This window comes from Mycolicibacterium flavescens, from assembly GCF_001722335.1.
Classification (GTDB): Bacteria; Actinomycetota; Actinomycetes; order Mycobacteriales; family Mycobacteriaceae; genus Mycobacterium; species Mycobacterium flavescens.
On sequence record NZ_MIHA01000024.1, the window covers coordinates 1 to 55851 of the forward strand.

The 55851-nt window shown below is 68.5% G+C and carries 57 protein-coding genes and 1 pseudogene (1 of these 58 only partly in view); 27 read left to right on the forward strand and 31 right to left on the reverse strand.

Annotation, left to right across the window (positions count from 1 at the left end; translation table 11 throughout):
* Positions 1-472: 472 nt before the first annotated feature.
* The 4 genes from BHQ18_RS24585 to BHQ18_RS24600 all read left to right on the forward strand — a co-directional run bounded on the left by BHQ18_RS24585 (position 473) and on the right by BHQ18_RS24600 (position 5030).
* On the forward strand, positions 473-2071 hold the full coding sequence (locus BHQ18_RS24585) for an aldehyde dehydrogenase (NADP(+)) (RefSeq protein WP_069416273.1): 1599 nt from the start codon (positions 473-475) through the stop codon (positions 2069-2071).
* A gap of 41 nt (positions 2072-2112) precedes the next feature.
* Positions 2113-3042: a 5-dehydro-4-deoxyglucarate dehydratase gene (locus tag BHQ18_RS24590; protein WP_069416274.1), complete on the forward strand. Its 930-nt coding sequence runs from the start codon at positions 2113-2115 to the stop codon at positions 3040-3042.
* Complete coding sequence (locus tag BHQ18_RS24595; protein WP_069416275.1) at positions 3039-4310, forward strand: glucarate dehydratase family protein; 1272 nt, start codon at positions 3039-3041, stop codon at positions 4308-4310. The genes BHQ18_RS24590 and BHQ18_RS24595 overlap by 4 nt, the downstream gene beginning before the upstream one ends.
* A gap of 75 nt (positions 4311-4385) precedes the next feature.
* A complete protein-coding gene (locus tag BHQ18_RS24600; RefSeq protein ID WP_069416276.1) occupies positions 4386-5030 on the forward strand; it encodes a flavodoxin family protein in 645 nt (214 codons plus the stop codon).
* On the opposite strand, the gene BHQ18_RS24605 is transcribed toward BHQ18_RS24600, so the two are convergent.
* The 3 genes from BHQ18_RS24605 to BHQ18_RS24615 are packed head-to-tail and all read right to left on the reverse strand — an operon-like array spanning position 5031 to position 8647.
* Positions 5031-6254, reverse strand: a complete 1224-nt coding sequence (locus BHQ18_RS24605; RefSeq protein ID WP_069416277.1) for a cytochrome P450 — start codon at positions 6252-6254, stop codon at positions 5031-5033.
* The gene (locus BHQ18_RS24610; RefSeq protein ID WP_084294343.1) at positions 6251-7339 is read right to left on the reverse strand and encodes an NAD-dependent epimerase/dehydratase family protein; all 1089 of its coding nucleotides are present in this window, start codon (positions 7337-7339) and stop codon (positions 6251-6253) included. The genes BHQ18_RS24605 and BHQ18_RS24610 overlap by 4 nt, the downstream gene beginning before the upstream one ends.
* Before the next feature lie 39 nt (positions 7340-7378).
* A complete protein-coding gene (locus BHQ18_RS24615; RefSeq protein WP_069416279.1) occupies positions 7379-8647 on the reverse strand; it encodes an alpha/beta fold hydrolase in 1269 nt (422 codons plus the stop codon).
* A gap of 93 nt (positions 8648-8740) precedes the next feature.
* On the opposite strand from BHQ18_RS24615, the gene BHQ18_RS24620 reads away from it, so the two are divergent.
* Both BHQ18_RS24620 and BHQ18_RS24625 read left to right on the forward strand, forming a co-directional pair.
* Complete coding sequence (locus BHQ18_RS24620) at positions 8741-9664, forward strand: LysR family transcriptional regulator (RefSeq protein ID WP_069416280.1); 924 nt, start codon at positions 8741-8743, stop codon at positions 9662-9664.
* 49 nt (positions 9665-9713) lie between these two features.
* On the forward strand, positions 9714-10280 hold the full coding sequence (locus tag BHQ18_RS24625; protein ID WP_069416281.1) for a dihydrofolate reductase family protein: 567 nt from the start codon (positions 9714-9716) through the stop codon (positions 10278-10280).
* Between the two features lie 69 nt (positions 10281-10349).
* On the opposite strand, the gene fmdA is transcribed toward BHQ18_RS24625, so the two are convergent.
* The 4 genes from fmdA to BHQ18_RS24645 form a co-directional block, all read right to left on the reverse strand.
* Positions 10350-11597, reverse strand: coding sequence for a formamidase (fmdA, locus tag BHQ18_RS24630; RefSeq protein WP_069416282.1), 1248 nt, complete (start codon positions 11595-11597; stop codon positions 10350-10352).
* Positions 11598-11614: 17 nt separating this feature from the next.
* Positions 11615-12253 (reverse strand): AmiS/UreI family transporter, encoded by a 639-nt coding sequence (locus tag BHQ18_RS24635; protein ID WP_069416283.1) that lies wholly within the window; start codon positions 12251-12253, stop codon positions 11615-11617.
* Positions 12254-12256: 3 nt separating this feature from the next.
* A complete protein-coding gene (locus tag BHQ18_RS24640) occupies positions 12257-12541 on the reverse strand; it encodes an FmdB family zinc ribbon protein (protein WP_084294345.1) in 285 nt (94 codons plus the stop codon).
* A gap of 89 nt (positions 12542-12630) precedes the next feature.
* Positions 12631-13059, reverse strand: coding sequence for a MarR family winged helix-turn-helix transcriptional regulator (locus tag BHQ18_RS24645; protein WP_069416285.1), 429 nt, complete (start codon positions 13057-13059; stop codon positions 12631-12633).
* A 99-nt stretch (positions 13060-13158) separates the two neighbouring features.
* On the opposite strand from BHQ18_RS24645, the gene BHQ18_RS24650 reads away from it, so the two are divergent.
* Complete coding sequence (locus tag BHQ18_RS24650; RefSeq protein WP_069416286.1) at positions 13159-14238, forward strand: substrate-binding domain-containing protein; 1080 nt, start codon at positions 13159-13161, stop codon at positions 14236-14238.
* Positions 14239-14505: 267 nt separating this feature from the next.
* Here the strand turns inward: BHQ18_RS24650 and BHQ18_RS29935 are convergent, their stop codons facing one another.
* A complete protein-coding gene (locus tag BHQ18_RS29935; RefSeq protein ID WP_131815738.1) occupies positions 14506-15312 on the reverse strand; it encodes a hypothetical protein in 807 nt (268 codons plus the stop codon).
* Between the two features lie 360 nt (positions 15313-15672).
* Between BHQ18_RS29935 and BHQ18_RS24655 the strand changes: the two genes are divergently transcribed.
* On the forward strand, positions 15673-16980 hold the full coding sequence (locus BHQ18_RS24655; protein WP_069416287.1) for an HNH endonuclease signature motif containing protein: 1308 nt from the start codon (positions 15673-15675) through the stop codon (positions 16978-16980).
* A 541-nt stretch (positions 16981-17521) separates the two neighbouring features.
* On the opposite strand, the gene BHQ18_RS24660 is transcribed toward BHQ18_RS24655, so the two are convergent.
* Positions 17522-18481 (reverse strand): 2-hydroxyacid dehydrogenase, encoded by a 960-nt coding sequence (locus tag BHQ18_RS24660; protein ID WP_069416335.1) that lies wholly within the window; start codon positions 18479-18481, stop codon positions 17522-17524.
* A gap of 307 nt (positions 18482-18788) precedes the next feature.
* Between BHQ18_RS24660 and BHQ18_RS24665 the strand changes: the two genes are divergently transcribed.
* From BHQ18_RS24665 to BHQ18_RS24705, 9 genes are read left to right on the forward strand one after another with little or no spacing between them, the layout of a single operon-like run.
* Positions 18789-20360, forward strand: a complete 1572-nt coding sequence (locus BHQ18_RS24665) for an ABC transporter substrate-binding protein (RefSeq protein ID WP_069416288.1) — start codon at positions 18789-18791, stop codon at positions 20358-20360.
* 12 nt (positions 20361-20372) lie between these two features.
* Entirely contained in the window at positions 20373-21302 is a 930-nt protein-coding gene (locus BHQ18_RS24670) for an ABC transporter permease (protein ID WP_069416289.1), read from the forward strand.
* A 12-nt stretch (positions 21303-21314) separates the two neighbouring features.
* Positions 21315-22292 carry an ABC transporter permease gene (locus BHQ18_RS24675; RefSeq protein WP_069416290.1) on the forward strand — a complete coding sequence of 326 codons (978 nt, stop codon included), beginning with the start codon at positions 21315-21317 and terminating at the stop codon, positions 22290-22292.
* A gap of 11 nt (positions 22293-22303) precedes the next feature.
* Positions 22304-23326: an ABC transporter ATP-binding protein gene (locus BHQ18_RS24680; protein ID WP_069416291.1), complete on the forward strand. Its 1023-nt coding sequence runs from the start codon at positions 22304-22306 to the stop codon at positions 23324-23326.
* Positions 23319-24311, forward strand: coding sequence for an ABC transporter ATP-binding protein (locus BHQ18_RS24685; RefSeq protein ID WP_069416292.1), 993 nt, complete (start codon positions 23319-23321; stop codon positions 24309-24311). The genes BHQ18_RS24680 and BHQ18_RS24685 overlap by 8 nt, the downstream gene beginning before the upstream one ends.
* Positions 24308-25036: a sulfite exporter TauE/SafE family protein gene (locus tag BHQ18_RS24690; RefSeq protein WP_069416293.1), complete on the forward strand. Its 729-nt coding sequence runs from the start codon at positions 24308-24310 to the stop codon at positions 25034-25036. Before BHQ18_RS24685 ends, BHQ18_RS24690 begins: the two co-directional genes overlap by 4 nt.
* A gap of 1 nt (position 25037) precedes the next feature.
* Positions 25038-25856: an IclR family transcriptional regulator gene (locus BHQ18_RS24695; RefSeq protein ID WP_069416294.1), complete on the forward strand. Its 819-nt coding sequence runs from the start codon at positions 25038-25040 to the stop codon at positions 25854-25856.
* Position 25857: 1 nt separating this feature from the next.
* A complete protein-coding gene (locus tag BHQ18_RS24700; RefSeq protein WP_069416295.1) occupies positions 25858-27192 on the forward strand; it encodes an enolase C-terminal domain-like protein in 1335 nt (444 codons plus the stop codon).
* Positions 27189-28154, forward strand: coding sequence for a 2-hydroxyacid dehydrogenase (locus BHQ18_RS24705; RefSeq protein WP_069416296.1), 966 nt, complete (start codon positions 27189-27191; stop codon positions 28152-28154). Before BHQ18_RS24700 ends, BHQ18_RS24705 begins: the two co-directional genes overlap by 4 nt.
* Here the strand turns inward: BHQ18_RS24705 and BHQ18_RS30325 are convergent.
* The 3 genes and pseudogenes from BHQ18_RS30325 to BHQ18_RS30960 form a co-directional block, all read right to left on the reverse strand.
* Positions 28142-28756, reverse strand: a complete 615-nt coding sequence (locus BHQ18_RS30325) for a VldE C-terminal domain-containing protein (protein WP_069416297.1) — start codon at positions 28754-28756, stop codon at positions 28142-28144. The genes BHQ18_RS24705 and BHQ18_RS30325 overlap by 13 nt on opposite strands.
* A 264-nt stretch (positions 28757-29020) precedes the next feature.
* Positions 29021-29503: an NAD-dependent epimerase/dehydratase family protein gene (locus tag BHQ18_RS24715; protein WP_069416298.1), complete on the reverse strand. Its 483-nt coding sequence runs from the start codon at positions 29501-29503 to the stop codon at positions 29021-29023.
* A gap of 40 nt (positions 29504-29543) precedes the next feature.
* Positions 29544-29735, reverse strand: a pseudogene (locus BHQ18_RS30960) (NAD-dependent epimerase/dehydratase family protein); the annotation flags it as partial.
* Between the two features lie 110 nt (positions 29736-29845).
* Between BHQ18_RS30960 and arr the strand changes: the two are divergent.
* Positions 29846-30274, forward strand: coding sequence for an NAD(+)--rifampin ADP-ribosyltransferase (arr, locus tag BHQ18_RS24720; protein ID WP_069416299.1), 429 nt, complete (start codon positions 29846-29848; stop codon positions 30272-30274).
* Positions 30275-30511: 237 nt separating this feature from the next.
* On the opposite strand, the gene BHQ18_RS24730 is transcribed toward arr, so the two are convergent.
* The 10 genes from BHQ18_RS24730 to BHQ18_RS30865 form a co-directional block, all read right to left on the reverse strand.
* Positions 30512-31975, reverse strand: a complete 1464-nt coding sequence (locus BHQ18_RS24730) for a hypothetical protein (RefSeq protein ID WP_069416301.1) — start codon at positions 31973-31975, stop codon at positions 30512-30514.
* Entirely contained in the window at positions 31972-32337 is a 366-nt protein-coding gene (locus BHQ18_RS24735) for a hypothetical protein (RefSeq protein WP_069416302.1), read from the reverse strand. Before BHQ18_RS24735 ends, BHQ18_RS24730 begins: the two co-directional genes overlap by 4 nt.
* Positions 32334-32600 carry a WXG100 family type VII secretion target gene (locus BHQ18_RS24740; protein ID WP_069416303.1) on the reverse strand — a complete coding sequence of 89 codons (267 nt, stop codon included), beginning with the start codon at positions 32598-32600 and terminating at the stop codon, positions 32334-32336. Before BHQ18_RS24740 ends, BHQ18_RS24735 begins: the two co-directional genes overlap by 4 nt.
* A 27-nt stretch (positions 32601-32627) precedes the next feature.
* Positions 32628-32840 (reverse strand): hypothetical protein, encoded by a 213-nt coding sequence (locus tag BHQ18_RS24745; RefSeq protein ID WP_069416304.1) that lies wholly within the window; start codon positions 32838-32840, stop codon positions 32628-32630.
* 1 nt (position 32841) lies between these two features.
* Positions 32842-33852 (reverse strand): intermediate filament family protein, encoded by a 1011-nt coding sequence (locus BHQ18_RS24750; protein ID WP_069416305.1) that lies wholly within the window; start codon positions 33850-33852, stop codon positions 32842-32844.
* A 3-nt stretch (positions 33853-33855) separates the two neighbouring features.
* Positions 33856-37308: an FtsK/SpoIIIE domain-containing protein gene (locus BHQ18_RS24755; protein WP_069416306.1), complete on the reverse strand. Its 3453-nt coding sequence runs from the start codon at positions 37306-37308 to the stop codon at positions 33856-33858.
* A 117-nt stretch (positions 37309-37425) separates the two neighbouring features.
* Positions 37426-38325, reverse strand: coding sequence for a serine hydrolase (locus BHQ18_RS24760; RefSeq protein WP_069416307.1), 900 nt, complete (start codon positions 38323-38325; stop codon positions 37426-37428).
* Entirely contained in the window at positions 38315-38929 is a 615-nt protein-coding gene (locus BHQ18_RS24765) for a hypothetical protein (protein ID WP_069416308.1), read from the reverse strand. Before BHQ18_RS24765 ends, BHQ18_RS24760 begins: the two co-directional genes overlap by 11 nt.
* A gap of 131 nt (positions 38930-39060) precedes the next feature.
* Complete coding sequence (locus BHQ18_RS24770; protein ID WP_234794304.1) at positions 39061-39861, reverse strand: hypothetical protein; 801 nt, start codon at positions 39859-39861, stop codon at positions 39061-39063.
* A 113-nt stretch (positions 39862-39974) separates the two neighbouring features.
* Positions 39975-41534 (reverse strand): serine/threonine-protein kinase, encoded by a 1560-nt coding sequence (locus BHQ18_RS30865; RefSeq protein WP_069416309.1) that lies wholly within the window; start codon positions 41532-41534, stop codon positions 39975-39977.
* A 112-nt stretch (positions 41535-41646) separates the two neighbouring features.
* Between BHQ18_RS30865 and BHQ18_RS30655 the strand changes: the two genes are divergently transcribed.
* Positions 41647-42468, forward strand: a complete 822-nt coding sequence (locus BHQ18_RS30655) for an N-acetylmuramoyl-L-alanine amidase (protein ID WP_234794305.1) — start codon at positions 41647-41649, stop codon at positions 42466-42468.
* Positions 42469-42480: 12 nt separating this feature from the next.
* Here the strand turns inward: BHQ18_RS30655 and BHQ18_RS29690 are convergent, their stop codons facing one another.
* Together BHQ18_RS29690 and BHQ18_RS24790 are read right to left on the reverse strand one after the other, a co-directional pair.
* Positions 42481-43017 (reverse strand): DUF4333 domain-containing protein, encoded by a 537-nt coding sequence (locus BHQ18_RS29690; RefSeq protein ID WP_109789402.1) that lies wholly within the window; start codon positions 43015-43017, stop codon positions 42481-42483.
* Between the two features lie 4 nt (positions 43018-43021).
* A complete protein-coding gene (locus BHQ18_RS24790) occupies positions 43022-44458 on the reverse strand; it encodes a neutral zinc metallopeptidase (protein ID WP_109789403.1) in 1437 nt (478 codons plus the stop codon).
* A gap of 145 nt (positions 44459-44603) precedes the next feature.
* On the opposite strand from BHQ18_RS24790, the gene BHQ18_RS24795 reads away from it, so the two are divergent.
* The 4 genes from BHQ18_RS24795 to BHQ18_RS24810 are packed head-to-tail and all read left to right on the forward strand — an operon-like array spanning position 44604 to position 47858.
* The gene (locus BHQ18_RS24795; protein ID WP_069416310.1) at positions 44604-44873 is read left to right on the forward strand and encodes a hypothetical protein; all 270 of its coding nucleotides are present in this window, start codon (positions 44604-44606) and stop codon (positions 44871-44873) included.
* Position 44874: 1 nt separating this feature from the next.
* The gene (locus BHQ18_RS24800; protein ID WP_234794306.1) at positions 44875-46407 is read left to right on the forward strand and encodes an MFS transporter; all 1533 of its coding nucleotides are present in this window, start codon (positions 44875-44877) and stop codon (positions 46405-46407) included.
* A gap of 54 nt (positions 46408-46461) precedes the next feature.
* Positions 46462-46698, forward strand: a complete 237-nt coding sequence (locus tag BHQ18_RS24805; protein ID WP_069416311.1) for a hypothetical protein — start codon at positions 46462-46464, stop codon at positions 46696-46698.
* Positions 46695-47858: a N(5)-(carboxyethyl)ornithine synthase gene (locus tag BHQ18_RS24810; RefSeq protein ID WP_069416312.1), complete on the forward strand. Its 1164-nt coding sequence runs from the start codon at positions 46695-46697 to the stop codon at positions 47856-47858. Before BHQ18_RS24805 ends, BHQ18_RS24810 begins: the two co-directional genes overlap by 4 nt.
* Positions 47859-47868: 10 nt before the next feature.
* Here the strand turns inward: BHQ18_RS24810 and BHQ18_RS30195 are convergent, their stop codons facing one another.
* The 3 genes from BHQ18_RS30195 to BHQ18_RS24820 all read right to left on the reverse strand — a co-directional run bounded on the left by BHQ18_RS30195 (position 47869) and on the right by BHQ18_RS24820 (position 49170).
* On the reverse strand, positions 47869-48027 hold the full coding sequence (locus tag BHQ18_RS30195) for a DUF6307 family protein (protein ID WP_165614599.1): 159 nt from the start codon (positions 48025-48027) through the stop codon (positions 47869-47871).
* 106 nt (positions 48028-48133) lie between these two features.
* Positions 48134-48307 (reverse strand): CsbD family protein, encoded by a 174-nt coding sequence (locus tag BHQ18_RS24815; protein WP_069416341.1) that lies wholly within the window; start codon positions 48305-48307, stop codon positions 48134-48136.
* A 50-nt stretch (positions 48308-48357) separates the two neighbouring features.
* Complete coding sequence (locus tag BHQ18_RS24820; protein ID WP_069416313.1) at positions 48358-49170, reverse strand: DUF1206 domain-containing protein; 813 nt, start codon at positions 49168-49170, stop codon at positions 48358-48360.
* Between the two features lie 101 nt (positions 49171-49271).
* On the opposite strand from BHQ18_RS24820, the gene BHQ18_RS24825 reads away from it, so the two are divergent.
* Entirely contained in the window at positions 49272-49691 is a 420-nt protein-coding gene (locus BHQ18_RS24825) for a lipoprotein LpqH (RefSeq protein WP_069416314.1), read from the forward strand.
* On the opposite strand, the gene BHQ18_RS24830 is transcribed toward BHQ18_RS24825, so the two are convergent.
* From BHQ18_RS24830 to BHQ18_RS24845, 4 genes are all read right to left on the reverse strand, one after another.
* Entirely contained in the window at positions 49675-51072 is a 1398-nt protein-coding gene (locus tag BHQ18_RS24830) for a WS/DGAT/MGAT family O-acyltransferase (protein WP_069416315.1), read from the reverse strand. The genes BHQ18_RS24825 and BHQ18_RS24830 overlap by 17 nt on opposite strands.
* 45 nt (positions 51073-51117) lie before the next feature.
* Complete coding sequence (locus BHQ18_RS24835) at positions 51118-51579, reverse strand: cyclic nucleotide-binding domain-containing protein (protein ID WP_069416316.1); 462 nt, start codon at positions 51577-51579, stop codon at positions 51118-51120.
* Positions 51580-51694: 115 nt separating this feature from the next.
* Positions 51695-53221, reverse strand: coding sequence for a serine/threonine-protein kinase (locus BHQ18_RS24840; protein WP_069416317.1), 1527 nt, complete (start codon positions 53219-53221; stop codon positions 51695-51697).
* A gap of 140 nt (positions 53222-53361) precedes the next feature.
* A complete protein-coding gene (locus BHQ18_RS24845; RefSeq protein WP_069416318.1) occupies positions 53362-53913 on the reverse strand; it encodes a YceI family protein in 552 nt (183 codons plus the stop codon).
* Between the two features lie 48 nt (positions 53914-53961).
* Between BHQ18_RS24845 and BHQ18_RS24850 the strand changes: the two genes are divergently transcribed.
* The 3 genes in view from BHQ18_RS24850 to BHQ18_RS24860 are tightly spaced (each overlapping or abutting the next) and all read left to right on the forward strand, a layout consistent with a single transcriptional unit that may run on beyond the window.
* The gene (locus BHQ18_RS24850; protein WP_069416319.1) at positions 53962-54477 is read left to right on the forward strand and encodes a 2Fe-2S iron-sulfur cluster-binding protein; all 516 of its coding nucleotides are present in this window, start codon (positions 53962-53964) and stop codon (positions 54475-54477) included.
* Entirely contained in the window at positions 54474-55463 is a 990-nt protein-coding gene (locus BHQ18_RS24855; protein WP_069416320.1) for an FAD binding domain-containing protein, read from the forward strand. Before BHQ18_RS24850 ends, BHQ18_RS24855 begins: the two co-directional genes overlap by 4 nt.
* On the forward strand, positions 55463-55851 hold the 5' portion of the coding sequence (locus tag BHQ18_RS24860) for a xanthine dehydrogenase family protein molybdopterin-binding subunit (protein ID WP_069416342.1). The gene runs 1693 nt beyond the window's last position; the window shows 389 of its 2082 coding nt (coding positions 1-389); it begins with the start codon at positions 55463-55465; its stop codon lies beyond the right edge, outside the window. The genes BHQ18_RS24855 and BHQ18_RS24860 overlap by 1 nt, the downstream gene beginning before the upstream one ends.

The window sequence follows — 55851 nt, forward strand, 5'->3', positions numbered from 1 at the left end:
TCTCAGCCCAATCCTCCACAGACAACATTCCCTTCTGGTCCTCCTGGCTCGACTAAAGCCAGGCCACCGGACCAGGGGGTCAATTTTCAGTTGCCGCGCCGGGGTCAGATTTCACGTGCCGTCGACACCTCTGGGCTCACAGCGAGCGGATTCGTCATCTGCTTACTACCCGATTGGACGGCTGTGAAGTAATTCTATTCGTGAACTCGACGCCGTCTTGCGTAGAAATGCATCGCTTGGTCATGCCCCGCACCAGCCATCGCACCTGCGCACCGCCACATGGAGGTTTTCAGCCCGATCGCTTGAGGCGCCACACGGTGGTCGCCACTACGGCACCAATCAGCAGTGGCCGGTCGAGGTTCTCATTTAATACCTAACATGAATTAGTCATGGCCCAAATGGTCTTGGACAGGCATGGATCGTCCCCCTAGCGTGGTGCACAAGGAAACCGACATCGACGGGCTAGGACACCATGACTGCCACTCTTCCCGAGACCACCGGCATCACCGGACAGATGATCATCGCCGGCGCCCACGTTCGCGGATCCGGCCAGCCCGTGCGCGCCTTCAACCCCGCCACCGGTGAGACCCTCGAACCGGCCTACCACTACGGCGACTCCTCCCATGTCGACGCCGCCTGCTCAGCCGCCGCCGAAGCCTTCGCGGCCTACCGCGCCACCACCGCCGAACAGCGCGCCCAGTTCCTCGAAGCGATCGCCGCCAACATCGAAGCGGTCAAGGACGCGATCATCGCCCGAGCCACCGCCGAGTCCGGGCTGCCGACCGCCCGCATCACCGGCGAGGTCGGCCGCACCACCGGCCAGCTGCGCCTGTTCGCCGGCGTGCTGCGCGAGGGTTCCTGGAACCACGCCGTCATCGACCCGGCCCAGCCCGACCGCCAACCCGCCCCGCGCCCCGACATCCGCCAGCGCTCGATCGCGCTCGGCCCGGTCGCGGTGTTCGGCGCCTCCAACTTCCCGCTGGCATTCTCGGTCGCCGGCGGCGACACCGCCTCGGCGCTGGCCGCGGGCTGCCCCGTCGTCGTCAAAGGCCACGACGCGCACCCCGGCACCTCCGAACTCGTCGGCCGCGCCGTCACCGACGCCGTCGCCGCGGCCGGGCTGCCCGCCGGCACCTTCTCGCTGCTGTTCGGCGACGGACCCGACCTCGGCACCACACTGGTCACCGACCCCCGCATCAAGGCCGTCGGCTTCACCGGATCCCGTTCCGGCGGAACCGCTCTCGTCGCCGCCGCGGCCGCCCGACCCGAACCGATCCCCGTCTACGCCGAGATGAGCTCGATCAACCCCGTCTTCCTGCTCGACGGCGCGCTGGCCACCCGCGGCGCGCAGCTCGGCGAAGCGTTCGTCGCCTCGCTGACGATGGGGTCGGGTCAGTTCTGCACCAACCCCGGTCTGGTGATCGCGGTCGACGGTCCCGGCCTGGACGGCTTCGTCGCCGCGGCCCGCGACGCGCTGACCGGCTCGCCGGCGACGCCGATGCTCACCCCCGGCATCGCGCGCAGCTACGCCACCGGTGTCGACGCGCTGACCCAGCACGCCGAGCTCGTCGGTCGCGGACAGCCGGGCGACAGCGAATGTGCCTGCCACGCCGCGCTGTTCACCACGGACGCCGCCACATTCCTCAAGTCTGAGGCGTTGCAGGCCGAGGTGTTCGGCTCGTCGAGCCTGATCGTGCGCTGCAAGGACGCCGCCGAGATGCGGACGGTCGCCTCGACCATCGAGGGCCAGCTCACCGCGACGGTGCACGCCGACGAGTCCGACTACGCCAGCGCCGGCGAACTGCTGCCGCTGCTGGAACTGAAGGCGGGCCGGATTCTGTTCGACGGCTGGCCCACCGGCGTCGAGGTCGGCCACGCGATGGTGCACGGCGGCCCGTACCCGGCGACCTCGGACTCGCGCACCACCTCGGTCGGCGCCCGCGCGATCGAGCGCTTCCTGCGCCCCGTCAGCTACCAGAACGTGCCGAAGGCCCTGCTGCCCAGCGCCATTGCCGACGGCAACCCCGACAAGATCTGGCGCCGCGTCGACGGCCAACTCACTCACGACTGACCCACTCACCCACTCACCCACTCATCAAGGAGCCCTTCGCAATGCGCCCAACCTTTGACGGCGTTCTGTTCTTCCCTGTCACGCCGTTCACCGAAACCGGCGAGGTCGACCTCGACCTGCTGGCCCGCCACCTGCGCAAGGGCGTCGACGCCGGACCCGGCGGCGTGTTCATCGCCTGCGGCACCGGCGAATTCCACGCTCTCGAACCGCAGGAGTTCGGCGCCGTCGTGCGCACCGCGGTCGAGGTCGTCGCCGGACGGGTTCCGGTCTACGCCGGTGCCGGCGGGTCGCTGGCCCAGGCCAAGCAGTTCGCGTCCACGGCTAAGGAGGCGGGCGCCGACGGGCTGCTGATGATGCCGCCGTACCTCGTCGAGATGCCGCAGGCCGGGCTGGTCGCCTACACCCGCGAGGTCGCGTCGGCCACCGATCTGCCGGTGATCGTCTACAACCGCAACAACGCCCGCTTCACCGAGGCGTCGGCGGTCGAGGTCGCCCAGATCCCGACGGTCGTCGGGTTCAAGGACGGCACAGGCGATCTCGACCGGATGGCCCGCATTGTGCGCGCGGTCAGCGACAACGTCGACAAGGACTTCCTGTTCTTCAACGGCATGCCCACCGCCGAGGCCACCCAGCAGGCGTACCGCGCGATCGGCGTGCCGCTGTACTCGTCAGCGACCTTCGCGTTCGCGCCCGACCTGTCGCTGGCGTTCTACAACGCGCTCGAAGCCGGCAACACCCATCTGGTGAACGCGCTGTCCGCGGCGTTCTTCCACCCGCTGGTGCGGCTGCGCGACTCGGTGCCCGGCTACGCCGTCTCGCTGGTCAAGGCCGGCGTCGCGGCCCAAGGCATCCCGGCCGGTCCGGTCCGCGCTCCGCTGGTGATGCCGAGCGCCGACGACGTGGCAACGCTGCAGTCCATCATCGCCGCCGGTCGCGCGGTCCTCACCGAGGCGCTCGTCGAGGCGGTCTGACCGTGGCGCCGAGCCGGATCCGGATCACCGGCGCGCGCATCACCCCCATCGCGTTCGCCGACCCGCCGCTGCTCAACACCGTCGGCGTGCACGAGCCGTTCGCATTGCGCGCGATCATCCAGCTCGACACGGATGCGGGGCTGGTCGGGCTCGGCGAGACCTACGCCGATCAGGCGCATCTGGCTCGGCTGCAGGCTGCCGCCTCGGCGATCGAAGGCCTGGACGTTTTCGCGCTCAACGCCATCCGCGCGGCGATCGCCGCCCGGCTCCACGGCGACACCCGCGCCGTCGGCACCGCCGGCATGATCACCACCGCCAGCGCGGTCGACCAGGTGCTGTCGCCGTTCGAGGTCGCCTGCCTCGATGTGCAGGGGCAGGCGACCGGTCGGCCGGTGTCGGATCTGCTCGGCGGGGCGGTGCGCGACGCGGTGCCGTTCAGCGCCTACCTGTTCTACAAGTGGGCCGGGCACCCCGGCCGCGAGCCGGACGCGTTCGGGGAGGCGCTCGACCCGGACGGCATCGTCGCGCAGGCGCGCCGCATCGTCGACGAATACGGTTTCACGGCAATCAAACTCAAAGGCGGTGTGTTCCCGCCCGAGGAGGAGATGGCCGCGATCGAGGCGCTGCACGCAGCGTTCCCCGAGCACCCGCTGCGGATCGATCCGAACGCGGCGTGGACTCCGCAGACATCGGTCAAGGTGGCGTCGGGCCTGGCGGGCATCCTCGAGTATCTGGAGGACCCGACGCCGGGAATCGACGGGATGGCCGAGGTCGCCGCGCAGGCACCCATGCCGTTGGCGACCAACATGTGCGTCGTCGCCTTCGACCAACTCAAACCCGCCATCGCCAAAGATGCGGTACGGGTGGTGCTCTCGGATCACCACTACTGGGGCGGGCTGCAACGCTCTCGGATGCTGGCGGGGATCTGCGAGACGTTCGGGCTCGGGTTGTCGATGCACTCGAACTCGCACCTGGGCATCAGCCTGGCGGCGATGGTGCATCTGGCCGCGGCGACACCGAACCTGACCTACGCGTGCGACACGCACTGGCCGTGGAAGACCGAGGACGTCGTCAAGCCGGGTGTGCTGTCGTTCGTCGACGGGGCGGTCGCGGTGCCGACGGTCCCCGGCCTCGGTGTGGAAATCGACGAGGACGCGCTGGCGTCGTTGCATGAGCAGTACATTCGGTGCGGGCTCCGCGACCGCGACGACACCGGCTACATGCAGCGCGTCGACCCGGACTATCGCCTGCTCAGCCCCCGCTGGTAGACAGTGGAGGAATAACCGGCACCGCGCCGCCGTCGCTCTTACGGACAGCCACCTGTCCGAGTCCACGGAGGTTCCATGAAGGTTCTCGTCATCAGCGCCAGCCCCCGCGCAGACGGCAACTCCCATCTGCTGGCGGAAGCAGCGCTGGACGGCGCCCGGGCCGCGGGTCACGACGTCGCGCATGTGTTTCTCGACGACTACGTCGAGCGGCTGTTCGGCAACTGCCGGACCTGCCGACTCGCCGACGGGCGGTGTTCGCTCGACGACCGCTACGAGGACCTCCTGCTGAACCGGATGCTGCCCGCCGACGGCATCATCTTCGCGATGCCGCTGTACTTCTACGGCATGCCGGGCCGGCTCAAGACCGTGTTCGACCGGCTGTTCTGCTACATCTCCAACAGCGCGCCGCAGCAGGCCCGCGTCATGGACGGCATCACGGGTAAGAAGGTCGGGGTGCTGATCTCGTCCGAGGAGAACTACGTCGGCGCGACGGCGGGCGTGGTCGCGCAATTCCAGGAGGCGACGCGGTACCTGCACCAGGAGCTGGTCGGCGTGGTCGTCGGCAACGGCAACGTCCGCGGTGAGATCGCACGCGACCCGAGCGACCCGGTGGGGCGCGCCCGAGAACTCGGCGCCCGGCTGTTCGACATCCGCGTCACGGACTACCGCCTGGACACCGTGCGGCCGAATGCCGTGTGGGAGTGCCCAGCTGTCAATTGATCAACTCGCACCGGTCGACGTCACCCGGATCGGGACGTTGGCCCAGCCGGCGACGTTCGCCATCGCCACCCGGCGCAGGCCGGCGGTGTCGACCTCGTATTCGGGCATCAGATCCAGCATGACGTCGAGCGCGATGTGGCCCTCCATCCGCGCCAGTGCGGCACCGAGGCAGCTGTGGATGCCGTATCCGAAGTTGATGTTGTGGCCGAACGGGATTCGGTCGATGTCGAACCGGTCGGGGTCGGTGAAGACGCGTTCGTCGCGGGTCGCCGAGCCGTTGATCAGCATGACCATGCTCGCGGCGGGGATGGTCGTGCCGTGCAGCGTCACATCGCCTGTGCTGTAGCGGAGTTGGTACTGCGACGGCGCCTCGTAGCGGAGCAGTTCCTCGAATGCGGCGGGGATCTTGCTGCGGTCCTCCCGGAGTTTGCGCCATTGGTCGGGGTGGGCGGCGAAGGTGACCGCGGCGTTGCCGATCAGCTTGACGACGGTCTCCGCGCCCGCCCCGCCGAGCATCATGGCGAACGCGGTGATTTCGAGATCGCTCAGCTTTGCGACCCCGTCGTCGCGGCTCACGTCGACCTGGGTCAGCCGGCTGATCATGTCGTCCTGCGGGTTGGCGCGGCGTTCGCAGACCAGCTCGTAGTAATAGGCGCCGATCGCCTGCGCGGCCTCGACTCCCTCCGGCGGGACATGGACGTCGCCGGTGTGCCGTTCCAACTGTTTGTCGAGCCAACGCCGGATCTGTTGGCGGTGATCGGGTGGCACACCCAGCATCGTGGTGATGACCTCGACCGGGAAGAGCGCCCCGAATTCGGCGACGACGTCGAACGCGGTGCGGTCCAAATCGGCGACGACGTCGGCGATCTTCTCGCGGATCATCGGCGCCAGGGCGGCGACCGCGCGCGGCGTGAACACCTTGTTGACCAGCTTGCGCATCACCGTGTGCTCGGGCGGATCCATCATGATGATCATCGGGGGCTGCGCCGGATCCGGTTCGGCCAGATACATATCGAGCGTGACGCCTCTGGCCGAGGAGTAGGTGTCGAAGTCCTTCAGGGCCGGTTCGACGTCCTGGTAGCGCGACAACGCCCAGAAGCCGTACTTCTCGTTGTGGTACACCGGTGCCTCGTCGCGCAGGCGACGGTAGGTGTCGTACGGCGCGTTGAAAAAGTCGTCGGAGTAGGGGTCGAACTGAACGGGCTCAGCGAATCGGACCGTCATTGCGCTGCCTCGGTGACTCCGGCGAGCTCACCGATCTGTGCCGCCGTGAGCTTGCCGCTGCGATACATCCAGATCAGTGTGTCGCGGAAAGTATCTGCGGGATCGCGGAATTCGACGCCGAGCTCTTCGGTGGTCCGCCTCGCGTCGGCACCGGGCCACCGGGTGGTGAACTCCATGGCGTCGCGCGTGAGCGGATAGTCGAAGTCGTGGAGGTGTTTTAGTGCGTCGCCGACGGAGCCGATTGCGCGCATGAACGAGCCGGGTATTCGCAGCCTGCGGATCCGGCGACCGGTGAGGCGCTCTACCACTGCGTGGACCTCTGTCCAGGACAGCATCGGCGCGGAAGCGGCGTACCGATGCTCGCCGGGTGGCAGCTCGAGCAGCTTGACGTGCAGCGCGGCGAGATCGCGCACGTCGACCACCGACAAGCCGCTGGAGGTGACCAGAACGGCCGTCGCCCATGTGCTGAATCCGGCGATCGCAGCGCTCAACCCGGGGTCGTCGGGGCCGAAGATCCCGGCGGGATAGGAGATGCGGATCGGCGCGCCTTGCTCCTGTAACCGGCGCACGTATACCTCGGCGTGGACCTTGGACCGTGCGTAGGCCGTCGTGCCGTGCGCGATCGGCAGCTCGGGCGCCAGGGGCGGTCCGCCCGGGACGAAGAACACCCCGAGGCTGGACACGTGGACGATGCTCGGTACGCCGCGCCGGGCGGCGCCGCCGATGACCAGTTCGACACCGCGCGCGTTGACCTCTTCGACGCGACGCGCCGCGGAGCGACGCAAGTCGACGAGCGCCGCGGTGTGGACCACGCCGTCGCAGCCGGCAAGCGCCGCGCCGACCGACGCCTCATCCGTCATGTCGCCGACCACGACGTCGTCGGGCACGAAGCCGTCCGGTTCGAAGACGCGGCGCACCTTGGCCGGGTCGCGCACCAGCAGGCGGACGTCGTGGCCAGCGGCGACGAGCGCACGTACCGTATGGGAACCGGTGAACCCGGTGCCGCCTGTGACAAGTACTCTCACCAGCGCCTCCTGCCCGAGCTGGAATGTGCGGCAATCCGCAGTATGGACCCGCAATGCCACGTTGCGGTGAGTATTGGACTACTCCATTCGTGCTCGGGGTTACTGGTGGCAGGGACGATCCGGTGGCCTGGCCGGCAGGGGTAGCGGCTCGTCGAGCAGGAAGGCTTCGACCGTAGCTCGGTAGAGCTCGGGCCGGTCGAGTTGCGGCACATGCCCGGCGTCGCGAAGGCACACGAGCGTGGCACGCGGCAGCGTCGTCGCGTACTCGGCCGTGGGCGCCCAGCGGATGTAGTTGCACTCGCCGGTGATGATCAGCGTCGGCGCCTGCGCCTCGCGAAGGCGTTGCGGCACCGCCGATTGCGCACCGGAGTCAGCATCGCGGACGGTGAACACGTTGACAGAGAGACCGTTGCCGATCGCCTGAGCGTCAGGCAGATTCGCCGGATCGCACACGGTGGCCGGACGGACGATACTCAGGAAGGTGTCGAAGAACGCGTCGGCTTCACTGTCCGACACGAGGTTTCGAGCCGCTTGCGGGTTGACGAGCCCTAGCCCGTACCACGCCAGGAACCGCGTGTTCTGCGGGATGAGCGCGCGTGCACGTTCTCGCGTCTCGGCAGGCAGGTGGGCGGTGATGTCTCCGGCGCCGGGATGCTCGGCGTAGTTCATCGGCGCCGGTGAGGTCAGGATCGCCCTGGCGACCCGGTCGGGATGCTCGGCAAGGTAACTGGCACTGAGACTTCCGCCCCACGACGCGCCGGCCAGGATGAGGCGCTCGGCGCCGAGTTGTTGGCGAACGGCCTCCAGGTCGGCGACGTGCCGCGCGACGGTGTAGCCGCTCGGATCCTGCAGTCGGTTCGACAGGCCCGCGCCGATCTGGTCGTAGAGGTAGACGTCGAAGCCCAGCGCGGTCAGCCCGCGAAACGGGTCGGCCTTGGCCGCGTCGCCGACCATGGCTTCACCCGGGCCGCCGCCCACCACGATCACCGGCGTCGCGCGGCCCGGGCCGGTCGCGGCGAGGTGCCGGTACGCCAGCCGCGACCCCGTCGGAAGCTCCCAGAACTGAACGTCCGCGGGGGCAGCCGCCGCCTCCACCGGTGCGCTGGGGAGCGGGCGGAAGACCAAAACTCCGCCGAGCAGGAGGCCGACGACGCCCGCGGCGGCAACCCCGGCGGTCAGGCGGCGCTGGCGCGTGATCAGCCAGCTACCGGTGCCGGAGATCAGCAGCGTCATGCCGAGGGCGACGACCACGAGCAGACCGATCGACGCCAGCCAGCGCGCAGTCAGCGCGGCCGCCGCGAGGCCCGCGACCCAGCTGGTCACGACGACGGCCAGCATCGCCGCGCCCCGGAGAACGATGCGCACCATCCCTCGAGTATCACTCCGGGGTCTTCGCTACGCCGCCTAGACTGATGCCTGGAACCGGCTCAAATTGCGTGCAGTGATACGAGGAGTGCATCGATGTTTTCGTTAGCGCGGCTGGCGTGTTTCGTCGCCGTCGCCGAGGAACTGCACTTCGGCCGCGCCGCTGAGCGCCTGCACATGACGCAGCCGCCGCTGAGCCGGCAGATTCAGCAGCTCGAACACGAACTCGGCGTGCAGCTGATCGATCGCACCACCCGGACCGTCACGCTCACCCCCGCGGGCGTCGCGTTCCTGCCCGACGCCCGCCGCATCCTGCAGCTCGCCGAGGGCGCCGCGCAGACCGTCAAACGGATACCCGAAGGCGACCTCGGCACGGTCGTCATCGGATTCACCGCGGCGTCGGCACATGTGGTGTTGCCGCGGCTGTTGAGTGCGGCTCGGGAGACGTTGCCCGATGTGAAACTCGAACTGCGCGAGATGGTTACGTCGGTTCAGCTCGACGGGTTGCTGTCCGGCGAGATCGATCTGGGGATGGCGCGACCGCCGGTGCGACGGCCGGGATTGGTGTCGCGGCCGCTGCTGCACGAGCAGCTTGTCGCCGCCATCCCCGAAGATCACTCGCTAGCGAGCTTGGGGCGCCAACTCACGCTCAACGACCTCGACGGCGAAGACATGATCATGTACTCGCCGATTCAGGCGCGGTACTTCAACGATCTACTCATCAGCACGTTCACGATCGCCGGCGCCGCGCCGCGCTATGTGCAGTATGTGACCCAGGTCCACACGATGCTGGTGCTGGTGCGCACAGGCATCGGCATCGCGCTGGTGCCGGCGTCGGCGGCGACCCTGCATCCCGACGGTGTGGTGTTCCGTTCGATCGGCGCGTTCCGCGAGCGGCCGGTGGAGCTCGACGCGGTCTGGCGGTCGGACAGCACGAACCCGGCGCTCCTGCGTCTGATTAAGGATGTGCTTCCGCAGCGCGAGTGGACGACCGACGATCTGGTCGAGGATGTCAGTTGAATCGCGTGGCATCGCGATGAGTTCCGCCCTCTGAGGCAGTCTGACCGTCGTGGGCAAACTCATCTATGGCTTCAACGTGTCGGTCGACGGGTACATCGCGGACGCGCAGGGCAACATCGACTGGAGCGACCCGAGCGAAGAACTGCACCAGTACTGGAACGACTTCGAGCGCGAGACCGCCCTGTCGTTCTACGGGCGGCGACTATACGAGCTGATGTCCGCGTACTGGCCGACCGCCGATAAGGCGCCGGACGCCACCCCCATGATCGTCGACTACTCCCGGGTCTGGTGCGCCATGCCCAAGGTCGTCTTCTCGCGCACCCTCGAGTCCGTCGGCTGGAACTCCCGCCTGGAACGCGGCGACCCCGTCGAGGTGGTCACAAAGCTCAAAGCGGAGACCGACGGCAACTTGGAGGTGGCCGGCGCGACGTTGGCCGCGCCGATCGTGCAGGCCGGGTTGGTGGACGAGTTCCGTATGGTGCTCGCACCCGTTGCGGTTGGGGGTGGCACTCCCTTCTTCCCGACGCTGCCGTCGTGGATCCGGCTGCGGCTGTTGGAGAACCGAACGTTCCCCTGCGGGACGGTCCTGCTGCGCTACGCCGCCAGTGGTGACTGATCGGGTAGGCAATCTGCCGTCACGCAGGGGAACTCAGCCGGGTCTGCGTCAGCATCCCGTCGGTTTCAGTCAGGATGTGACAGCGACTTGTCCGCGATCGACCTTCTGCGGCCCTTTGCCGCCGGGGCGGATGTCGAAGTCGAAGATCTCCGTCGGCAGGAACACCGAGCAACATGCATTCGGGATGTCGACGACGCCGCCGATGCGGCCCTCAATCGGTGAGGTACCCAGGATCAGGTACGCCTGCTCGCCGGTGTAGCCCCACTTCTCCAGGTACGCAATAGCATTCATGCAGGCGTTCCGATACGCCAGGGTGGCGTCCATGTACGCGTTGCGGTTCTCCTCGTGCTCCACCGAGACCCCGATGAACGTCAGCCACTCCGAGTACAGCGGCGCCACACGGCCCGGCATGAACACCGGGTTGGTGGTGATGCCGTACGTCTCCATTCCGCCCTTGATGAGGTCGACGTGCATGTCGATGTAGCCGCCCATCTCGATGGCGCCGCAGAAGTTGATCTCGCCGTCGCCCTGACTGAAGTGCAGGTCGCCGCCCGAGAGCATCGCACCCTCGACGAACACCGGATAGAAGATGCGACTACCCCTGGTGAAGTTCTTGATGTCGTGGTTGCCGCCGTTCTCACGAGCCGGCACGGTTCGCGCACCATCGGCGCCGATCGCCTGCAAGATGTCGCCGGAGGCGGTGCCGCCGAGCACGCCCTCGGCCAGAGGCGGAAGAGCAAGCGGCGGAACGCGGTCGGGATCGGTGGCGATCAGCGCACGTTCCCGCTCGTTCCATTTGGCCAGTAGATCCGCCGACGGTGCCGTGCCGAACAGCCCGGGGTGCGTGATTCCCGTGTACCGCACACCGGGCACGTGGCGCGACGTGCACTGCTGACCCGAGAAGTCCCAGATGGCTTTGTACGCGTCGGGGAAGTAGTCGGTGAGAAAGCCGCCGCCGTTCACCTTGGCGAAGATGCCGGAGTACCCCCAACCCTCACCGCAGTTGGGCCCATTCGTCTGCGGAACCGGCCCGAGGTCGAGGATGTCGACGACCAACAGGTCCCCGGGTTGGGCGCCCTCGACCGCGATGGGTCCGGACAGCATGTGACACGGCGAGAGGTCGACATCGCGAACGTCATTGGCGGAGTCGTTGTTTCCGATCTGGCCGTCGGTCCACTCCTTACACTCGATGCGGAATTCGCTTCCCGGCTTGACCGTCGCGGCCGCCGGAATGTCGGGATGCCAACGGTTGTGACCGGGGACCGCCTGATCGCGCATCGACTTGGATTGATCAACGCTGAACACAACTTCGGGCATGCGATGACTCCTTCTTGTTAGGTGACGGCCGCGGCTGCGGCCTGGGGAGAGATAGCTGGTGCGGGTGCCGCCAGTAGGCGCCCGAGTGGGATGGCGGCGACGACCGTGGCGGCACCGATGACGCCGATGACGATCGCCGGAGCGACGCCCGTCGGCCACCGCTGCGCCATGATCAGAAACGCCGGCACGGCGGCCGTGAGCAACCCTTCGACCAGCGCGACGACGCCGACGGCAGGGGCCAGCGAGCCGAGGTCCAGACCGAGCAACAGGAAGAACAGGAACCACAGCACGGCCCACAGCCCCCAGATCACCCCGAACGCGGGATCGGCTTCGACCGCAAAGGCGTGCCACGCGTAGCCGATCGCAGCGACCGCGACGAACAGCGAGAACCAGCCCAGTCCTGCACCGTCCCAACCGGCGTTGGCGTTGATCGCCACCCACAGGTACGTGAAACCGAACAGGTACAGGCCCGAGGCGCCGAAGACCACGGCCGCATCGCCACCGGACTGCACGATCACCACCGTCGGTGTCAGAACCTGCAAGCCGCCGACGAAGTAGTTCAGCGGTGCGGCGCCCTGCGGCGTGATCCGTCCCAGCAACATCAGGCCGTTGACGACCAGAACTGCCCCGACATAGAACAATCCGACGCCGGTCATCGGTTACATCCGAGGCAGCGCGGGCAGCCGCGGGTCGCGGCGCGGTGGCCGGGGCCGGCCGATCGCGGCCGGAATCGTGGTGGTGACGGCGGGTTGTTCGGCGCTGGCAGCGGCGAGGTCGGCCACCCGGTGCTGCCCCTTGCTCAACCTCGTCAACGGCGGCGAGCTGAACAACCGACGGCTCGGCGCGGTGCACGTCGGGCAGGTCGGCGCCGGCACGACGTCGGACATGGCACAAACGAGGTCGAACGGACCACAAGCGGGACAGCGGAAGGAATAGGTCGGCATGAGCACACCTCATTTCGTTCATCCGAAATATATTCAGTTGAAAATAAATGTCAAGGCTTCCGGCCCGGCACGCTCGCAGGGGGCGGCCGTCAGGACTTGAGGCGCGCGGTGTTCTCCACCAGTTGGCGCAGCTGATCGATATCGAGCCCCAGGGACTCGAAGGCGGCGCGTTCGGCGTCTCCCACCATCGGTGCCAGCCGGGTGCGCAGCGTGCGCCCGCGCGGCGTCAGATTCACCAGGACGCGGCGCCGGTCGTGCAGATCCGCGGTCCGATACATCAATCCCCGTGAGACAAGGCGATCCACCGTCCTCGTCAGCGTGGGGCCGGTGATCAAGGTCGCCTGCGCCAGGTCGGTCATGGGAACGGTGCGGCGGGACGCAAGAAAGTCGAGGACTCGCCAGTCCTCCATCTTCATTTCCGAATCGGCCAGCACGCGGGCGATAGCCGCCTCGGCGTGCTGGGTCAGCCGTGTGAGGGGCAGCAAGAGATTCGTGCGGATCTGCTGCCCGGAGGCCATGCCGTTCCCCTCCCGAGAATCTGCGGTCTATTCGTTCTGAATTATTTTTGGTAGAAAGTACCCGAGTGCAGCGTACACAAGATCGAGGGTGATCTGGGGTTGCAGATTCGCGAACGTGAATTCCGCGTCGGGCTGGTGATCCCGCTGCAGGGGCCGGCCGGCATCTTTGCGCCCTCATGCGAAGCGGTCGCCGAACTGGCGGCGCAAGAAGTCAACGCTCGCGGTGGCGTGCACGGGCGCGAAGTCACGATCGAGGTGATAGACGGTGGCGCTGCCAGCACCGAAGTGGCCCGCGCCGTCGGCGACCGCCTACGCACCCGAGGGTTGGACGCGGTCACCGGATGGCACATCTCGGCGGTGCGCAACGCCTTGTCGCCGGTCGTCAAGGACCGGGTCCCGTACGTGTACACCTCGTTGTACGAGGGCGGCGAGCGCACACCTGGCGTGTTCTGTACCGGGGAAACGCCGCGGATTCAGATTGCGCCCGCGCTGTCGTGGCTTCGGGATCACTTCGGGATTCGCTCGTGGTGCGTGGTCGGCGACGACTACGTCTGGCCCCGCGGCTCCGCTGCGGCCGCGCGGGTGTACTGCCGGGCCCTACAGCTGGATCTCAAACGCGAGATCTACGTTCCCTACGGCTGCAACGACTTTCGGGTACCAGTAGCTCAAGCACTCGACAGCGGAGCCCAGGCCGTATTGATGCTGCTGGTCGGACAGGACGCGGTACTGTTCAACCGCGAGTTCGCCAGGCGTGGCGGCCATCAGCAGATGGCCCGGTTCAGCCCGCTGATGGAGGAGAACATGCTGCTCGCCAGCGGATACGAGGCGACGCAGGAAATGTACGTCGCAGCAGCATATTTCAGTTCACTGGCCACCGCCGAGGCGATGGACCTGATGAACCGGTACGTCGCGTCGTACGGCGCGGACGCACCCCCACTCAACGCGATGGCGGAATCCTGTTTCGAAGGACTACTCACCATCGAAGCTCTGTTCAAGCGTGCCCGAACCCCGGCGATCAGCGATCTGTTGGCCTCAGCGCCGGACGTGGGGTTCGACAGCCCTCGAGGACCGGTGAGCATGCGGGGCGGGCACCTCGACCAGCGGGTGTACATCGCTGCGGCCGAGGGCTTCGAGTTCGACGTGCTCGATCGCCTACGCCCTGTCGACAGCCGGTGTTAGTGGGGGGGCTGATGAATTCAAGCAGGTACAGCTAATTCAAAGGCCCCACCGACGTCGGCACGGCAGACGAAGTCTTTGGTCGGACTCTGTTGGCATGATGCGGGTACGTCTTCGGGGACGGCTTGGCGGAGTTGTGCGGGAGCGCACCACGGGCATGGTGCAAGCCAACATCAACTGGTGCTTGCACCGTCGCGGTCGGTGGTGGCACCCCGTTCTTTCCTGCCGTCGTGGATCCGGTTGCGGCTTCAGGCGCTACGCCGCCCGACGCTAACTGACCGGTTTGCCGCAGAAGAAGTCCTTCGATGCCCCGATACTCAGTGGATCAGTTGCGCTTTCAAGCAGTTTGCATGCAGAGGTGAACACGTTCGGATCGTTGAGGGGATCTTCACTCGCAGCCACGTTCACCAACGCGCACGCCACCTGTAGATAAAGACCAAAGGCCGACCCCTTGAGCCTGGTCAAGGCCAGCTCTGTTCCCGGTGGGAGCCTGTCGAGGCTGTTCGGAATCTGCTCAGCACAATTCTGTGTCGGTTCTTGGGCGTACGGGTCGGCAGGTTTCGGGAAATCTGGAGCGCTCACCGGAGGTCCACCGTCGATGACGACCATCGTGCCGGTGGTGATGCAGTATTCGTAGGGACCGTCTCCGTCGTCGCCGGTACCGCAAACCTCGTCATGGGGAGCGAACAGGTCCGTCGGAGCGGCTGGCGTACGCTTGCTTCCGCACCACCCGTCGAAGGGTGCCGATCGCTCACCGGGGCCGAATGTTGCTGTGCCGCTCCCGGTGTTGTCGAGCAGGATGAATCTCTCTTCGATCTTTTCGCCCAGCTGAACACTGCAACCATTGGCGTACGGACCGACTGAATTGACAGCATCGTGTCGTCCGATGACGTTGACATGTACTACGCCGCCGGGCTCCGTAGATATCGAGACGTGTCCCATGCCGTCACCGGGTGGCGGAACAGGTTGTCCCGGCACCAGGTAGTCGGCTCCTGCTTGCGGTGCGCACAATATCCCAAAGGCACCAGCGATCAATGCCCCTGTCGCCGCCGTCGAGAGACGCCGGATCTCGTTCAAAGTAGCCACCGCCAGGCCCCCGGTTCCGCTATCACCTAAGCGTATGGGCCAATAATTAGTCTCTGACTCGGCTCTTTGGGTGGTTTCGGCAATCTGGACTGCATCTCTTGTACTGGTGGAGCTGAATCCGCGGGCAGGGGCTGTTCTCATGGAATTCTTAACCAGCAGTGGAGGAATGCAGGCTCTTGTCGATCGTGCTGACCTGAAATCACATTGGTCACATCCGAGCAGCGGAAACGCTGAGGCGGCGCGTTCGAGTTTGTGCTCGTTTGTCGATGGCCGTTTTCCAGCCGTGTCTTTCGCTGCGGCGCTGTGCTTTCGGGGCCGACCGTTGTCGGTGCCTATTGGCATGATCGGCGTATGAGTTCGACTGCTGCGGACGCCGAGACGCCGGTGATGAGTCAGCGCGAGCGCATGGATGCGTGTTTTGCGCGGTTGGAGGAGCTTTCGGCTCAGCGCAATGCCATTGATGGGCAGATCGTGGCGCTCGTGGCTGAGGTGACCCGGGATGGGTTGTGGGCGGGTACGGGCGCTAAGACGGTCAAAGGTCTGGTGGCCTGGAAGTTGGGGATGTCTGATGCCACCGCGGGTTCGGTGGCGGCTGCGGCGCAGCGGTACGACGAGTTCCCGCGCTGTACCACCGCGTTGTGTGAGGGCCGGCTGTCGTTGGATCAGGTGGGGGTGATCGCCGCGCACGCCGGTGCGGGCTCTGATGATCATTATGCGGAGTTGGCGTCGGTGGCCACGGTGCGCCAGCTGCGCAAGGCCATCAGTGTGGAGATCAAACCCGAACCCGATAAGGAACCGCAGGAGCAGTACTCGTTTTCCAAGACTGTCGGGGAACACACGACGACGTATCGGATCACGGTGCCCAATGTGGAGGCGGCCAAGGTTGATGCGGCACTGGGCTCGTATCGGGAGGCGTTGATCAACGATTACCGCCGCGATCACGGCTCTGACACTGTCGATGACCCGGAATCGCCCAGTTTCGATGCCAGCGGCTTGTATGTGCGTCAGACAGGCCACACTGAGCCGCGGTTTCCGACGTTGACCGATGCCTTTTTGCAGATGGTGCAGACGGCGTGGGATGCCGAAGTGGCGCGGCGCCCGCACGGGCAGCACACCACAGTGATCGTGCACCTGGATGTCGATAAGCGCGCGGGTTGGGTGCATGCGGGCCCGGCGCTCTCGGATGCGGATCGGCAGTTGTTGTTGTGTGACTCCGATTGTGAGGTATGGCTCGAACAGCGCGGGCAGGTGATCGGCGCGGGCCGGGCCACGCGGGTGATCAGTCGCCGGTTGCGGCGGGCGTTGGAGTACCGCGACCGCGCCTGTGTGGTGCCCGGGTGTGGGTCCACGCGCGGGTTGCATGCCCATCACATTGTGCATTGGGAAGATGGTGGGCCCACCGAGTTGTGGAATCTGGTGCTGGTGTGTCCGCATCACCATCGTGAGCATCACCGCGGCCGCATCACCATCACCGGGCCCGCCGATCGGCTGGTCGTCACCGATGAATCTGGGCGCGCGCTGACCAACAAGTCGTTGGCGCGGCCGCCGACTGAGCCGCCACCGGCGGTGGGGCCCTGGCGCGGCCCGCTCGGTGAACGCGCCCAATGGCGGTGCTACACCCCCTTCGAGCCCCAACCACCGCCGCCGTCGCCGAACTAGGTTCGGGCACCGAGTAACTCTGCAGCATCGCTACATTCGATGCCACCCATCTCTGCGCTCAGGGGTGCCGGCGACGGTCTGGCGGTCACGGTTTGGCAGTCAGCTGCCCAGACAGACCCGCGCGTCGCACTCAGCCTCGCAACGACATTCGGTCGTAGTTGAGCGACATTGCCGCTCATAGGCTGCCAGCAAGAGGGTCGTAGCTGCAGAGCGTCCGTGGGCTGGAGCCACGCCTTCGAGGCGATCGGAGCGACATTGTCGCTCATAGGCTGGCACAAGACGACCGTACCTGCGGAGCGTCCGTGGGCTCGAGACCCGTTGGGCGCCGCGCGACCCGAGCGACATTGTCGCTCATAGGCTGGCACAAGAAGACCGTACCTGCGGAGCGTCCGTGGGCTGGAGCCACGCCTTCGAGGGGATCGGAGCGAGATTGTCGCTCATAGGCTGGCAATCAGAGGATCGAACCTGGCCACCGTCGTCTGCGCGAAGCGTCGTCGCCTCCTTCGTCGATCAGATCTACATCTCGGCGACACCGTCGCACCTACGCCACCACCGGCATCGGCACCGGCGTAACCAGCGCACCCGTCGTCAAGTAACTCTCGAGATTCCGCAGCGTCAGGTCTTCCATGGCAGCGCGAGTTTCCACCGTTCCGCTCCCCACATGCGGCAGCACCACCACGTTGTCCATCCCCAGCAACTCCTGCGGCACATTCGGCTCGTCCGCGAACACATCCAGCCCCGCCCCCGCCAGCCGGCCGTCCCGCAACGCCGACACCAACGCCTCTTCGTCCACCACGCTCCCCCGCGCGATGTTCACCAGAAACCCGTTCGGCCCCAACGCCTCCAGCACCTCCGCGCCGACCAGCTTCGCCGTCGACGCTCCCCCGGCCGCCGCCACCACCAGCACCTCCACCGCGCCGGCCAACTCCACCGGCGACCCGTAGTACTCGTACGGCACCTCCGACACCGGGCGCCGGTTGTGATACGCGATCGTGCAACCAAACGCGCTCAGCCGCTTCGCGATCGCAGAACCGATTCGGCCCAGCCCGATGATCCCCACCCGACGATTGCTCACCTGCCGAGTCAGCGGGTAGTTTCCCTCGTCGACCCACCGACCGGCACGCACATACCTGTCCGCCGCCGCGAACTGCCTCATCGTGTCGATCATCAACCCGACCGCCGTGTCCGCCACGCAGTCCGTCAACACATCCGGCGTATTGCTCACCACGATTCCTCGCCGCGCCGCCTCGTCGACATCCGTCGTGTCGTATCCGACCCCGAAGTTCACCACCGCGCCCAGGTTCGGTAGCGACGCCATCAACGCCGCGTCCACCCCCGTCCGACCCGACGTCACCACCGCGCGGATCTCGCCGCCCCGCTCAGCCAGAAACGCCTCCCCTTCCGCCCCCTCCGGCAGCACCCACGCCGCATACCTGTCTTTCAACGTCTGCGCCAGCGACGGCTTCAGCGGACCCACCTGCAATACCTGTGAAGCACTCATAGTGCTCGCCACGCTACGGCGACCTGCGGATACCCGTCCAACATCCAATTGGCATGGACTTATATCCAACGTGCATAACTGGCGATTCGACAGCGTCGCCACGGTATCGAGCACCACTTGTCGAACAGGAGTGTCCAGCTCAGACCTGGTTTTTAGGGCGTCGAAACACCGGCAGAGCTGTCCGAAATCAGACCGATACCCGCATTTGGTCCGGGTTGACTCCCCCGAAACGACCTCCTTACCGTGTGGCTGCGATCACACGTGGCATCCACATACGTGGACGTCACCCCAGAGTCCGGGAGGATCCATGAGCCCACGCACCACGCGGCGACACGTAGCGCTGGCCCTCGTCCTCGCCGGCTCCGTCATCGCCAGCGGCTGCACCGTCGCCAATTCGGGCCGCGGCGGCTACGACCCCAACACCCTGCGCATCGTCCTCGCCCAGGAGCCGCCGACACTCGAGCCCTGCGAAAGCTCGCTGACGTCGACCGGCGTCGTCGTGCGGTCCAACATCACCGAGCCGCTCGTCGAGCGCGACCCGACCTCCGGCGACCTGCAGCCGCTGCTCGCCACCGAGTGGCGCCAGACCTCTCCCAACCAGTGGCAGTTCAAGGTTCGCGACGGCGTCACCTTCTCCGACGGCACCCCCTTCACCGCCCAGGACGCCGCCTACTCCATCGACCGCGCCGTGAACTCCGACCTCAACTGCAACGTCGACGGCTACGTCTTCGGCGACGAGACCCTCACCCTGGACGCCCCGGATGACCAGACTCTCATCGTCGGCACCGAGACCCCGGATCCGATTCTGCCGCTGCGTATCTCGTTCGTCGAGATCGTCCCGACCGGCACATCGATGACCGAGAAGGTCCGCGAGCCCATCGGCACCGGCCCGTACGCCATCGAGAACTGGGAGTACGGCCAGAAGCTGCGCCTCGTCCGCAACGCCACCTACTGGGGCGAGAAGCCCGCCTTCCCCGTCGCCGAATACCAGTGGCGCAGCGAGGGCAGCGTGCGCGCCGCGATGATCACCAACGACGAGACCGACATCGCGGTCAGCCTCGGACCCGAGGACGGCGCAGGCGAACTCGGCGTGCCGTTCCAGAACAACGAGACCACCGCTCTGCGCATGCAGGCCACCGAACCACCGCTCGACGACATCCGCGTCCGCCAGGCCGTGAACTACGCCGTCAACCGCGAAGGCATCGTCAAGGCGCTGTTCCAGGGACTCGGCCAGCCCGCCTCCCAGCTGATCCCATCCGGCGTCGTCGGCTACAACCCCGACCTGGCGCTGTGGCCACACGACCTCGACAAGGCCAGGGAACTGATCGCCGACGCCAAAGCAGACGGTGTGCCCGTCGACAAAGAGATCCGGCTGATCGGCCGCACCGCCCAGTTCCCCAAGATCAGCGAGACCATCGAGGTGCTGCAGAGCGAGTTCACCGAGATCGGGCTCAACGTCAAGATCGAGATGATGGACACGTCCAACCAGCTCGAGTACCAGCTGCGGCCGTTTCCGCAAAACACCGGCCCCTACCTGCTGATGATCATGCACGGCAACCAGGCCGGCGACGCCGCGTTCACCCTGGACCAGTACATGCTCTCCGACGGTCCCCAAGCCGCCTACGGCACACCCGAATTCGATGCCAAGATCCGCGCCGCCGAGGAGCTCACCGGCAAGCAACGCGACGCCGCGTTCGCGCAACTGTTCGCCGACGAACCGCAGGAGATCATGCAGATGGCCTACATCGCCCACATGAAAGGCATCCTCGGCAAGTCGCCGCGCGTCGACTACACCCCCAACTCCGCCACCGGCGACGAGATGCGCCTGTCCGAGATGACCCCCGCCGGCGACGGCGCCGAACCCACCGTCGCGCAGTAAGGAAGGCCGACCATGTTCTCCTTCGTCCGCCGCCGGATGTACACCAGCGCACTGCCGCTGATCGTCGTGCTGCTCGGTGTGTTCCTGCTCGCCCGCCTCACCGGCGACCCCACCAACCTCTACCTGCCCGAGTCCGCCACCCCCGAACAACGCGCGGCCTTCGCCAACGCCAACGGCTTCAACGACCCGCTGTGGACGCAGCTCGGCGACTACTTCTCCGGCGTGCTGCACCTCGACTTCGGTACCTCGCTGCGCACCGGCGAGTCCGCCTCCGAGATGGCGTTGCGCGCGTTCCCCGCGACGCTGCAGCTCGCCTTCACCACAATGCTTTTCGCGATCGTCGCCGCGGTCGTCATCGGCTGCTGGGCCGCCTACCGTCCCAACTCGCTGGCCGACCGCTTCTCCAGCCTGCTGTCGATGACCGCCGCGTCCATCCCGGACTTCTGGTTCGCCATCACCGGGGTCTGGCTGTTCGCGGTGCTGCTCGGCGTGCTGCCCACCTCCGGCGTCGACAACGGTGTGCTGTCGTGGATCCTGCCGATCGCCACGCTGATGATCCGACCGCTCGGCGTGCTCACCCAGGTGGTACGCGGGGCGATGGTTTCCGCGCTGTCCGCCCCGTACGTGCGGCTGGCGAGAAGCAAAGGCGCCAGCGACTTCCGCGTCGTCAGCCACCACGCGCTGCGGAACGCCGCCGCCCCCGCGCTGACCGTCGCCGGCGACCTCGCCGTCGGCCTGCTCAACGGCGCCGTCGTCGTCGAGGCCATCTTCGGCTGGCCCGGCATCGGCAAGCTGATGATCGACGCGATCCTGCAGCGCGACTTCGCGGTCCTGCAGGCCGCCGTGCTGCTCACCGCCCTGAGCATCTTCCTGCTCAACATCTTCATCGACGCCTGCTACGCCCTGCTCGACGCCCGTGTCCGCGAACCGGTAATGGCCTGAGGGGAATACACCATGAGCACTCAGATCGACCAGATCCCCGTCAAGCCGACCACCGCGATCGTCGGCAAGCCCACCAAGCAGCGCGCCACCTCGAAATGGTTCCGGCTGCTGGTCAACGACCGGGTCGCGGCCGCGGCGGCGGTCGTCCTCGGATTCGTCTTCCTCACCGCGGCTTTGGGCCCGATGCTGATGGGCGACCTGGCCACCGCAATCGACCTGGACAACTCCAACCAGGCGCCGTTCACGCTGTCGCACGGCTGGGCCAACATCCTGGGCACCGACCCGCTGGGCCGCAGCATGCTCGCCCGCCTCGTCGTCGCCTGCCAGACCACGCTGTCGGTCGCGATCCCGACGGTGGTGATCTCCGCGATCGTCGGCTCGGCGATCGGCATGTGGGCCGGCTACCACCGCGGCTGGCGCGAGACCGTCGCGATGCGCGTCGCCGACGTCATCATGAGCTTCCCGTCGCTGCTGCTCGCGGTCGTCGTGCTCTACGTGTTCTCCCCCAGCGCCGCGAACATCATTCTGGTGCTGGCGATCACCCGCATCCCGGTGTACCTGCGCACCGCCCGCGCCGAGTCCGCCGAACTGCAGAGCCGGCTGTTCGTCGACGCCGCCCGCACGTTCGGCGCGTCCGCGCGGTCGATCATCTGGCGCCACGTGGTGCCGATCGTGCTACCCACCCTGCTGACCGTCGCGACGCTGGACTTCTGCTACGTGATGCTCGCCGAGAGCTCGCTGAGCTTCCTGGGCATCGGCATCCAGCCGCCCGACGTCAGCTGGGGCCTGATGGTCGCGCAAGGCCGCACCTACCTGCACACCGCGTGGTGGCTGTCGTTCTTCCCGGGCCTGGCCATCGTGATCACCACCGTCGCCGCGACGATCCTGGCGGCCTGGGCCCGCATCGCCACCGATCCCGCCCAGCGGTGGCGCCTGACCGTTCCGCAGAAGCGGCTGACCCGCTTCACCAAGACCACGACGCGTATCTGAGAGGCACCGCCATGACCGCAGTGGTAGACAAGCGACCGTCCGTCGACGCCACCGACACCGCGCCGGTGCTCGACGTCGACGGGATGAGCGTGGACATCCGCACCGTCAACGGCACCGTGCGCGCCGTCAACGACGTCAGCTTCCAGGCCCGCCGCGGCGAAACACTGGCGCTGCTCGGCGAATCCGGCTGCGGCAAGTCGATGACCGCCACCGCGCTGGTCGGACTGCTCGAGCCCGTCGCCGACGTCGTCGAAGGCAAGGCCATCCTCGGCGATGTCGACCTGTTCGCCGTCGACGACAAGAAGCGCCGCGCGATGGCCGGCACCGAGCTGGCGATCGTGTTCCAGGACGCGCTGACCGCGCTCAACCCGCTCTACACCGTCGGAACCCAACTGGCCGAGCCGTTCCGGATCCACCACGGCATGAGCGCCAAGGACGCCAAGCGCAAGGCCGTCGAGCTGATGGACCGCGTCGGCATCTCGCAGCCCGAGACGCGGCTGGGCGCCTACCCGCACCAGTTCTCCGGCGGCATGCGCCAACGCCTGCTGATCGCGATGGCCGTCGCGCTCAACCCGAGCGTGCTGATCGCCGACGAACCCACCACCGCGCTGGACGTCACGGTGCAGGCGCAGATCATGGCGCTGCTGCGCGATCTGCGCACCGAGTACGACATGGCCGTCGTGCTGATCACCCACGACCTCGCGCTGGTCGCCGAGGAGGCCGACCGCGTCGCGGTGATGTACGCAGGCAACATCGTCGAAACCGGGCCGGTCTCCGAGGTTTTCGCCAACCCACGCCACCCCTACACCAAGGGCCTGCTGAACTCGGTGCCGGTGACCGCGCACCGCGGCGACGCACTCAAGTCGATCGGCGGCGCGCCACCGGACCTGCAGTCGATTCCCGACGGCTGCGTGTACCAGGACCGGTGCCCGCTGGCCCGTGAGATCTGCACGACGACGCGGCCCGCGCTGCAGACCGTGACGGCGGGCCGCGCGTCGGCGTGCCACTTCCCCGAGGAGGTAGTGAATGTCTGAGCCACTGCTGCAGGTGCGCGACCTGCGCAAGTCGTTCCGCGTGCCGGGCAACAAGAACCGGCTGTGCGCGCTCGACGGCATCACCCTAGACCTCAACCGCGGCGAGACGCTCGGGCTGGTCGGCGAGTCCGGCTGCGGAAAATCGACGCTGGCAAGAACATTGATGATGCTGGAGCGCCCGGACTCCGGCACGGTGCGGTTCGACGGTATCGACCCGTACACGCTGCGCGGCAAGGAGCTGCTGAAGTTCCGGCGCCGGGTGCAGATGGTGTTCCAGGACCCGTACGCATCGCTGAACTCGCGCATGTCGGCCGCCGAGATCATCGCCGAGCCGTGGCGCAGTCACAAGGGCATGTACGCCAACCGCAAGGACCGCGACATGCGGGTGCGCGGGCTGCTCGACCTCGTCGGGCTCGGCGCCAAGGCCGCCGACAAGTATCCGCAGGAGTTCTCCGGCGGGCAGCGCCAGCGCATCGGCATCGCCCGCGCGCTGGCGCTGGACCCGGACGTGATCATCTGCGACGAGCCGGTGTCGGCGCTCGACCTGTCGGTGCAGGCGCAGGTGCTCAACCTGCTCAACGACCTGCAGGCCCAGCTCGGCATCGCCTACATCTTCATCAGCCACGACCTGTCGGTGGTGCGCCATGTCGCCGACCGCGTGTCGGTGATGTACCTGGGCCGCATCATCGAAAACGGCCCCACCGAGGCGGTTTTCGACCGGCCCAACCACCCGTACACGGCCGCGCTGATGTCGGCCGCGCCGAAGCTCGACAGCGCGCTGCGCCAGGAGCGGATCCTGCTCTCCGGTGAGGTGCCGTCGCCGCTGAACCCGCCGTCAGGCTGCCGGTTCCGCACCCGCTGCTGGAAGGCCACCGAGATGTGCGCGACGACCGCGCCGCCGCACGCCGTCGACCCGGACATCGACGGACACGCCGCCGAGTGCCACCATCCCCTGCTGTCGGAGGGCATGCTGGCAACAGCATGAGCATCACTGGATATGTCATTGTCGCCACCACCATTCTGTTCGCCTCCGCCCTGCAAGGGTCGATCGGGTTCGGCATCGGGATGCTGTCCGCGCCGATCATCGCGCTGGTCGACCCGTCCCTCATCCCGGGGACGCTGATCATGATCGCGACGCTGGTCACGCTGATGGTCGTTGTGCGCGAACGCGAATCGATCGACCTGCACGGCACCGGATGGGCTCTGCTCGGGCGGGTGCCCGGCACCGTCGCCGGGGCGCTGCTGCTGATGCTGCTGCCCGCGCGGGGCCTGGCGATCATGCTCGCGGCGGTGGTGCTGGCCGGTGTCGCGGTCACGAGCTTCGGGTGGATTCCCGCGGCGCGTCGGCGCAACGTCGTGCTCGCCGGCGCCGCCTCAGGGGTCTTCGGCACCGCGACCGCGATCGGTGGGCCGCCGATGGCTCTGGTGTGGCAGCGCTCCGAGGGCGCCCAGTTGCGCGGCACGATGAGCGGTTTCTTTCTCGTCGGATCGCTGATGTCGATCGCGGCGCTGGCGGCGACCGGCGCCGTCACCGGCCACACGCTGATCATGTTCGCCGCGCTGGTGCCCGCCGCACTGGCCGGGTACGTGGTGTCGCGCGGGCTCAACCGGGTGCTGGACCCGACCCGGTTGCGCTGGCTGGCGATCACCGCGTCGGCGCTGGGCGCGGTGCTGCTGATCGGGCGCGAACTTCTGCAGATGGGGGGCTGAGGTGTCCGAACAACCGGATCTGGCGGTGCGCAAGGTCAAGTCCGCGGTGCGCACCGTGGAGTTGCTGGAGTTCCTGGCCGCACGCCACGACGAGCCGGTGCGGCTGCGCGAGGTCAGCGAGGCGCTCGACGTGCCCCGCAGCAGCGCGCACGCCCTGCTGCGCACACTGGTCGCGCAGGGCTGGGTGCGCTGCGACCCGTTGGGCACGTTGTACGGCATCGGGATCCGCGCGCTGCTGGTCGGCACGAGCTACCTCGACAGCGACCCGTACCTGCCGCTGATCACCCCGTTCCTCGACGATCTGCGCAACGCGCTCGACGAGACGTTCCATCTCGGCCGCCTCGACGGCACCGACGTCGTGTACCTGGCGACCCGCGAATCCAAGCAGTACACCCGCAGCGCGAGCCGCGTCGGCCGCCGGCTGCCCGCCTATGCGACCGCGCTGGGCAAGGCGCTGCTGGCCGAACGGTTCGGCGTCGACCGCGACGAGCACATCCCGTCGGCGTTGAAACCGCTGACGGCCAACACCGTCGCGGACCGGGCCGCGTTGGACGCCCAGCTCGATGAGATCCGGGTCCGCGGCTACGCCTGCGAGGACGGCGAGAACACCGCCGGCGTGCGCTGTTTCGCGGTCGCGCTGCGCTACTGCTCACCCGCGCAGGACGCGATCAGCGCATCAGTACCCGTCCACCGGCTCACCGCGCAGCGGGAACGCGAGATCGTCGACGCGCTGAGCGCGATGGGCGACAAGGTGTCTCGCGTCGTCCGCCCACTGGCCAACGGCGACCGCTGGTTCACTTCCCGAGTGTCAGGAGATTGACATGAGCACCCCGACCATCACCGACGTGACCGTGATCCCGATCGCCGGTCACGACAGCATGCTGCTGAACCTCAGCGGCGCGCACGGCCCGTTCTTCACCCGCAACCTGGTGGTGCTGACCGACAGCGACGGCAACAAAGGCGTCGGCGAAGTGCCCGGCGGCGAACCGATCCGGCGCACCCTCGAGGACGCCGGCGCGATCGTCACCGGCCGCCGCGTCGGCGATCACCACGCCGTGCTCAACGACATGCGCCGCGCGTTCAGCGACCGCGACGCCGGCGGCCGCGGCGCGCAGACATTCGACCTGCGGGTCGCGGTGCACGCGGTGACCGCGTTGGAGTCGGCGCTGCTGGACCTGCTGGGCAAGCACCTCGGCGTGCCGGTCGCGGCGCTGCTCGGCGACGGGCAGCAGCGCGCGCGGGTGCAGGCGCTGGGATATCTGTTCTTCGTCGGTGACCGCACCCGCACGGATCTGGCCTACCGGTCACCGGCCGACGAGGCACCCGACGCCGACGAGTGGCTGCGGGTGCGGCACGAGGAGGCGCTGACACCGGAGGCCGTCGTCCGCCTGGCCGAGGCCGCCCGCGACCGGTACGGGTTCCACGACTTCAAGCTCAAGGGCGGTGTGCTGCCCGCCGCCGAGGAGGCCAAGGCCGTCATCGCGCTGCACGAACGCTTCCCGGACGCGCGGATCACGTTGGACCCCAACGGCGGCTGGCTGCTGGCCGACGCGATCACGACGTGCCGCGAGCTGCGCGACGTGCTGGCCTACGCCGAGGACCCCGTGGGACCCGAACGCGGCTTCTCCGGCCGCGAGGTGATGGCCGAGTTCAAGCGCGCCACCGGGTTGCCGACCGCGACGAACATGATCGGCACCGACTGGCGCGAGCTCGGCCATGCGATCCGCGCCAACGCCGTCGACATCCCGCTGGCCGACCCGCACTTCTGGACGATGGCCGGGTCAGTGCGCGTCGCGCAGATCTGTGACGCGTGGGGGCTGACGTGGGGGTCGCACTCCAACAACCATTTCGACGTGTCGCTGGCGATGTTCACCCACGTCGCGGCCGCCGCCCCGGGCGCCATCACCGCGATCGACACGCACTGGATCTGGCAGGACGGCCAGCGAATCACCAAGCGGCCGTTCGAGATCGTCGACGGGTACCTCAGCGTGCCCGCGGCGCCGGGGCTGGGCGTGGAACTCGACGACGACGCGGTCGCCGCCGCGCACGAGCTGTATCTGCGCGAAGGCCTCGGCGCCCGCGACGACGCGGTCGCGATGCAGTACCTGATCCCGGGCTGGACCTTCGACAGCAAGCGTCCGGCGTTGCAGCGATGAAGGTCGTGATCGCCGACGCGAACCTGGTGCCGCACCGGTCCCGGTTGGAGGCCGCATTGCCGGACGGGTGCGCTGTGGAGTGGTTCCCGGGCGGCGCGCCGGCGGAGTCGCTGCGTGACGCGACGGTGTACGTCGGGAGCCGGTTCACCGCCGAGATGGCGGCGACGGCCGAGAAGCTGCGGCTGATCCACGTCGCGGGCGCCGGCACCGACAAGATCGACTTCGCCGCGGTGTCGTCGGATGTGCTGGTGGCGAACACGTTCCACCACGAGCGGTCGATCGCCGAGTACATCGTGGCGGCGGCGGTGCTGCTGCGCCGCGACTTCCTCGCCCAGGACCGCGCGTTGCGGGAAGGCCGGTGGGCGACGCCGGTGTACGACCCCGCGATCCCGCAGTTGCCGACGCTGGGCGACGCGCGGATCGGGTTCGTCGGGTTCGGGCACATCGGCCGGGCGGCCTGGGATCTGTTCCGCGCGTTCGGATGTAGTGGCGCCGCGGTGACCGGTTCGGGTCGGGTGCCCGAGTGCGGGCTGGACTGGGCGGACGACACGGGGTCGTTGGACCGGCTGCTGCGCGAGTGCGACGTCGCGGTGGTGTCGGCGCCGCTGACCGAGCAGACGACGGGCATGATCGGCGCCGAACAGTTGCGGCTGCTGGGCGCCGACGGTGTGCTGATCAACGTCGGGCGCGGTCCGCTGGTGCAGGAACGGGGGCTGTATGACGCCCTGTCGGGCAAGGTGATTCGCGCTGCGGCGATCGACGTGTGGTACCGCTACCCGTCGGACGGCCCGTGCGCGCCCAGTGAACTGCCGTTCGCGGAGTTGCCGAACGTCTTGATGACGCCGCACTCGTCGGGCGTCACGCGGGACACGTTCGAAGGCCGCGCCGACGACATCGCCGCCAACATCGGCCGGCTGTCGCGGGGCGAGGCGCTGACGAACGTCGTCAATCAGCGCAGGTAAGTCTGGCCCTCCGACGGGAACCCGCCGCCGGCGGTGGCGATGTGGACGTGGTCGTAGTGGTCGGCGGTGTCCGAGCCGCGGCTCGCCATCATGCGCTTCGAACCGTCGGGCTTGTAGAGGGTCTGCCGCCAGATCGCGTGGACCAGACCGAAACGCTCGGCGTTGTCGAGCACGTAGGCCAGCACGCTGTCGCCGAGCGCCTTACCCTCGGCCGAGCGGGCGTTCGGGATCATCACGTCGATCGCCAGGCCGTGCGGATGCCACTTCAACGGGTCCGAGCGGACCCCGCCGATGTCGAGGATCTCGGGGAACGTCGCGCTCACCGCGCGGGCCGCCAGGATCGTGTTGACCTGCAGCCCGGTCTCCTTCGCGACACCGTGCGGCAGCGTGGGGGCAGGGGCGGGCGGGGCGGGCGGTTGCGCGGCCATCAGGTGCATCTGGGGCGCCGGGCTCGGCGGTGCGGGCTCGACGGCCGGCGCCGCCTCTGTGACGTGCGGCGCGGCGTCTGCGCCGACGACAAACATCGTCGCGGCGGAGACCACTCCCGCGACGAGGACCAACCGCGGCCACTGCCGCGTCCTGGCTGCCGAATGCCTTCCCATCGGGGCCGCAGCCTATAGACCGCTCCCCTGGGAAGACCAAATCACCGATCTGCGCCCGCGGCGGCTTCTTGGCTGCAAAGCACCAGGTCAACCCGGGTTACCGGTGGCCTTGCACCGCCGTACCAATCGTGGTGAGCGTCATGCGGGGCGGCCGACTGTGACGCCGCCCTGATCTTGGGGCGTCGAAATTGCGCTCAGGGTCGTGGTTGATTCGCCCGCAACAGCCCTGAGCGCAGAATCGGTGCCGGCACTAGCCCAGTGTCGTCAGGCCCTTGCGGTACGACGGCCACCGCGGCCGCCACCCGAGTTCGTTCGCGGCGCGGTCGTTCGACACCCGCATCGACATGTCGAGCATCTGTGACCCGGCGAACGGCGCGCCCAGACGCACCACCGCGGCCGGCAACCGCACCGGACGCGGCGCGCCGGCAGCGGCAGCATCCTGCGCTTGAGCATCGTGACGAACATGTCCGACGCACCCGGACCGTAGAAGATCCCGTACCTCAGCGCGACCACATCCACGTGCTCCGCGGCAAAAGCGAGGTTCTCCGCCCCGGCCATCGCGGCGATCGCCGGATCGGAGCGGTCGCCGCGCAGCACCCCGAACGGCCGCTCCTCGGTGATCTTCGCGCCGCCGTGGTCGGCCAACCCGTAACCGAGGATCAGCGATTGGGTGACGAACCGGCGCGCACCGAGTGCCGCGGCCGCGTCGAGCAGATTCGCGGTGCCCTGTGTCCGCAGCGCATTCATGCGACGAACTCCCTTGCCGCCCTAGCGGGTCGGCGCTGTGCCCCTCGACCGCTCTCAAGACAGCATCCCGATCGAGCGCATCAGCGAGAACCGCTGTTGCGCCGGAGGATTCGACTACTTCAGCCCCCGCCGCGCTGTGCACGAGGCCGAGCACGTCAGGACCCGCCGCGCGCAACCTCTGCAACAGGGGACGACCGATGACTCCGCTGGCACCTGCGAGCAGTACGCGCACTGCGAACCTCTTCCCACTCTCACTTTACGACAGGGGGTGGGGCTTGCGGCAAGGCCGGGGATCTGCTGCACAATCGTCCGGCCACGAACCACGACGGATGGAGAACCGCTGTGCCGAACCCCCCGAAACCCTTCGAAGTCCACGAGTCCGGCGCCTACTTGCACGGCACCAAGGCCGACCTGAAAGTGGGTGACTACCTGGTGCCGGGCCGGCCGTCGAACTTCGACAAGACCCGCACCATGAACCACGTCTACTTTACGCAGACGCTTGACGCCGCGGTGTGGGGAGCCGAACTGGCGCCGGGCGACGGGCCCGGCCGCATCTACATCGTCGAACCCGAAGGCCCGATCGAGGACGACCCGAACGTCACCGACAAGAAGCTGCCGGGCAACCCGACGCGGTCCTACCGCTCGCGCCATCCGGTCCGCATCGTCGGCGAACTCACCGACTGGGTCGGGCACCCGCCCGAGCAGATACAGGCGATGCTCGACGGCCTGGCCGACCTGCAGCGCCGCGGTGAGGCCGTCATCTACGACTGAGGACTACTTCCAGTGGCCGCCGTGCTGGCTGCACACCACACCGGTGCTGTTGCACTTGCTGCACGTCAGCTTGCCGCCGATTCCGCTCGCGCGGCCGCCGTTGCAGCCGGAGCAGTCATGCAGCGGCCGATGACACTTCTTGCATTCCACGGTGAAACCTCCCGGTCGGAAACCCTGCTCGTGCATCGTCGCCGAGGCGGCGGCGCCGGACAATCGGTCGTTCGGCTGACACCGGCCTCAGCACCGGATCATGGCCCGCGGGTCGGTGGTGTTGTCCAGCCACTTGCCGTACGCATCACCACCTGCGGCCCGCACCGCGGCGCACACCTGCGACGGGGTACGGCCGGCCGGTCGGTACACGGCGTAGATGGGGTTGCCGGCGTCGTCGCGGGGGCGCAGCGACGAACACGACTCGTCGGTGCGCAGGTACGACGAACCCGGGTGCATATTCAGGTGGCGCTGGATCTCCGACGCGTACCGGCCGGGCGTTACGGCGTTGGCCAGCACCACGATTCCCGAACCGTCGCACGGCGGGTGGCTCATCGGGACGCTGACGTTGAGGTCGTTGGACGACTTCTGCGGGCCGGATCCGGGCGCCGGTCCGCTGTCCGCGTCCCCACCGGAGTTGCCGTAGCTTTCGATGACGGTGTCGGGCGCCTTCGACGAACCTGCGCTGTCCCCGCCGCCGGCGTTGAGGCCGATCGCCACCGCGATCAGGATCGCGACCAAGCCCGCCGCACCGCCGAAGTAGAGCAGATTGCGGGACGGAGCACTGCTAGGGCGGGCCGCGGGAGGTGGTGCGGCGGGGCGGGTCACGACGCCGCCGACCGGGCCGGGGTCGAAGCCGCCTGCTGCGGCACTGGCCCCGCTGAACGACGGAACCGATTGCAGCGGCGGAGGACTCGACGCCGCGGGCGTCTCCCCGATGATCTCGATGACGGTCGGCGGCAGCTGCTCGGTGAGGAAAACCCGCAGTGCGTTGTACATGCCGACGCCCTCGACACCGCGGGTGCTCATGTAGTTCCGCAGCAGTTGCGGGTTGAAGTCCGGCCGGTCCAGTATCGCCTTGACGGCGGGCCAGCCCACCGAGGGCAACTGCGTGCAGTACTCCTCCAGCTGAGTCTCGATCGCCGAGTTGACCGCGGACGTCAACCGGCCCCGGTCCACGCCGGCCGGGTCCCGCCCGGCCTGCAGCGCGGCCGCCCGCACCACCTCGTCGGCGGTCGGGATCAAATCCGGCATGTTGTCGATGTAGCGCGGATGGGGTGCGATGAGCCCGGTGTCGACCTGGTACGGCTCGGGCGCTGGTCCGATTTTGTCGAGGATGCCTTCACGGATCTGGTTGGCGACGAGATCGGGGATGACCTGTTGCAGCACTTCGGCGAACCGGTTGTGCACGGCCGCGCCCGCCGGCCCGCAGGTGCTCAGGTAGTCGGTGAACAGTTGCGGGGTGAAGTCCGGCCGGTCGAGCACCGCCTTCATCTGCGCCCAGTCAAGCTGGGTGACGTTCTGGCAGTACTGCTGCAGCTGATATTCGGCGGCAGCGGAGATGCCGTTCATCATCGCCTGCAGGTCCACGCTGGACGCGTCGCGGCCGGCGCGCCGCAGCGCTTCGGCAGCGACATCGTCGTATCCGATCAGCCGCCCCTCCATGTGCGCTTTGATGCTGGTGTCCGGGCGGATCGGGCCGTAACTCGTCACGACCGCAACGGCTTCAGACCGTCGGCAAGTTGTTTGGTGCCGATGTAGGTGATCACCGCGCCGGCCAGCAGGATCAGGAAGCCGAGGCCCACCAGGCCCGCACCGAAGATGGACACCAAGCCGATCACCACGGTGCAGACCTGCAGCATGTTCGCCAGGCCGGTCTTGTCGTTCAGGGTGTTGTAGCTGACGGCCAGCGCGCCGGCATTACCGAGCACCAACAGCAGGGTCAGAATCCCGAGGATGCCGCCGAACGCCAATCCCAGCGCGATCAGCAGCTGCAACACCAGACCGCCTGCGGCGATCGAGATTCCGCGCTTGCGCAGAACCTGCTGGGTGCGCGACGAGTTCATCTCGGTCATCGGCCGAGGTACGCCTGTAGCTGCTGCGCCTTGCGGGTCAGCATGCGCTGGCTTTCGTCGCTGACCGTCTCGATCTGTTTGGCCATCCGGGCGATCGCCTCGAGGTTCTTCTCGAAGTCGCGGCGCACATTGTCGTTCCACTGGCTGCTGTTGAGCGCGCTGCGGACCTTGCGGATCGACTGGTCGATGGACTGCCCGGCATTCCTGAGTTCACGGGCCATGGCGAGCAGCGCCGCCGGGTCCGTGTCGATACGCCCTGCCATCTGGATCTCCTATCTCAAAGGTGCTCTCTACAAAAGCTTCTTGGCTTCATCGAACGCGGCGTCGAGTCGCTTGAGGTCGGCGTCGAAGCGGCGGTCCTCCTGTTCGAGTTCATCGAAGAGTTTGTCCTCGAACCGGTCTGCGGCCGCGTCCGACCACAACGACCGCGCGTGCAGGCGGGCTTGGCGCCGCGAGCCGCGGTGCCGCTCCAACATGCTGATCTGTCCGCTGATCCAACTCATGTCACCCTCCGATGATCCGGGCCGGCACGTAGTCGAAGTGCGCCTCGCGCCGCAGAAAGATGCGGTGGTAGCCGTTGGTCACATCGAATGTCCCGTCGGGCAGCGGCGACAACGCGACCGCGTCGTCGCCGAAGAACCCGCGGTAGGTCTGGGCGTACGACCGGGCACCCGAACGCCCCTCGGCCGCGTCGCGCCGCTCGAGGTAGTCGAGCGGGTCGTCCTTGCGCTCCATCGCCGGAATCACCACGTCGTCGAGCGCGTTGACCGCCCACCGCAGGTCGGCGACCGGATGCTTGTTCGGGTTGTCGGCGAACGCGGCCGTCGAGGTGATGCCGCCGTCGTCGGCGATGGCGGACAGCGGAATCAGCGCGTACCCGGCGGGTATCCACGACGGCACCTCGACCCCCGGGCGGTCCCGCCACGAGGCCGGCGCGGACGTTGCGGCGACCCCCGCGCTCGTCGCCGCGCTGCCGAAGCCCATTCCCGCCGAGGGACCGGAGTCGAAAAGGATTCCGCCGCCGCTGCTTCCGGTACCTGAGAGCAGCGTCGTCGTCGGCACATACGTCGACGCCTTCTGGTATCCCTCGCTGCGTTCGGCCGCGGTGCGCAGCAGCTTCCGCCCGTCGAGCAGGATCTCCGACATCTTGGTGGTGTAGCGGGACTGGGCGTGACGGAACTGCGCCGCCGCTTCGGCGATCATCGCGCGGCCGCGCAGCGCGCGCTGCAACTCGGCTTCACACTGCTGCACCTGACGTCGGTAGCCGCCGCAGTCGCCGCCGGACTCGCCGCGTTCGGCGGCCTCGGCGGCCTGCTGCTCGCACGAGCCGAGTTGTTCCATCGCGCGGGTCAGGGCGCGGCGCCGGTCGGCGACCCGGTCGTCGGCCTCCGCGGAGACCTTCGCGATGCTGCGCGCGACGTCGCGGGTCAGCTCGGCATGCTCGGTCTCGTACTGCTTGATCCGGGGTTTGAGGTAGTCGAAGACGGACTGTTCGACCTTCGCGCGATCGGCCATCGGCTAGCCCTGCGGGTCGTCGGCGCGCATCGCGGTGAACCATTTCAGCGGCGGCGGAGCGAACCGGCGGATCCGGTGCTCGGTGGCGCGGTCGAGGTCGGCGCAGATGCCCTGACCGGCTTTCAGCGTCGCGGCGTTCTCGCTGTCGATCAGCTGCGACGAGTCGTCGCGGTTGAGCACGCCGACGAGCCGCTGCCCGAACTCGTTGAGCTGCTGCGAGCTGACCCGCTTGTTGATGCCGGCCGGCCGGTCGAACCAGCAGAGCACGTGCACCCCGACCTCGGGTCCGTCCTTGAGGACGGTGCCCAGCAGGTTGGTCAGCGCGTCGTCGTCGTAGGAGTTCGGGTCGAAGTCGCGGGCGCGGCCCATCGCGGCCAACGCCAACACGACGGGCTGCGAACGGTATTCGCCCATCTCCTGGCGTTCGTTGACCAGTTCGGCGAGCCGGGCCAGCGTCGGCGCCGCCGCCCTGCGGCGCCCCACCCGCACGCCGTCGAGCGTCCCGAGTTCGTCGACGACCGCCGGCCAGTCGTCCTCGTCGCCGGCGAAGTCGAGCAGTTCGATCGACGCGCCCTGGCGTTGCAGGCTGGTCAGCGCGATCGACAGCGTCGACCCGCCGTGCTCGTCGACGATCAGCAGGTTGCTGCCGGCGTCGCGGCGCAGCGTGGTGAACAGCGGGTCGGCGTCCAACGTCAGCGGCAGGCCCACCGGGACGCTGAGATGCCGGGAGTCTCCCGACGGCGGCACCAGCGCCTCGAACGGCACGGTCGTCACGTCGGCGGGTTCGTGGCCGGCGAAAACCGTGGTGATGTCGGGCATCCGGGCCGACCGCGCCCGCTGGGTCATCAGCCGCAGCGCGGCGCCCCGCGCGTCGGGGTCCCAGAACGCGGCCTGGAACCGTTCGTTGGCGTCCTTGTTGCCGCCCTTGCGGTTGAGGATGCCTTCACCGGCGCGAGTCAGGGTCTGCGCGTCGGTGTTCTCCTCGCCGAGCACCAGCCGCGAGTCGGATTCGGCGCTCTGCAAGGCGATCCGGGTGGGGATGAACCCCAGCACGTGCTTGCCGAGCGCGGCCAGGCCGGCCAGCGACTGCGACGCCAGGATGACGTGGATGCCGAACGCGCGGCCCTGGCGCAGAACCAGCTCCAGGATCTCGGCGGACTCGGCGGCGATCTTGTCGTCGCGGTAGAACAGCTGCTGGAACTCGTCGATGATCAGCACGAGTCGTTTGAGCGGCTGCCGGGTGCGGGCCCGGTACTCGAGCAGGTTGGTGGCGCCGCCGCCCTCGTTGCGGAAAAGCTCACCGCGCCGGTTGATCTCGCGGGCGACGTTCTGCAGCACCGACAGACCGAAGTCGCGTTCGGACTCGATCGCGATGACCCGCGCGTGCGGCAGTCCTTCGTCGGCGTACTGCTTGAACTCGACGCCCTCTTTGAAGTCGATCAGGAACAGCTCGACTTCCGACGGCGAGTATTCGATCGCGATGCTCATGATCACCGCGTGCAGCAGCACCGACTTACCCGAACCGGGGCGCCCGCCGATCAGCGCGCCGAAGGTGTTGACCTCCGAGTCGAGGATCAGGTCGGCGACCTGCCGGGCGCCGATGCGGCCGAAGTGTCCGACGACGCCGCGTTCACTGGTGGCCCGCCACCACGTGTCCGGGGCATCGGGGCGCGCGACCGTGGGTACGAATCGCTCGCCGAACGTCGCGGCCGCGGACTGCTGCGCGGCGTGGGCGAGTTCGGCGACCCGCTCGGGGGTGACGCGCACGTCGTCGGCGGTGTGCAGGTTGCGTTTCACCGAATCGAGCAGGCTGGCGGCCACCGGAGCCATCGGCAGCGGGCCCGGCTCGAAGCGCCACGACACCGTGCCGGCGCTGACCTGGGCGCCGCCGGAGTGGGTGTGGGGACCGCTGGTGCCCTCGACGACGCGGATACCGCCGGGCTGGCCCGCCAAGCGTTGCAGCGTGTGATGGGTGAGCGCGCCGCCGCTGATGAACCAGGGCAGGTCGCGGATGACCTTGGTGACGTGTTCGAGCGGGTGGTCGGTGTTCACGCTGAACGTGTTGTTGCGCCTCTCGATCGCGTCGGCCATCACCGCCTTGTCGCGAATCACCAGCGCCGTGAACACACCGGCGCGCGGGCCGTTGCGGATGATCTTCTGCAGGCGCTCGAGCTGATCGCGGTCGTAGTGCCCGCCGCGGGCGAAGCCGGACGGGAAGTCGTAAAGCAGCAGCATGCGGTAGGGCTCGGCGACTTCGCCTGCCGCGCGGTTGTATTCGGTCAGCGAGCTGTGCTCACCCTGCAGGAACCGCTGCGTGACGAACGTGATGTGCTCTTCGGTGCTCTGCAGCAGGTCGTTGAGTTCACGGTCGCTGGTCTTGACCCGGTCGCCGATGATGCGATCGGCCGAGTCACCCAGCCCGTAGAGGAATTTCGCGGAGTTGCCGCCGTGTTCGGGGTCGAAGACGGGCAGTTGAAGCTGGTTGGCCGGCAGCGCCGAGAGCAGGTTGAGGATCGGTGTCTCGAGGCATTCGCCTTCGGTGACGACGAACGAGCCGATCGCGTCGAGGTCGACGACCACCGGGATCGCGACTTCGGGCAACGTCATGAAGTGGTCGTCGTTCTCGTGGCCGCCCTGGGCGGTGGAGTTGAACCACACGGTGCGGGGCTGCATCTGGCCGAGGAAGATCTTCAGCGGGCCGGGCCCCGACACGAGCTCGCGGTCGACCGGCTGCGGGTACGGCCCGATCGGTGGCGGAGGCAGCGGCAGGATCGGGGCGCGGCTCGCGGCGGCGGTGTAGATCGCGTCGGCGCGGGCGGTGCCCGCCGAGACCATGAAACGCCATTCCAGAAGCGCGAACTCGCGCAGTGTCGGATCGTACGTCGACAGCAGCTGCTGGGTTTCGGCGGTGAACTCCCGCTGTTGTTGCTCGCGGCCGTTGCGGGTGAACGGCACGCGGCGGGTGTCGAGCCGCGCGATGAGGTCCTGCGCGGAGGCGATCCACTGGTTCGGTTGGGTGGCGGTGCCCGAACCGCTGGCGTAGATGCCGGTCCCGAAGTGTTCCTGGAAGGTGCGCTGGAGACGGTCGCGGGTGGAGGCCATCGAGTCGAGCACCGGTCGGGTGTCGCGGTGCGAGCCGATGAACGCCTCGACGATCTCGGATGCGGCCCGCTCGACCAGGTCGGCGGCGTACTGGTAGTCGTGCACCAGCGCGGCGTACTGCCCGTCGGCTTCGACCAGGGCCGGCGTCGTCCTCACCGGCTCCGGGAGATCCGGGTAGTCCTCGACGGGCTGCTCGAACCGCTCGGTGGCCGGGTCCTGCTGCGGCGCAGGGTAGACCGGGTCGGGGCGGCCCCAAGGGCCCTGCGGTTGGGGCGCTTGTCGCGGTACGGCGCCGCCGGTGTTGATCGGCCCACCCCACGGGTTGGCCCCACGGTTCCCTCGGTCAGGATGCACGAGCAACCCCCACTGCTACTTCGATCGTCGATGACGCTGCGTCAGGCGCCCTGTGTAGCAGCCCGATCGGCACAGTAACGCAACCACGGGCGTATCGCGCAGCAAGCCATGTCCCGGTCACGTCGCGCACCCTCCGCTCGGAAGCTCTGCGACGTGCGAGGACAGCCACGACGCGATCTCGGTCATCGCCGCCGTGCCGTCGCCGAACGAACCGGACGACGGTTGCACCGCGATCGCGACCGCCGCGGTGCCGGTCGGCGTCGGCACCAGGCCGAACTGGCGGACCAGGTAGCCGCCGGACTCCGTCGGCCCCCAGCCGCCCTTGAACCGGCTGCCGTCGATGACACCGAGTCCCCATCGCTGGTCGTCGCTGATCTGGCCCATCAGGTTCGTGACCGGCGCGTTGCGCGGATCGCACAGCGCGGCGGCGGCGAAGTGCGCCTGGTCGGTCAGCGCCCACTGCGTCTGACCGAAGGCGGTGAAGCCGGGCCGGACCCGTTGCGACTGCACGATTGTCGGATCACCGTACTCGCGCAGCACGGCGTCGACCGCATCGGCGGCGGTGCGCGGGTCGCCGAGGCTGGACCACATCGCTTCGGCAGATGCGTTGTCGGACCGCGTGATCGCCGCGACCATGGTCGGCGACGCCTCGGTGAGACCGTCATAGCGGAGTGCGGCGATCGCGAGTGGGATCTTGCTCGTCGACCAGGCCGCGCCCGTCGACCACGTGCCGAGCGAGACAGCGGGGCCGTCGGCGCCGGCGATCGCGATACCGATGTCGCCGCCGATGCGCTCCTGCAGCGCGGCGAAGTCCAAGGCCAGCGCGTCGTCGGTGACGGCGGGGGCCTCGGGCACCGGTTGCGCGGGAACGGGTGCTTCGGCGGGCACGGGAAGCGCCTGCGGCTGTTGGGTTTTACCGGCGACGATCACGACGGCGAACGTGACCGCGACGACGACGCCGGCGAGCACCACGGTCCACCACATCGGCCGCGGGTGACCGTGCCCGTCAGTAGACATACACGACCGCGTCGTTACCTCCACGGCAGGTGATCAGATCGTCACCGGTGCACCGCATCGAGTACGTCTTGTGCGTCACCGGGCTGTACGCCGTCACCGTGCGCGGAAAGGACTCCCCGGTGGAGCGCACCGCGTCACGGACGGCGTCGGCGAACGGGCAGGAGGTGACGTCGTTGCCGCGCGCGGCCGCGGCGAACCGGCCGGAACCGGACTCGCTGCAGACCACCGCGCCGGGCGGAAGCACGATGCGCACCGGGACCGGTGTCTCGTATGTGGGTTGCGCCCATTCGTCGGTTCCGCTGCCGGACTGGCCGGCGCTGCCCGCGGGTGTGGTCGCGATCGCCGGTTCGTCACCGCCGGTCACCATCACCACCCCGAGGATGGCCACGATCACCACGGCGACGACACCGCCGATCAGCAGGATGTGGTTGCGGTTCAACGTCACACCGCCGGGCGGCGGGCGCTGCGGGGGCGGGGCGCTGGGGATGGGTCCGCCGCCGACCGGGCCGGGATCGAACGGCACTGCGGCACCGGGGTATTGAGCCCCGCGGGTGCTGGCCCACGGATTCGAGCCGCCCCCGAACTGGGTCGAGTCTGGATCCACTCGCGTCTCCACAGATCAAGCAAGTACCACCCGAGACTTGGCACCCCGAGATCGATCAGCGCGTTTTCGCGCCCAAACAGGGTCTCACCTGGTTTGCTGTCTGTCTGTCGGCCAAACGGCTGACAAGGCCGTCAGCGGAAGCGGGCGTTGAGCGCGCCGACCTTCGATCTGAGCAGGTCAGCGCGCTGCTGAGCGGTCTGCATCGCGCCGTCGTCGGCGGGCACGATCGCGGTGCCGTGAGCGTGGGCGGTGGCCTGCAGACACTGCGCTACGGCAGGGTCGGCCAGGACCAGGGCGGCGAGGATTCCGGGCGCGAGTTGGCGACGGCGCCCGAGCCCGCCGCGGAACTCGATCTCGGCGGGGATGAGGATCTCGGCGCCGCGGTCGAACTGCTCCTTGGCGGCGGCCAGCAGCAGGGTGAACACCGCCTTGGACAGCGCGTCGAGCAGGCGTTTGCGGCCGGGGAACCGGGGCAGCGGCAGCGCGTCGAGGGCCTGCACGACGCCGTCGGCAAGCAGATAGTCGACGATGTTGCGGGTGCGGATCTCGGTGACCGACGCCCATTCGATGTGGTCACCGTCGACGGCCAGACCGCGGTCGCTGATGGCAAGTCCGCCATAGCGATCCAGCTTGCGGACCAAACCGTGCAGCTGTGAGGGTACCCGCGGATGCTCGGCGAGCAGGCCGCCGATTCCGACCGACCACTCCCCCTGCACCGGTCCGGGGTAGGGCCGCCGCGCCGCCAGGAACGCCTGCAGGCGGCCGGCTTCGGCGTGCACATCGGCGCTCGACGCGGTCTCGTCGGCGTCATCGGTGTCGGCGGGTTCGCCACGGTGGGCGTCGATCTCGTGCGCGACGCGCGAGGCGGCCTGTTGTCCGGCGTCCTTCGCGCGTTTCGCCAGTCCCCGGCCGAGGCCGGCGAAGTCGGGCATCGTCGATCACCTGTCCGTGCGTCGTTCGCGGATCTGTATGCGATCAGCGTCTGCCCGGGGGTCGGTTCGCGACAAGGTCCGGTGGCCAGATTCATCCGTTCGGCCGACAGGGGTCAGCACGGGATGATGTAGCTCGGCGGTGTGGAGTAGTCGAGCCACTTGCCGTAGGCGTCGCCGCCGGCGGCGCGGACGCCCGCACACACCGAGGCCTGGGTGTAGCCGGCCGGTACGTACACGGTGTAGATCGGATCCCCTTCGTCGTCGGCTTGACGCAGGGACGGACATGCCTGGTCGGTCCGCAGGTACGAGGCCCCGGGGTACATGTTGAGCAACCGCTGAATACCCTGCGCGTACTGGCCGGGCGTAGTGACGTTGCCCAGCACCACGATTCCCTGCCCATTGCACAACGGCCGGCTCATCGGAGTCCCCAAGCCCAGGTCGCCGATCGGACCTGTCGGCGTCGGCGGCGCGGGCCGGGGAGGCGGTGCGGGCGGCCTCGTTGACGATCGGGGCGGTGGCGGTGGAGCGGGTGTCGGGGTCTCGGTCGCCGGATTCGTTCGCGGCGCCCGTGTCGTCGGCAGGTCTTCGTCCCAGGCGCCCGACGGAGACGGCGCGGCCGTCGGCCCGTCCGGCGATCTGTTTCCAGAACTACCCGCGACATAGGCGACGATGCCCACCGCCAGCACGAGCGCGAACGCGATGACCACAGCGGCGATGCGATTGGCCGGGTTGGCGAGCAGGTCCGGACGACTCGGCGGTTCGGGCTCAGACCGAGCACCGATCGGGGGCGCCGCCTTCGGTGCCTGCTGGGTTCTCCCGCCGGCGATGCGCCATGCCGCGTCGCCGTGCCGGAGCGCCAGGGCGAACTCGCGGCAGGTGTCGAAGCGGTCGGAGGGCTCTTTCGCCATCGCCTTGGCCAGCACCTCGTCGATCGACGCGAGGTCAGGCCGGGCAGCGCTGAGCCGTGGCGGCGGGGTGGTCAGGTGACTGCCGATCACCGCGGCGGGAGTCGACTGGGCGAACGGCTGACTACCCGCCAGCAGATGAAAGGCCGTGCACGCCAACGCGTACTGGTCCGCGCGGCCATCGAGCTGCCGGCCCATCAACTGCTCGGGTGCGGCGTAGGCGACCGAGCCGACGGTCATGTTGGTCGCGGTCAGGCCATGCGTCTCGTTCGCTGCTTTGGCGATTCCGAAATCGGCCAGCATGACCCGGCGCTCCCCGGCGCGGGCGTCGGTGAGCAGGACGTTGGCCGGCTTGACGTCACGGTGAAGCAGATAGCGCTCGTGCGCGTAGTCGAGCGCGTCGGCGATCGCCGAGACGATCTCGAGCGCGTCGGTCAGCGGCATCCCGTTCGGGTGCCGGCTGCGGACGAGCTGGGCGGCGTCGGTGCCGTCGACGAAGTCCATCGTGATCCACAGCTGACCGCGGTACTCACCCCGGTCGTGCACACCGATGATGTTCGGGTGGAACAGCGACGCGGCCATGTCCGCTTCGCGGGCGAAGCGCTGACGGAACTCGGGATCGGCGCTGATCCGCTGCGGCAGGATCTTCAACGCTTCCAGGCGAGGCAGCCGCGGGTGCTTCGCGAGGTACACCTCGCCCATCCCCCCGGCGCCCAGCAGGCGGATGATGGTGTACCCAGCAAATTCCGCCCCATCAGCAATGGGCATGCGGAAATGCTACCGACTACGACGGCGACACGGGCCTCGAGTTGCCCATAATTCGGTATGTGGATAGGCCTAGTGCATCCGCATCCGCGCACTATTACGTATCGTGACCGGTGTGGATAGCTCTTCGACCGGCCGACCCGCGACGCCGGACGCCCTCACCCGACGTCGGCTGCTGAGGATTGCCGGCACCGCCGGACTGGCCGCTGCGGCGGGTGTCGCGTGTCAAGCGCCGGCCGGATACGGCAAAAACACGACGACGAACCCGACGGCGCCAACGTCGGCCACCGCCGCACCGGCCGCGCCGCCTCCGAGCCCGGCACCGGCCCCGCCGCTGCCGCCGACCACGCATCCGCTGCTGTGCCGGGACGCCTGGGGCGCCAACCCGCCTCAGCCAGGGGGTAAACCGAACCCGTTGAGCCGCATGACGATCCATCACACCGCGGTGACACTTGGCGACAACAGCAATGCACCCGCCCGGCTGCGGCAGCACCAGCAGTACCACCAGGGCTCGCAGGGGTGGATCGACATCGCCTATCACGTCAGCGTCGACCGCGACGGAAACCTCTACGAGCTCAGGGATCCCAACATCGTCGGCGACACCGCGACGAGCTACGACCCGACCGGGCACTTCCTCGTCGTCTGCGAAGGCAACTTCGACGAGGAAGAGGTGACCGAAGCGCAGCTCGACGGGGCTGCGCTCGCGTTCGCTTGGGCAGCAACGCGTTTCGGAATCCCGACGGACACGTTGACAGGCCACCGGGACCAGAGCGGCGACACCGCGTGCCCGGGCACGAACCTGTACTCGCACGTCACAAGTGGGGACCTTAAGCGGCGGATCGACGCGCTGCTGGCTCAAGGCCCCGTCGAACTCGTGTCGGTGTGCGGACCCGAGGGGACCCAGACCGTCGCCGACATCGAAGCCGGGATCCGCTAACTACGCTTGCGTTCAGCGCGGGCCGTCGACCTCGTAGGTACCGGCGTCGTCGCGGAACACCACCTGCACGTCCCGGTCCGCGCCGTTGATCCTGACGCGGCACGAGAAACCCGCGCCGGCCTTGACCCTCGGGTTCTGGCCGTCGTTGCACTCGACGGCCTGGACCTCGTTGGCGCCGTATCCGTTGATCGGGTCGCTGAGGATCTGCCGCACACCGGCTTCCGCCTGCCGCACATCGAGCACGTTGGTGCTGCGACTTCCGAAGTGCCCGAAGTACCACAGCGCGCCGACCAGCACGACCGCTTCGAACGCGACGACGAACAGTCCGGCGATGATCAGCGTCCGCCGGCGCGACCGGGTTCGGGGCGGCGGGGCCGCCGGGTCCGGTTGACGCGGCGGCGACTGCATCGGCGGCCGTGGCGGCGGTGCAGGCTGACGCGGCGGTGGATATCCCGATGGCTGATATCGCGGTGGCTGGCCGCGCACCGGGGCGCCGCCGGGGCGCGCCCACCACGGCTGCTGTCCTGGTCCCGGTCGCGGTGCGTTCATGGCGTCACGAAAACCGTTGGAAACATTCGTCGATGGAGCTGGACAGGCCCAGCCGGTAGGCCAGGATGCGGGTGAAGCCCGCCGGCGCGGGCGTGCCGTTGACGTCGCTGGCGACCACGCCGTTGGTCAACAATCCGGCGACCGCCTCGTCGGCGTCGCCCGGAGACAGCACGAAGTCCAGACCCCCCTCCTCAGTCATCTGGCCCTGCGCCACCCCGGTGAGGCAGGCGGTGCGCAGCGCGGCGACCGGCGTATCGAGGTCGACCCCGCGCTCCCGCTGCACCGCCAACGCATACCGCGACGTCACCACCGACAGCGCCGTGTTGTCGCCTTGGACGAGCACTCTGTCCTCTTCCTCGTTCTTGGGTTCGCCGATGGCTTGCAGCGCAGCCATTTCCACGTGAATCGTATTGGTGTCAGGGCAGTACGAGGCCGGCTGAGCGGTTCCGCACGCCGACGGCGCCGTCGACAGTGCGGGTGCCTCGGCCGGCTGGTAGATCGAGTTCAACACGCGCATCAGCGTGGCCAGCGTGTCCTCGTCGATGGCGCTGTCCAGCACCGGATCGCCGTACGCGTCGTAGGTCAGTTGCTTCGGCAGATCGCCCTGACGCTTGCGGATCTCCGCGGAATCGATCGCCGCGCACTGGTCGGCGCCCCCGGCGAAACCCATCTGGAAGGCGCTCACCCGGTCCAGCGCGGAACCGTGAGCGTCCCCTCCGCCTTCAGCTTCGACCGGGTCGCGCAGGTAGATCAGTCCGCCCAGCACCCGGTTCAGGCTGGTGCCCGTGGTCAACGCGAAGCGCTCGGAATCCCCTGCCGCCACATACCGCAGATAGACCCCGGCGAAGCAGTCCGCCTGCTGTTCCTTGACCAGGACTTCGGTTTGGCGATCCGCCAGCTCACTCATGTACTGCAGCGCGTGGCCGTATTCGTGCGCGAGGACACCGACGACACCCATCTCGCCGAAGTAGCGCATCGCCGTCGGCACGAGAACGCCTCGATCCCAGGCGACCGAGTGGCTCAACGGGCAGTACAGCGCGTTGACCAGTCCGCTGAGATCGCTGAGGCAGACCCACGGGCCGTCCGGATCGTCTGAGTCGTAGGACACGAGATCGCGGACCGGCTCGAACTCACCCGGCAGGTACTTCGCATAGTTGGTCCGCCAGAACTCCTCGATGTCGTTGAGCGCCAGCAGAGCCAGCCGGTCCTCGGGCCCGCCGTCGGTGTTGTCCACCTCGCCGACCGGTCGCGGCGCGTCGGGCCGCGGACCGCTCGGGCCGTCGGCCACCGGCAGACCGCCGACCCGCTCGGGGTTGAACAGCATCGACGTCGCGCGGCCCTCGACCGCGACGGGAGGGGTCGACGCGCATCCGGCGACGAGAACCGCCGCGCACACCGCGGCCGTCGACCACCGCACCGCTCGACCGAGCCGGTTCACCATCGCCTCCCTGCGCCGATCATCTGCCTCCCGCCCAGTACCCATCATCGCCGAGCGGTTGCCCGTACGCGCCGCGCGTGCCGCAATGCGGGCTTATCCACAGGCAAAGACGCCGCACCGCGGGACTCGCCGCGCTAATCTCCCCCACGTGGCTGACTACGTCACCGAGATCGGCCTGCTCATCATCGGCGCGGTCCTGCTGTTCCGCGGGCTGCCGGGGGTGATCCAGCTGATCGGCGCGCTCGAGTGGCAGCGCGTGCCCGGCACGCTGCTGGGTTCCGGCGTCGCGGGCTACCAGACCCAGGCCCGCGGCGGGCATGCCGGCGCCAACGTGCAGCGCTCCGTGGTGGCCTACCAATACGAACTCAACGGGCGACGTTTCGTCGGTCAGCGCGCCGCGGTCTCGTTCCTGGGCTGACGTGTCCGACGTCAGCACCCCCCAGCGTCAGGTCTCGGGGCTGGCCGCCGCGATGACGATCGTCGCGATGGGGCTCGGCTATGCCATCGCGATCGGCGACCCCACCTCGCTGTCGGCCAACCTGCAACTCGTTTCCTCGGGCCTGCACATCACCGGCGGGACCGCGACGTTCGTCGACAGCCTGGCCACCCTCACCATGGCCGCCGCCGTCCTCAGCGCCGGCGCGCTCGGCGACCTGTACGGCATGCGGCGCATGTACATGGCCGGCCTGTGCGGCGCGTTCGTATTCAGCGCGCTCGCCGCCGCCGCACCCGTGGCCGCGGTGCTGCTGATCGCCCGCGCCGGTGTCGGTGTGACGCTGGCGTTTTTGATCGGCCTGTCGCTGGCCATCACCAACGCGGTGTTCCCGCCCGGCCGCCGGGCCGCCGCGATCGCCGCCTACTTCGGTGTCGGCTACGCCGTGGCCACCCCGCTGCCCGCGATCAGCGGCGCGCTGGGCCACGCGATCGGTTGGCGTGCCTGCTTTTTCGTCGTCCCCGTGATCGCGGCGATCGGCCTGCTCGTGACGTGGCGGTTCGTGCCCGACACCGTGCGCGCCACGCGCCGCCTCGACGTTCTCGGCATGGCGCTGTTCGCCATCGCCCTGCTCGGGCTGATCTTCGGCATGTCGCGGATCGAGACCGGGTTCAACGCGCTCGGCGTCGCCGCGATCGGTGTCGCCGTCGTCGCCGGGGCCCTGTTCGTCCTGCAGGAGTTGAACACTCGCGATCCCGCGCTGGACATGCGGGTGTTCCGGTCGGGCCGGTTCAACGCCGCGGTCACCGCGGGGGTGATGTTCAACATCGTGCTCGGCGGGTCGATGGTGCTGCTGTCCTTCTACCTCGTCACGATTCGCCGCGAAAGTCACGAACTGTTCGGGCTGTTGCTGATCCCCGCCACCGCGCTCGCCGCCGTCGCCGCCACCAGCGCCGGGCCCGCGGCCAACCGGTTCGGCCCGCGCACCGTCATGGTCTCGGGCCTGCTCACCATGCTCGGCGGCCTGCTGCTGATGCGGCTTTTCGACCTCGACACCACCCGCACCACCGTGTTCGTCACCACGGCGCTGATCGTCGTCGGCGGCGCGCTGGTCACCACGCCGCAGGCGCAGATCATGATGAGCAGCGCCCCAACGGATCTGGGTGGTGCGGTGTCGGCGGTCAAGAGCGCGGTCAACGAGGGCGGCTACTCGCTGGGGCCCGCCCTGTTCGCGCTCGTCGGCATCAACCTGTTCCTCACCGACAGCGTGCGTGCCCTGTCCGGCTCCGGGCTGACCCGCGCCGAGACCCGCGAGGCGCTGCAGATGGCGCACGGCGGCCGCGGCGCCCAGGTGGTCAACCCCGAGCAGGCCCGCCTGGTGGTCGACGCGGCCCCGCACATCGCCGTCGACGCCATCCACACGCTGAGCCTGGTGATGGCGGCTGGGCCCGTCGTCGCGATCATCCTGGCGCTGTGGCTGATCAAACCCGGCAACGCCACCAAGCGCCGACAGCTTTGACAGCCAGCGAATTTCAGCGTCTACTGGAGACCTTCCAGTAGATAGAAGACGCCCATGCTCCCCAAGACCGGCTCTGCCCTCCGTAGTTTCGTCGAGTCCGTGGCGGCGGCCTCGTTCGGCCTCGCGCAACGCCTGACCGGCACGCAGCCCCGCGCCAGTCGCGCGGCCGACGCGCGCCTCGCCGACAGCAACCGCAACCATCAGCAGGCTTTCGTCGACCTCGGACGTGACACCAAACTCGAACACCAGGACCGCGCCGACACCGCCTCAGAGCGGGGCACCGCCGAGTGACGGCAAGTGCTGGCTCTCAGGCGCTTTCACTTGGCGTGCTGGCCCGGTCGCGTAAACCGAACGAACGCCGGCTGCCCATCCACCCTGCCCACTTCGACCGGATCGACGAGCACCTGCGTCGCCGAATCTTCCTCGAGCACGGCTACGGCGCGGACTTCGGGGCGACCGACGACACGCTGGCCGGAATGGTCGGCGGGATTCGGACCCGCCAGCAGTTGATCAGCGACTGTGATGTAATCCTGCTGCCGAAGGTCGAAGCCGCGGATCTGGCCGAGCTCAGAGTGAATCAAATCGTCTGGGGCTGGCCGCACTGTGTGCAGAACTACGACCTGACGCAGATCGCCATCGACCGGCAGCTGACCTTGATCGCCTTCGAGGCGATGAACCACTGGCAGCCCGACGGCGGCTTCGCACTGCATGTCTTCCACAAGAACAACGAGCTCGCCGGATATTGCTCGGTGCTGCACGCCATGCAGTTGACCGGGATCACCGGAAACTACGGCCCGCGACTGCGCGCCGCTGTCATCGGGTTCGGCGCGACGGCCCGCGGCGCGGTCACCGTGTTGAACGGACACGGAGTCGACGATGTACGGGTGCTGACCAACCGCGACGTGGCCGCGGTAGCGGCCCCGATCCACTCAACCCAGATCATCCAGATGGGCCACGACGACGACGCGCCTCCCGACCGCACCTGGGCCGACACTCCCGACGAGGGTGTCATCCCGGTGGCGCAAGTGCTCGCCGACAACGACATCGTCGTCAACTGTGTACTTCAGGATCCCGTGAACCCGTTGATCTTCGCCACCGAGTACGACCTTGCCGCGTTCGCCCCCGGCAGCCTGATCGTGGACGTCTCGTGCGACGCCGGTATGGGGTTCAGCTGGGCCGCGCCCACCTCGTTCGCCGATCCACTTCGGTTGCTGCACAACAACATCGCGTACTACGCGGTTGATCACACGCCGTCATATCTGTGGAACTCCGCGACGTGGGAAGTCAGTGAGGCGCTGCTACCGCACCTCGACACGGTGCTGGCCGGCCCGGACGCCTGGGCGGCGAGCGCCACCATCGATCGGGCCGTGGAGATCCGCGAAGGGGTCGTGCAGAACGCCGACATCCTGTCGTTTCAGCACCGCGCGGCCGAGTATCCGCACGAGTCCTGAGGCACCGAGGTCAGCGCATCGTCTCCGGAATCGAGTTCAGCGCATGAAGTACCTGTACGGCCAACTCGTCCGCGGCATCGCCCTTGAGTTTCGAGTGCGCCTTGATGGCGTCAGCCACCAACGTGACACGCCTGGTGTAGGGGCTGACGATCTCGGGGGAAGTGGTCACCGGAAGTCCTATTCATCGAGCATTTTTCACTCGAACACGGGCTGTCCGATACTGCCGACCCTACACCCTGCTCCCCCAAACGCTGTGGCCGCCGAACCGGCAGGCGCTATTTCCGGAACGCGTCCTTGATCTTCTCGCCGGCGTCCTTGAGGTTGGACTTGGTCTGATCGCCGCGGCCCTCGTCGCGCACGCGCGCGTCGCCGGTCACGTTGCCGATCGCCTCCTTGGCCTTGCCGCCGAGGTTCTGAACCTTGTTCCGTGCCTTGTCTGCTGCGCTCATCATCGGTTTCCTCTCGTGTTCCGGCCGGATACCCAGACCGTCGGCTTTTCTCACATTCGGGCGTAGCGGGTCAGCGCGAAGCTGTACAACCCGTAGGCCGCGAAACCCATTGCCGCGACGACCAACAGCGTCTTCCCGTACTCGGCGCTGCCGAGCGCCTTGACCGCCGCGTCGAGCCCCGTCGCCCTGGCCGGCTCGCTGAGGAACGACGCCGCGATCACCGACAGGCCGGCCGCCGCGAGCACCGCGCCCTCGGCGACGTGACCGCTCACCCCGAGCACGACGATCAACCGTCCGCCCGGCACGGTGAGGTCGTCGAGGAACTTCATCGACGCGCCCTTGTACGCGAAGTAGCCGCCGATCGCCATGATCACCAGGCCGATCGCCACCAGCACGGCCTTACCGCCGCCGGACTGCATCAACCGCGCGCTCAGACCGGCCGCCTGCTCGCTCCCGCGCCGGTGCGCACCGAGCGCGAACTGGATGGCGGTCAGCGCCAGCGCGCAGTACACCACCGCAAGCCCGAAAGCCTTCAGCCGGTTGATGATCGGTGAATCCCGGACGTGCGCATCGGAGCACTCGCCCGGGTGCAGGCCCAGCAGCGTCTCCGCCAGCCGCCACGCCGTCAGGGCGAACAAGCCGAGCGCGACGATCCACAGCGAGATGTTGCCGCCGCGCTGAGCCGCGATGGTCGCCAGCGCGCCAGTCTGGTCGGCCTCGTCGCCGCCGACGCCGACCGCGATCCGCACGATCAGATACGCGATCAGCAGGTGCAGAACCCCGTTGACCGGATAACCCAGCCGCGCGACGGCCTGCACCACGCGGCTGCCCGTCGCCTGGTTGACGGCGCCCTTGAAGCTCACCTTCCCCGCTCCGGCATACCCCCGGCTACCCGAGCCGCACACCGCAGAAACGAACGCGTACGCCGATCCGCATCGGGGTAACCGTGCGGCGGAGGTGTTCGATGAAACTTCAGTCGGTCAGCCTGTCGGCCGCGGCCCTGGTCGTCGCCGGCTGCGGCCTGACCGGCCCGACACCCAGCGAGGAACCCGCCGGGTCCGGCAGCATCACCATCGCCGACCGGTCGCTGTCCACCCGGTCGGTCGAATGCACGCAACACGAGTGGGCGATGACGATCGACGCCGACGCCGATCCCGGCCGCGCCCAGGTGTACCTCGAACTCGGCGGCGCGGCGCCTGAGGTCCGCACGGTCACCATCGAGAACATCGACGGGCTCGACGCGGTCTCCGGGGGCGACGTCGCAGATGCGAAGGCCGCCACCGACGGGAACGTCTACACCGTCACCGGCACCGCCGTCGTCTCCGACCGGGGCAACCCCGGGCAGAGCCGCTCGATGCCGTTCGAGATCACCGCTCCGTGCTGATCGCATCGACGAGCTCGGCCAGTTCGGCGCCGAAACCGTCGGCCAGATCCCACAGATCGTTGACCAGTTTGCGGCACGAGATGATGCCGACGTTGAGCTTGCCGTCCAACGACATCACCGTGATGTTGAGCCCCGACCCGTGAAAGATCGGCCCGAACGGATACATCGCGTTGATCTTCGCGCCCATCACGTACAGCGGGACGTCCGGGCCTGCGACATTGGAGATCACCGCGTTGTGGATCGGGGTGTGCTTGAGCGGGGTGTGCGACAGCAGCTCCAACGCGAAGCCGATCATCGGCGGCGGCAGCGCCTGCGTCACGTCGGACAGCAGCGTCGGCGCGATCTCGGCGCTGTGACCCTTTGCGCGGGAGCTGGATTCGGCGATCGCCCGCAGCCGCTCGACCGAATCGTCGATGTGGGTCTGCAGGTTGCAGAAGAAACCGGACAGCTGGTTGCGGCCCGGCCGGTCGGACTGGTCGTGCACCGACGACGGCACCACCGCGAGCAGCGGTTTGTCCGGCAGCTCACCGCGCTTGGCGAGGTAGCGCCGCAGCGCGCCCGCGCACAGCGTCATCACCACGTCGTTGACCTTGACGTCGAAATGGTTCTTGACGGCTTTGACGTCGCCGAGGTCGAGTTGCGCGCTCGCGACGATGCGTTCGGCGGTGATCTCGGTGTTGAACACGGTGCTCGGCGCGCTGAACGGGGCGGCCATCGCGGTGCCGCTGCGCGCGCGGGTGATCGTGCTGACGATCGTCGACATCGTGGCGGGCACGGCGCGGGCCAGCTGCAGCGGCCGGGTCAGCGAGCGCACCAGACCCCCGGCGGCGATCTCGAACGGTCGCGCGCCGCCGGGCCCCTCGACGGGGTCCGGTGGCGGGGCGTCGGGCTCGAGGTCGCACAGCTTGCTGATCAGGTGGGCCGCCGACACCCCGTCGACCGCGGCGTGGTGCACCTTGAGCATCAGCGCGAGGGGTCCGCCGTCGTGCGGGTCGGTGCCGTCGACACCCTCGATCACCCACATCTCCCACAGCGGCTTGGCGCGGTCCAGCGGCGACGAGGCGATGCGTCCGCAGAGGTCGGCGAGTTCGGTGCGACCACCGGGCGCGGGCAGGCAGACGCGGCGCAGGTGATAGGTCAGGTCCAGGTCGGGGTCCTCCACCCAGACCGGGTGGTCGAGGTTGAGCTGACTGTTGGCGAGTTTTGCCCGCAGCTCGGGCAGCGCAGGCAACCGTGAGGCCAGATGCTCGCGCATCGCCTCGAAGCTGTACCCACCGGGGATCGTGGTGGTGTCCAGCTCGGAGATCGAGCACACCTGCAAAGGCACGCTTGATGATTCGCTGTAGAGCATGCTGGCGTCGAATGCGCTCAGCCGTTCCATTCGGGCGGCGTACCCGATTTAACAGCGGCGTTAAACCTCGGCGGCTCAGGCCGGGTCGGCGGCTTGCGGCGCGTGGCGCGCCACGGTTTCGTCCATCGCCGCGCGCAGTGCCGGGATCTCGTCCATCAGCCGCGCGAGGTCGTCGCGGTCGATGTGCAGGACCTCGGCGCGTCCGGTCGTCGTCACGGTGGCGTTGCGCAGCGATCCGCGGCGCAGCACCGACTCGCCGATCACCTCGCCGGGGCCCACCACCGCGATGCGGTCGTGGCCGACGTACACGCCGACCTCACCGCTGAGCAGGATGTAGCAGGCGTCCGACGGGGTCTGCTCGCGGATCAACGGCCACGGGCCCGAAGTCGACGTGCGGTGCGCGGCCTGCACGAGGCGTTTGAGGTCGGTGTCGGAGAACTTCGCGAACGCGTCGAATTCGCGCAGCCGCCTGGCGTCCTGCTCGATCTCCTGCGCACGGGCCTCTTCACTGGCGCGCTGGTATTTGCGGTTGTCCATGGTCAGTCCCCGATCCGAGACGGTGATCTTGGTCGAAACGGTAGTCGACGCGGCGCGGGTCGGGTGCGGAAACGACCGGTCAACGACGGGTAGCGCACCGAAATCGCCCTTCGGCTCAGCGGTCGGCGGTGCCGTACTCCAGCGCCGGTTCGGCCGAGTCCACCGAGCCGCCGCTGGAGATCGTCAGCATGCCGGGCTGCACGTCGTAGCGGGCGCCGTCGGCGGGGTTGACCGCGACGAACCCGTTGCCCGACGGGCGGGCGTTCGACAGCTGCAGGTTGGCGCCGTCGCGCAGGCGTTCCCCGCGGTACTCGTAGCTGTCCGGCCCGGTCTGGCAGATCACCGCCAGCGAGTTCGCGGTGCGGATCGCCGCCGCGGGGGTGCTGCCCTGCACGCAGCGGGCGGTGTGCCCGACGAAACCCTGCGCGTCGGTGCCGGACACCCCGGCGATCGGGCCACCGGCCGGGGTGGTCGTCGTGGTGGTGGTCGAGGTGCTGGTTTCTGCTGAGGGCCCCGTCGGCTGCGTCGGCTCGGCGGGCAGCGCCAGCGGCGGCTGCCGCGTCGTGGTGTCGTTGCCGCTGAGCGCGAGCACCAGCGCCAGCACGATCGCCGCGGTGAACAGCACGATCGTCGCCGCGATCAGCCCGACCTGGCCTTTCCCGAGACCCGGCTTCTTCTTCGGCGGCGTCGGCATCGGCGCGTACATCTGCTGGTAGCCGGTGCGCGCCGGGTTCGGGTCCACGGCGGAAAACTGCCGGGTGGACGGCGCCGGGGCGGGCGGCGGTGGCGGCGGGGCGGGCGCGGGCTCGGTGGCCGCCGCGGCCGCGGCCCTGGCCAGCTCACCGGCGGTGGCGAACCGGTCGGTCGGCTTCTTGGCCATCCCGCGGGCGATGACGTCGTCGTAGGCGCGGCTGATCCCGCGGCGCATGATGCTGGGTCGCGGCGCCGCGGAGAACATGTGCGCGCCCATGATCTCGCGCAGGTCGCCGGCCTCGTAGGGGGCGCGGCCGGTCAGGCATTCGTAGAGCAGGCAGGTCAGCGAGTAGATGTCGGAGGCCGGTCCGCCGCGTTCCCCGCTGATCCGTTCGGGCGCCATGTAAGCACACGACCCGATCACCAGGCCGGTCTTGGTCACCGAGGCCTCGCCGCCGCCGTGCGCGATGCCGAAGTCGACGAGGTAGGCGAAGTCGTCGGCGGTGAGCAGCACGTTCTCGGGTTTGATGTCGCGGTGCACCAGCCCGTTGGCGTGCGCGTCGTCCAGCGCCGCGGCGACCTGGGCGATGATCGACACCGCACGCGCCGGGGGCAGCGGGCCGTCGGTGCGCAGCAGGTCCTTGAGGCTGACCCCGTCGACCAGGCGCATGTCGATGTAGAGCACGCCGTCGATGTCGCCGAAGTCGTGCACCGGGATGACGTGGGGTTCCTGCAGCCGGGCGGCGACGCGCGACTCGCGGCGGAACCGTTCCTGGAAGCTGGGGTCGGCGGCGACGTCGGGGCGCAGCAGTTTGATCGCCACGGTTCGTTCCTTGGCGGTGTCGTACGCGCGGTACACCTCGCCCATGCCCCCGACGCCGATCAGAGACTTCAGCTCATACGGCCCGAATCGCGTACCCAGCCGGGAACCGCCGTTCGGGGAGCTCACATGCGCTCCTTTCTGTTCTCGACGCGGGCGTAGCTGATGGTGTTCCCGCAACGCGCGCTCGCATAACCCGCTCCCCGCGGCGGGGGCCGCCGCGAAAACCGAAATCGCAGCAGCACAGGCGAATTGCTCAGTGGCCGAGCTTACCGATCTTTGGCGACGCGTGCCGCGAACGTGACGGTCACCGCGTCGGCGACCCGCATCGCCCCCATCAGCATCGAGTACGGCTTGAGTTTGTGGTCGCGGTGGCTGACCTCGGATCGGGCCGCCAGTGCCCACGCGTCGCCGAGGTCGTCGACGCGCAGGTCGACGGTGTGCGGGCGGGAGGTGCCCGCGATGGTCAGCGTCCCGTCGAGGCGGTAGCCGCCGTCGGCGTTCGTGATGGTGTCGGCCTGATAGACGATTTGCGGAAACCGTTTCGCACCCAGCACTTTCAGTGCGTTCGTGCGGGCCAGCGCCTTCTCCGGCGGTGTCATCGGCGTCACACCGCCCTCGCCGGAGACCACCTCGACACCGTCGAGGTCGACGGTCAGGGCCAGCGCTGCCGGTGCGTCACCGGCCCAGTCGACGCGGGCGTGCCAGCGGTTCGCCGCGAGAGTCAGCCGGTGGCCCATCTTGGCCGCGCGGCCCTCGACTCCGGTTTCGAGTTGCAGGCGACCGTCGTGCTCGTCCAGGTTCCAGGCCATGGCTCCCATTGTCGTCGGGGCCCGTTTCGCCCCGCCCAGCGCGGGTACGCGCACACGATGGAGTCAGCCCACTTCACCGACATCACGCTGTCCGTCGACGGCACCCGGCACCAGGTGCGCGTCGACAACCGCACCACGCTTCTCGACCTGCTCCGCGAGCACCTCGGCGTCACCGCCCCCAAGAAGGGCTGCGACCACGGTCAGTGCGGATCCTGCACCGTGCTGCTCGACGGCCGGCGCGTCACCACCTGCCTGGCCTTCGCGGTCGCGCGCGACGGCTCCGAAGTCGTCACCGCCGCCGGCCTCGGCAACGGGGACACCTTGCATCCCGTCGCCCAGTCCTTCCTCGACCACGACGGCTTCCAGTGCGGGTACTGCACGCCAGGGCAGGTCTGCTCGGCCGTCGGCATGCTCGACGAGCTCAAGGCGGGCCAGCCGAGCACCGTGACCGCCGACCTCGAACAGTCACCGGAACTGTCCGACGACGAGATCCGCGAACGGATGAGCGGCAACCTGTGCCGCTGCGCCGCCTACCCGAACATCGTCGCCGCGATCGGTGAGGCCGCCCGATGATCCCGTTCGACTACCACCGCGCCACCAGCGTGGCCGACGCCGTCACCGCGGTCGCCGACCGCCCCGGCGCCGTGTTCCTGGCCGGCGGCACCAACCTCGTCGACCACATGAAGCTCGGCATCGTCGAACCGTCGCTCGTCGTCGACGTCGCCCACCTGCCGCTCACCGACGTCGACCCGCTGCCCGACGGCGCCCTGCGCGTCGGCGCCGACGTGCGCAACAGCGACCTGGCCGCGCACCCCGTCGTGCGCAGCCGCTATCCGGTGCTGGCCCGCGCACTTCTGTCGGCGGCATCCGGGCAGCTGCGCAACCTGGCGACGACCGCGGGAAACCTGTTGCAGCGCACCCGCTGTGTGTACTTCCAGGACGTCACCACGCCGTGCAACAAACGCACGCCGGGCGACGGCTGTTCGGCCATCGGCGGCTACGTGCGCTACCACGCGATACTCGGTGCCTCGCCGCACTGTGTCGCGGTGCACCCGTCGGACATGGCGGTGGCGATGGCCGCGCTCGACGCCGTCGTGGTGTACGTCGACGCCGACGGTGAGCACCGGGTCCCGCTGACCGAGTTCCACCGGCTGCCCGGTGAGACTCCCGAACGCGACACCGTGCTGCCGCCGGGCGCTTTGATCACCGCGGTCGAGATCCCGCCGCCTCCCGGCGGCGCCCGCTCGACGTACCGCAAGGTGCGCGACCGCGCGTCGTATGCGTTCGCGTTGACGTCGGTGGCCGCCGAACTCGTCGTCGACGGTGGCTCCGTGGCGGGCGCGCGCGTGGCGCTGGGCGGCGTCGCGCACAAACCGTGGCGGGCTTCGCGCGCCGAGGAGGTCCTGACCGGTTCACCGGCCACCGAGGACACGTTCCGGCGGGCAGCCGACGCTGAGCTCGAACAGGCGGACCCGTTGCCGGGCAACGAGTTCAAGGTCGAGCTGACCCGCCGCGCGATCGTCGCGACGCTCACCGCGCTGACGGACGGAGTGCAGTGATGACCGCGCTGGAACCCCGCGTCATCGGCACCCGCGTCACCCGCCTCGACGGCCCCGCGAAGGTCACCGGCGCTGCGCCGTACGCCTACGAACACCAGGTCGACGCGCCGCTGTACGTGCACCCGGTGCAGGCCACGATCGCGTCGGGACGTGTGACGCGGATGGACACGTCCGCCGCCTCACAGGTCGACGGCGTCACCGCGGTGCTCACCGTGTTCGACGCACCGCGGATGGCCGACGCCTCCGACGGCGACCTGACGATCCTGCAGGACGACCGGGTGCACTACCGCGGCCAGATCATCGGCGGCGTGATCGCCGAGAGCGTCGAAACCGCCCGCCAGGCAGCGGCTCTGGTGCATGTCGAGTACGACGCCGCCGCGCACGACAC

Bases quoted from the DNA above. Each gene is read 5' to 3' on its own strand.
- BHQ18_RS24585 (WP_069416273.1), top strand. From the start codon at position 473: ATGACTGCCACTCTTCCCGAGACCACCGGCATCACCGGACAGATGATC.
- BHQ18_RS24590 (WP_069416274.1), top strand. From the start codon at position 2,113: ATGCGCCCAACCTTTGACGGCGTTCTGTTCTTCCCTGTCACGCCGTTC.
- BHQ18_RS24600 (WP_069416276.1), top strand. From the start codon at position 4,386: ATGAAGGTTCTCGTCATCAGCGCCAGCCCCCGCGCAGACGGCAACTCC.
- BHQ18_RS24605 (WP_069416277.1), bottom strand. From the start codon at position 6,254: ATGACGGTCCGATTCGCTGAGCCCGTTCAGTTCGACCCCTACTCCGAC.
- BHQ18_RS24615 (WP_069416279.1), bottom strand. From the start codon at position 8,647: ATGGTGCGCATCGTTCTCCGGGGCGCGGCGATGCTGGCCGTCGTCGTG.
- BHQ18_RS24620 (WP_069416280.1), top strand. From the start codon at position 8,741: ATGTTTTCGTTAGCGCGGCTGGCGTGTTTCGTCGCCGTCGCCGAGGAA.
- fmdA (WP_069416282.1), bottom strand. From the start codon at position 11,597: ATGCCCGAAGTTGTGTTCAGCGTTGATCAATCCAAGTCGATGCGCGAT.
- BHQ18_RS24635 (WP_069416283.1), bottom strand. From the start codon at position 12,253: ATGACCGGCGTCGGATTGTTCTATGTCGGGGCAGTTCTGGTCGTCAAC.
- BHQ18_RS24640 (WP_084294345.1), bottom strand. From the start codon at position 12,541: ATGCCGACCTATTCCTTCCGCTGTCCCGCTTGTGGTCCGTTCGACCTC.
- BHQ18_RS24645 (WP_069416285.1), bottom strand. From the start codon at position 13,059: ATGGCCTCCGGGCAGCAGATCCGCACGAATCTCTTGCTGCCCCTCACA.
- BHQ18_RS24655 (WP_069416287.1), top strand. From the start codon at position 15,673: ATGAGTTCGACTGCTGCGGACGCCGAGACGCCGGTGATGAGTCAGCGC.
- BHQ18_RS24660 (WP_069416335.1), bottom strand. From the start codon at position 18,481: ATGAGTGCTTCACAGGTATTGCAGGTGGGTCCGCTGAAGCCGTCGCTG.
- BHQ18_RS24665 (WP_069416288.1), top strand. From the start codon at position 18,789: ATGAGCCCACGCACCACGCGGCGACACGTAGCGCTGGCCCTCGTCCTC.
- BHQ18_RS24670 (WP_069416289.1), top strand. From the start codon at position 20,373: ATGTTCTCCTTCGTCCGCCGCCGGATGTACACCAGCGCACTGCCGCTG.
- BHQ18_RS24675 (WP_069416290.1), top strand. From the start codon at position 21,315: ATGAGCACTCAGATCGACCAGATCCCCGTCAAGCCGACCACCGCGATC.
- BHQ18_RS24680 (WP_069416291.1), top strand. From the start codon at position 22,304: ATGACCGCAGTGGTAGACAAGCGACCGTCCGTCGACGCCACCGACACC.
- BHQ18_RS24685 (WP_069416292.1), top strand. From the start codon at position 23,319: ATGTCTGAGCCACTGCTGCAGGTGCGCGACCTGCGCAAGTCGTTCCGC.
- BHQ18_RS24690 (WP_069416293.1), top strand. From the start codon at position 24,308: ATGAGCATCACTGGATATGTCATTGTCGCCACCACCATTCTGTTCGCC.
- BHQ18_RS24700 (WP_069416295.1), top strand. From the start codon at position 25,858: ATGAGCACCCCGACCATCACCGACGTGACCGTGATCCCGATCGCCGGT.
- BHQ18_RS24705 (WP_069416296.1), top strand. From the start codon at position 27,189: ATGAAGGTCGTGATCGCCGACGCGAACCTGGTGCCGCACCGGTCCCGG.
- BHQ18_RS30325 (WP_069416297.1), bottom strand. From the start codon at position 28,756: ATGGGAAGGCATTCGGCAGCCAGGACGCGGCAGTGGCCGCGGTTGGTC.
- BHQ18_RS24715 (WP_069416298.1), bottom strand. From the start codon at position 29,503: ATGAATGCGCTGCGGACACAGGGCACCGCGAATCTGCTCGACGCGGCC.
- BHQ18_RS24735 (WP_069416302.1), bottom strand. From the start codon at position 32,337: ATGACCGAGATGAACTCGTCGCGCACCCAGCAGGTTCTGCGCAAGCGC.
- BHQ18_RS24740 (WP_069416303.1), bottom strand. From the start codon at position 32,600: ATGGCAGGGCGTATCGACACGGACCCGGCGGCGCTGCTCGCCATGGCC.
- BHQ18_RS24745 (WP_069416304.1), bottom strand. From the start codon at position 32,840: ATGAGTTGGATCAGCGGACAGATCAGCATGTTGGAGCGGCACCGCGGC.
- BHQ18_RS24750 (WP_069416305.1), bottom strand. From the start codon at position 33,852: ATGGCCGATCGCGCGAAGGTCGAACAGTCCGTCTTCGACTACCTCAAA.
- BHQ18_RS24760 (WP_069416307.1), bottom strand. From the start codon at position 38,325: ATGTCTACTGACGGGCACGGTCACCCGCGGCCGATGTGGTGGACCGTG.
- BHQ18_RS24770 (WP_234794304.1), bottom strand. From the start codon at position 39,861: ATGCCCGACTTCGCCGGCCTCGGCCGGGGACTGGCGAAACGCGCGAAG.
- BHQ18_RS30865 (WP_069416309.1), bottom strand. From the start codon at position 41,534: ATGCCCATTGCTGATGGGGCGGAATTTGCTGGGTACACCATCATCCGC.
- BHQ18_RS29690 (WP_109789402.1), bottom strand. From the start codon at position 43,017: ATGAACGCACCGCGACCGGGACCAGGACAGCAGCCGTGGTGGGCGCGC.
- BHQ18_RS24790 (WP_109789403.1), bottom strand. From the start codon at position 44,458: ATGGTGAACCGGCTCGGTCGAGCGGTGCGGTGGTCGACGGCCGCGGTG.
- BHQ18_RS24805 (WP_069416311.1), top strand. From the start codon at position 46,462: ATGCTCCCCAAGACCGGCTCTGCCCTCCGTAGTTTCGTCGAGTCCGTG.
- BHQ18_RS24815 (WP_069416341.1), bottom strand. From the start codon at position 48,307: ATGAGCGCAGCAGACAAGGCACGGAACAAGGTTCAGAACCTCGGCGGC.
- BHQ18_RS24825 (WP_069416314.1), top strand. From the start codon at position 49,272: ATGAAACTTCAGTCGGTCAGCCTGTCGGCCGCGGCCCTGGTCGTCGCC.
- BHQ18_RS24830 (WP_069416315.1), bottom strand. From the start codon at position 51,072: ATGGAACGGCTGAGCGCATTCGACGCCAGCATGCTCTACAGCGAATCA.
- BHQ18_RS24835 (WP_069416316.1), bottom strand. From the start codon at position 51,579: ATGGACAACCGCAAATACCAGCGCGCCAGTGAAGAGGCCCGTGCGCAG.
- BHQ18_RS24845 (WP_069416318.1), bottom strand. From the start codon at position 53,913: ATGGGAGCCATGGCCTGGAACCTGGACGAGCACGACGGTCGCCTGCAA.
- BHQ18_RS24850 (WP_069416319.1), top strand. From the start codon at position 53,962: ATGGAGTCAGCCCACTTCACCGACATCACGCTGTCCGTCGACGGCACC.
- BHQ18_RS24855 (WP_069416320.1), top strand. From the start codon at position 54,474: ATGATCCCGTTCGACTACCACCGCGCCACCAGCGTGGCCGACGCCGTC.